Consider the following 55,662-nt stretch of genomic DNA (forward strand, 5'->3'; position numbering starts at 1 on the left):
CATTCCGATCGGAGCCGCCGAGAAGCGGCCTCTATGTGCTGATCCGCGACTGGCTCCTATATGCCGGTCGGTGACAGGTGGTGCCGATCGCCAAGCCGGATGCGCCTTAGCGTGCCTTATTTTCCGTTTTCTGAGGCGACATCGACTATCAGCGTTCGAGAGCCGCCAGGCGGCGGGCCTCGGCCCCGTAGTCGCGTCGGACCCGGGTGATGTTGTCACGATCGCCGACGTCCAGCCCCCGCAACTCGCCAGCGTAGGCGCTGCGCTCGGCGCTCCAGCTCGCGATAAGCGCGAGGTCGGGCTGTAGTTTGAGCCGCTCGCGCGAGATCCACTCCGATCGGTACGCCATCAGCAAGACGATGAGCTCGCGCGCCGACTCGTAGTTCACGCAGTCATCGTGGGACCACTGCGTCGCTGGCCGCTCGACCTGGTCGGACGCGAGGGCTTCGCCATCGAGGATTAACGGAATCGTATTTTCATGCCGCGGATAGGGTTTGCTCGCCATGAAAACGGGCTCGATGGATGCTAAGCCGTGGATTTTCCACCTAGCGGCGTTACCGGACAAGCGTGGAGTCAGAAAAGGCACCGACCGGCGCGCTGTTTTGGTCTCCTGCTGACGCTTTTTACGGCCTTATCGGGCCGCGAGTGTATGTGATGGCGTGAGCGGTGTCGCCGCGGAGGGGGTGCTTACCGGCCCCTGTGGGGGTCTGTTAGGCCGGAACGAGCGATGGTGGCCCGCCTTGCGAGCGCAGCTTGAAGCTGCCAGCCGTTGGTTGATCGCTCCGGTATCCCGTTGCTGCTGCAGTGCGCCCGCCTTTTGCACACGATAGCCATGGCGGGAGGCGCCTGCTGACTGGGGGAAGAATCGGGTGAATTGTCGCAGGCTAGGTTAGCGAAGCCCGCCGTGCCCGGCTCTCTTCGAGACGATCTTCTGCAGGCCAGCGAGATAATGTTGAGCAGTGTCCGTATCGCTTGGATGTTCAGCTTTCGGATGCTGGTCTTTTACAGCGGTTTGAGTACGCCGCCGGGCATCGATGACGTGCGCGCCGACAGGACTGAACAGCCCGGCCTTTGCCCGCCGGACAAGTCCTGCAAACCAAGCGACAGCGGAGCCATGGATGCGTCGGTTCTCGAGTGCATAGGCGAGTTCATCAAGTAGCTCCTGCGCGTGCGTTCCGGGTATTTCGGTCAGCAGTTGCTCTATCGCGGATTTTTCGGCCGCCTTCACGCTGGGTGAGATCTCGAGCGACTTCCGGTTCGTCGTGCCTTGTGGTTGTAGTGGTGGTTCTTTATGGTGGTTATGTGGTGGTTCAAGGGGTGACACAGCTATGACACCCCGGGGGTGACATAGCTGTGTCACCCCCGGGGTGTCAGCATTGTCGCCCTCTCCTCGACACGACGCGGTGGAGGGTGACAAATTGTCGGGGGTGCGCCCAAGCGCCAATCGGTACCCGTTGGATGTCTGGCGACCTGCCTCGGTGAAACGCCGCTCAATGGTGATGAGTCCGCGGTCCTCAAACTGTTTCAGCATTCGCTGCACTGTTCGCTCAGATGTGCAACATTTCTCTGCGAGTGTCCTGTTTGATGGCCAGCAGAAGCCTTGGTCGTCAGCGATGTCGGCGAGTGCAAGCAGCAGAACCTTTGCACTGGGTTGCAGACGGTGGTTCCATGCCCAATGCATTGCCTTGATGCTCATGGCGCTTAGGCCGCGGACTCGTCGATGGCTCGCGAGATCTGGGAAACGCAGAAGAGGACCCGCCTTCCGATCTTGCGTCTGGCAGGGCGAAGCTTTCTCGCAACCTCGTTGTCGCCAGCAAGGGTAAGACGCAGCCCCTCTGGACTGCGATTCAGGATCTCGGCGACCTGCTGGATGGTTAGTAGCGGGCTTCCGTAGCGGTGGAGCAGGATTTCTTCGGTGGTCACGCTCGCTTCTCCTTGAACACGTACTGAGTCGTCCGGGCGGAGGACATGTATCCGGCGATTGCCGGTAACTGCCACTAGATGTGGGTAGTAAGTACGTGCGAAGAGTAAAGGAACGTAGACTTGAGTAAAGATCTAAGTTATTGAATAAAAAGTAAATAGCGGTCAAAAGCTTCTTGACGGATGCACGGGGATTAATGCCTGATACGTATGAGAAATTTCCCGCAGGTGGGGGCGCAATAGGGTTGCAACTAGCATTTTTGCGCCCAGAAGACTTGAACCAAATTGTTACAATATGACGTTGTCTAAGTTTTGACTCTTGTGGGGTGTGGTGCATTTTGCGCTACGGTTTTCGCGGCATTTCAGCGCTATGTTTTGGGCTTGGAAGACAGCTGGTCGAGTTTGGCTACCAAGTCTTCTGCCCTCAGGTGAGTGTATCGTTTCAGCATTTGCATGGACTTGTGGCCGCTGATGGCTGCCACCTCCTGGTCGCTGAGACCTTTCTCGACGAATCGGCTGACGGCTTCGTGCCGCAGGTCGTGGAAACGGAAGTCTTTAAGGCCGACGGCGCTTTTGATCTCCAGCCATGCCTTGTTGAAGGTGTAGGGGCGGCGCCGTCCATCCTTGCCTGGCTCGCCGAAGAAGATCAGATCGGTATCGATCGGGCGAATCGGATTTTCGAGGGCTTCGCGGAGGGCATCGACCGCACCGGTTGTCAGGGGTACCGTGCGGGGGAGGGTGTTTTTCGTCTCCACAAGGCGGACGATGCGCCGTTTGAGGTCGACCTGGCCGCGGCGGAGTGTCGTGATTTCGGCCGAGCGCATGCCTGTCTCGAGCGCGATGCGCGCGATCCAGTGCAGCATCGGATTGGAGTGCGCTGCAACGGCGTCGAAGATGCGTTTCTCTTCGTCGGGCGAGAGTCGCCGCTCGCGGCCGGCCCCAGGAGCCGGGCGCCGGATACTAAGAACGGGGTTGTAAGGTAGGCCAAGGCCCCACTCCTTGATGGCAACCGTAAATAGATGCCCGAGCAGTGCCAACTCAAGGCGGACCGTGTTGTTCGCGCGCGGGATTCGGATGCCTGTTTTGCTCGGGTCGCCGGCTAGCCGCTTGTCTCTGAACTGGGCAATGACTTCTGGCGTGAGCGTCGCAAGGGAGTATGCACCGAGCTCGCTACGGAGCACTTCGGCGCGCCTTCGTTCGGAAACCTGAGTGGTAGGGCGCTTGGTGTTGGTGACTTCCTTCAGGTAGCGGTCGAGGGCGTGACTCACCGTCATGCGCTCTGCAGGTGAGCGCTGGATGTGGACGCCTCGCACCATCTCGTCTTCGCTCCGTCGAGCCCAATCCTCGGCGTCCCGCTTCAAGCGGAAGGTCTTCGCAGTTGTAGGCCAGCCGGTCTTGCGGATGACGGCTTTCCAGGTCCCTGAGGGGGTCTTGACGATCGTTGCCATGGTGCGCTCCAGTACGCGTGCTGTACTGAAATTGTACCTAAGCTACGGATTGACGTGAAAAAGGGGCTTAGAATTTCTCCTAAGCCCCTGATTTCATTGGTGGGCCCCCTGGGAGTCGAACCCAGCACCAACGGATTATGAGTCCGCTGCTCTAACCAGGCATGAGCTAGAGGCCCGGTGCTGCCTTACTGGTCGCTATCCAGGAAACTGCGCAGTTTTTCCGAGCGGCTCGGGTGACGCAGCTTGCGCAGGGCCTTGGCTTCGATCTGGCGGATACGCTCGCGGGTGACGTCGAATTGTTTGCCGACCTCTTCCAGTGTGTGGTCCGTGTTCATCTCGATACCAAAACGCATGCGCAACACCTTGGCCTCGCGCTGAGTCAGGGAGTCGAGCACCTCGCAGGTGGCGTCGCGCAGGCCGGAGTACATCGCCGCCTCGGCCGGAGCCAGGGTCGCGGTGTCCTCGATGAAGTCGCCCAGATGCGAGTCGTCGTCGTCGCCGATCGGCGTCTCCATGGAGATCGGCTCCTTGGAGATTTTCATGATCTTGCGGATCTTCTCCTCGGGCATCTCCATCTTCTCGGCCAGCGTCGCGGGATCGGGCTCCTGGCCGGTTTCCTGCAGGATCTGGCGGCTGATGCGGTTCATCTTGTTGATCGTCTCGATCATGTGCACCGGGATGCGGATGGTGCGGGCCTGGTCGGCGATCGATCGCGTGATGGCCTGGCGGATCCACCACGTGGCGTAGGTCGAGAACTTGTAACCGCGGCGGTATTCGAACTTGTCCACCGCCTTCATCAGGCCGATGTTGCCTTCCTGGATGAGGTCGAGGAACTGCAGGCCGCGGTTGGTGTACTTCTTGGCGATCGAGATTACCAGGCGCAGGTTGGCCTCCGTCATCTCGCGCTTGGCGCGGCGCATCTTGGCTTCGCCGGTGGACATCTGGCGGTTGATGTCCTTCAACTCCTTCAGCGGGATGCCGAGCCTGTCCTGGAGGTCGATCAGCTTTTGCTGCTCTTCGAGTACGGCCGGGTGAATGCGCATCAGGCCTTCGGCGTAGTTCTTGCCGGAGGCAATCTCGTCCTTGAGCCAGTCCAGCTTGACCTCCTGGCCAGGGAAGACCTTGATGAAGTGCTGTCGCGGCATGCCGGCGCGGTCGACGCAGAGCTGCAGGATCTGGCGTTCGTGGCTGCGCACCTGCTCGACCATGTGGCGCACCGAGTCGCACAGCTTCTCGATGGCCTTGGCGGTGAAGCGGATGTTGAGCAACTCGTCCGAGATCTGCTGCTTGAGCTCGAGGTAGGCTTTGTCCTGCGAGTCCTTCTTGTCGAGGACTGCCATCTTCTTCGCGTAGAGCGCGCGGATGACGTCGAAGCGGGCGAGCGCGTCGTTCTTGAGCTGGAGTAGCGAGGCGGCGTTGGCGCGTTCGGCGCTGTCCGCGTCGTCTTCTTCGTCGTCGCCGTCGTCGCCGCTGTCCTCGTCTTCGCTGGCCTCTTCCTCGTCTTCGGCGCTGGCTGCGGCGGCTTCGTCTTCGGTGCCCTCTTCGCTGCTGGCGTTGGGGTCGATCAGGCCGTCGATCAGCTCATCTATCTTGGCCTCATCGCGCGCGATGCGGTCGACGATCTCGAGCATCTCGGCAATCGTCGTCGGGCAGGCGGAGATTGCCTGCACCATGTGCTTGAGACCATCCTCGATGCGCTTGGCGATCTCGATCTCGCCCTCGCGGGTCAGCAACTCGACCGTCCCCATCTCGCGCATGTACATGCGGACCGGATCGGTCGTGCGCCCGAATTCGGAGTCGACGGAGGACAGCGCCTGTTCGGCTTCCTCTTCGGCGACATCCTCGTCGACATTGGTGGCGACGCTGTCCGACATGAGCAGGTCTTCGGCGGCAGGCGCCGCGTCATAGACCTGGATGCCCATGTTGTTGAAGGTCGCGATGATGCCCTCGATCTGTTCCGCATCAGCGACGTCGTCCGGAAGGTGGTCGCTGATTTCGGCGTAGGTGAGATAGCCGCGTTCCTTGCCGAGCGTGATCAGGGTCTTCAGGCGCGTACGACGCACCTCCGCGTCAAGCGGGGTGGTGGCGGGGCTTTCAACGACGGGGGCTGCCTTGTCCTTGGCCTTCGCCTTGGAGGGGCGCCCCTTGGCGGAGGGCGCGTCCTTGCGCGGATCCTTGGCTTTTTCGCGTGCCATAGCACTCCTCAGGTGAGGGTGTAAGAAATAGGGAAACCGAAAATTGTACTATAAATCTGAGACTTTGCCGCTGCTGGCCAAGTTCCGCTTCTCCATCAGAAGGCCGTTCAGGCGATGGCGACGGGGCCCGTCGAGGCCTTCGTCGCGGTCCTGCTTGAGAAGAAGGTCGATTTCCTTACCGATCGCGTCCATCTGCAGTTTGCGCAGCGCGTCGTCGAAAAGGGCCTCCACCACGCTCTCGTCGAACTCCGCTTCGACCAACTCGGCCGCCACGCGTGAGAGTGTGTCGCCGTGCGGAGTGTCGCGGAAGCGCTCGATGAGTGCGCCCAAGCCGTTGGCCGGAATCGCCTCGCCCAGACTGAGCAGGTCGATGATGGCGATCAGCGCCTGGCCTTCAGGGCTGTCATCCGGGACCAGGGCCACGGGCAGTCGCGCTGCCCAGGTCGGATGCTGCATGACGAGGCGCACCAGGGTGCCCGCGGTCGAGGGCGGCTTGCGGCGCCCTCCGGGCCGCGGGCGTGGGGTCGGAGTGCCCCTGGGGCGGATGCGTGACGTGCTTGTGGGGGTGGAGGTGGCGTCATCCGTGTGTGCACCGTCATTGCTCGCCGGTGAGGGCGAGTGTGCTGCCGGCTGTGGGTCCGCACCGCGCCTGCGTTTTGCGCTGCTGGCGATCTGTTCGAAGGCGTATTCGACCTCCGCCTGTGTCATGCCCGCGCTTTCCGCGACGGCCTTGATGACCTGTAATCGAAGCAAGGGGGCGGCAATCCGGGTGACGAGCGGCGCGGCTTCGTGTACGAACGCGGCGCGACCCTCGGCGCTCTCGAGGTGATGGCGACTGCGGAGTTCCTGGATCAAGAATCCGGCCAGGGGTGTGGCGGCGCTGGCGGCGGAACGGAATGCTTCGACGCCTTCGGCGCGCACGAAGGAGTCCGGGTCGTGCTCGGCAGGCAGGAACAGAAAGGCCAGCGTGGCGTCGTCGCGCAGGGACTCCAGTGCATTCTCGAGGGCACGCCAGGCTGCACGGCGACCGGCAGCGTCGCCGTCGAAGCAGAAGACGATGCGATCGGTCTGGCGCAGCAGGGTGTGCACGTGCTGCGGCGTGGTGGCGGTGCCCAGTGTGGCGACCGCGTTCTCGAGCCCATATTGCGCGAGGGCGACCACGTCCATGTAGCCCTCGACCACGACCGCAAACCCCGCATCGCGGATCGCCTTCTGCGCGAGGAAGAGTCCGTACAACTCGCGCCCCTTCTCGAACAGCGGCGTTTCGGGCGAGTTGAGGTACTTGGGCTCTCCCTTGTCCAGTACGCGGCCACCGAAGGCGATGATGCGCCCGCGGCGGTCGTGGATCGGGAACATGATGCGGCCGCGGAAGCGGTCGTAGCGCCGCCCCTGGTCGTTGTCGATCACCAGACCTGCGTCGGCCAGCGTCTTGGCTTGATAGTCGGAAACGGTCTCTTTCAGGCTTTGCCAATCGTCTGGTGCATAGCCGAGACCGAAGCGCGCTGCAACCTTTCCCGACAGCCCTCGGCGCTTGAGGTACTCGACTGCATGCGGCGTGGTCTTCAGTTGGTCCTGGTAGAAGCGCGCGGCGATCCCGAGCGCCTCGTAGAGCGGCTCGCTGATGTCGTTGTGTACCGCACTGGCGCTGCGGCCGTCGTCCGGCACCTGCAGGCCGACCTGCCCCGCGAGTTCCTTCACGGCATCGACGAAGCCCAGTCCGCTGTATTCCATCAGGAAGCCGATGGCGCTGCCGTGAACGCCGCAACCGAAGCAGTGGTAGAACTGCTTCGAGGGACTGACCGAGAAGGATGCGGACTTCTCGCCGTGGAAGGGGCAGCAGGCGAAGTAGTTCGCGCCGCTCTTCTTCAAAGGCAGGTAGCGCTCGATGACGTCGACGATATCGACGCGGGACAGCAGTTCCTGAACGAAGGACTGTGGGATCATCGTGCGCAAGGACGACTGCGCGCGCCTGCCAGATCCGTCATGGATGGCGGCGGCGGTGCGCGCAGATCAAAAAGCATCACGCCGGGCGAAGGTCAACGAACCTTCGGCCGGCGTGCGGGCGTCCCCTGAAGCGGGGCGCAGCAGGGCTCAGTACAGCTTCGGCGGCAGCATCTGGCTGCGCAGGCGCTTGTGGTTGCGCTTGACTGCGGCTGCCAGCTTGCGCTTGCGCTCGGCGGTGGGCTTTTCGTAGAACTCGCGCGAGCGCAGTTCGGTCAGCACACCGGTCTTCTCGATGGTGCGCTTGAAGCGGCGGATCGCAACTTCAAACGGCTCGTTTTCCTTGACGCGGATACCGGGCATTGCGGACTTCCTTGGGTGTCTGGTGGGCAGAAAGACCGCGAATATAAACTAGGGCTCCGATGAAGGCAAGAGGTGTGGCGCGCGCGACCCGCCCGCCGGAGGTTAGAATGCGACATCCAAAAAAGGGCTTCCGTTCTCATGAAAGTTCTCGGCATCGAAACCTCCTGCGACGAAACTGGGGTGGCGATCTACGATACTGGCGCGGGTCTGCTGGCTCATAGCCTGCATTCCCAGATCGATCTCCACGCGGCCTACGGTGGCGTAGTGCCGGAGCTTGCTTCGCGCGACCACATCCGCCGGCTTCCGCTGCTGCTGAAGCAGACCTTGGCGGAAGCCGGGTTGCAGGCGAGTGATCTCGATGCCGTAGCCTACACAGCAGGGCCGGGACTGGCCGGGGCGCTGCTGGTGGGGGCGAGCGTGGCCGAATCCTTCGCCATGGCGCGGGGCATTCCGGCGCTGCCGGTGCACCACCTCGAAGGGCATCTGCTTTCGCCGCTGCTGTCGGCCGATCCGCCACAGTTTCCGTTCGTTGCGCTGCTTGTGTCCGGTGGACATACCCAACTGATGCGGGTGCGGGGCATCGGTGACTATGCGCTCCTGGGTGAGTCGGTGGATGACGCAGCGGGTGAGGCCTTCGACAAAACAGCCAAACTGCTGGGACTGGGCTATCCGGGAGGTCCGCAACTGGCGCAGTTGGCCGAGCAGGGGGTGGCGGGGCGGTTTCGTCTGCCGCGTCCCATGCTGCACTCCGGCGACCTCGATTTCAGCTTCAGCGGCTTGAAGACGGCAGTGCTGAACGTCGTTTCCGCGCCGGGCTGGAACCCCGGCGATATGGCTGACCTTGCAGCGGAGTTCCAGCAGGCGGTGGTTGAGGTCTTGTGCGCCAAGGCGCTGGCTGCGCTGAAGAAGGTGGGCCTGAAAACTCTGGTGGTCGCTGGCGGCGTGGGCGCGAACAGGTGCCTGCGGACAACGCTGGATGCCGCGCTCGCGGCCAGGGGGGGGCGGGTGCATTACCCGGAGCCCGCGCTGTGCACCGACAATGGCGCGATGATCGCCTTTGCGGGCGCCATGCGCCTGGCTGCGGGAGACGGTGCGCCGGAAGCCCCCGCCGTGCGTGTCAAGTCGCGCTGGCCGATGACTGAACTTCAGCCGCCGGTTCGGATCTGACGCGCCTTGCCGATCCGGGTTCAGGATTCGGGCGGGTTGCCCTTCTTCTTGCCGCCGATCTTGCCTTCCGTACCCGCGCGCAGGCGAGCGATGTTTTCCTTGTGGCGCCATACGAGCGCAGCCGCCATCACCGCGAGCACGCCCGTGGCGAACTGCGGGCCGAGGAACTGCAGGGCCGCAAAGGGCGCCGCGATTGCCGCGGACAGCGCTGCAGCCGAGGAGTAGCGGGTGGTGTAGGCAATCATCAGCCAGATCACGGCGCTGAAGATGGCGACCCGTGCATCCACGCCGGCCAGCACGCCGAGCGCTGTGGCGACGCCCTTGCCGCCGTTGAAGCGCAGGAACATCGAGAATGCATGGCCAAGGAAGGCCGCCAGGCCGGCGAGCGCCGCCTGTCCCAGATCAAAGCCAAGCTGTGTGGCCGCCCAGACGGCGAGCCAGCCCTTTGCGCTGTCGCCGATCAGCGTCAGTGCGGCTGCGAACTTGTTTCCGCTGCGCAGCACATTGGTGGCGCCCGGGTTGCCTGAGCCATATTTGCGTGGGTCCTGCAGGCCGAAGAGCTTGCTGGTCACGATTGCGAAGGGGATGGAGCCTAGCAGGTAGGCGGCGGCGAGCAACAGCAGAAGGGACATCTTGGCTCCGCGACCCGCTTTGCGCGGGTAGATCCGTTACGGACTGCATGAAGGGGCGGCGTGTCGAAGCATTGGGCAAGCCTCGTGCTGTGCGTGGCAATCACGCGGCAGGCTGGCTTGGGCACGTTAGAATCGCAGGGATTCTAAACGGGAAGCAGCATGGATTTCATCTTTATCGAAGAATTGCGGGTCAAGGCCTGGGTCGGCATCTACGCGCGCGAGAAGACCGGACCGCAAACCGTCGAACTCAATCTGACCTTCGGCGTGCCAGACGCTGCCGCCGAGCATGACGACATTGCCGACACGATCGACTACGCGGTGGTGACCGAACGTATCCGAAAGGAATTATCGGAACGGCATTTCAACCTGATCGAAAGTCTGGGTGAATTTGTCGTCAATCTGCTTTTCGAAGAGTTCGGTGCGCCGTGGGTGAAGCTGAAGGTCGCCAAGATCGGCGTAATGAAGGATGTGCGGCGTGTTGGTGTGCATATCCAGCGCAGCCGCGCGGGCGTGGTCGTTCCGCCTGCGGCATGAAAAGAAGCCGCCCTTGCAGCGCGGGCTGGCTGCAAGGGCGTGGTGATGTGTTCCGCCGGGCAGATAGGTGTCAGTGCAGAAAGGTCTGCGCTGAATCGCGCCCCGGGGGAATCGGGGCGATTCTCCGATCAGACTGCGAGATCGTCCAGCGACTTGCCTTGCGCCAGCCAGTCCAATGCCCATTGGGGCTTGCGGCCGCGGCCGCTCCAGCCTTGGTCCGGGTTGGCGGGGTTACGGTACTTGATGACGGGCGCAGCCTTCACTTTCTTCGGGCCGGGCCGGCGGCCACGACGGGCCGGCTTGTCGTCACTTGCCGCGGGGGTTGCGCCTTCGAGCAGGTCGCCGAGCGACAGGCCTTCGTCGGCCGCCATCTTCTGCATGCGCTTGAGAAGATTGCGTCGCGTCACGTCACTGCGGCGGCGGATTTCCGCTTCGATCTTGCCCTGAAGGCGACGCAATTCGGGAAGTGTATAGCTGGAAAGATCCATTTTATTCAGGCTCCAGGGCGTTCTTGATTCAGGTAATTGACACCTGCTTTCCGCGTCAATTGTGCCACCTTTCAAACGGAGAGATAAAGCGTTTTCATTTCGTGCGCGATCTTCTTTACACCCTTCTCCGCAACCGCCCTGATCGGGAAGGATGATCGGTTCCCGCTCCGCCGTTCAATTTGCTGCCGACACCAGCACAGGGGTAAGCGCGCGCATCAGATCGTGCGGATGAATGCCGACCAGAAATCCACGTCGTCCGCCGTTGATGTAGATCAGCGGGAGATCGAGGATGCTGCGTTCCATATATACCGGCATCTTGCGCCGGGTGCCGAAGGGTGATGTGCCGCCGATCAGATAACCGCTATGCCGGTTAGCGGTTTCGGGCTTGCAGGGCTCGACATGCTTGCAGGAAATCTGGCGCGCCAGTTCCTTTGTGGAAACCTTGCGGTCGCCGTGCATCAGCACCACCATCGGCTGGTTATTTTCGTCCTCCATGATCAGGGTCTTGATGACAGAGTGCTCCGAAACATTGAGCTCCCGCGACGAAACCTCGGTTCCGCCGTGCTCCTCGTATTCATAAAGATGGGCCGAGAATGCGATGCCATGCTGGCGCAGGAAACGGGTGGCGGGCGTTTCGGGGGCGTGTTTTTCGTTTTTGCTCATGATCTATCCGAGGAACCGGGAGTGGTTGTCGTCAAAAGGATCGCAGCCAATCGTGCGCGTCCGGTGTGAATGCATGCGCGTCGCAGTATTCACTCCGCAATCTGGGACTCAGGCGCGTGGATGGTGTTTTGCGTGCAGTTGCTTGAGCCGTTCACGTGCAACATGCGTATAGACCTGGGTCGTCGAAATGTCCGCGTGTCCCAGCAATAGCTGGACCACGCGCAGATCCGCACCGTGATTGAGCAGATGGGTCGCAAAGGCGTGGCGCAGGGTGTGCGGTGATATGCGGTCGCTGGAAATTCCCGCGTGAGCTGCATGCTGCTTGATGATGCGCCAGAACATTTGCCGTGTCATGCCCGTGCCGAATCGGGTCACGAACACTTCATCGCAATTGCGTCCGCCCAACAGCGCCGGGCGGGCTTCGAGCAGGTAGCGGCGCAGCCAGTCAGCGGCAATCTCACCGATCGGAACCAGCCTTTCCTTGCTGCCCTTGCCCATGATGCGCAGCACGCCTTCAGCGAGACCCATCGCAAATACTTTCAAGCCGACCAGTTCGGAGACACGCAGGCCGGCGGCATACAGCACCTCGAGCATGCAGCGGTCACGCAGGCCTTGGGGCGAGTCGGTGTCGGGCGTGTCGAGCAGCGCTTCGACCTGGGCTTCGCTCAGCGTCTTCGGAAAGCGCTCGGCCGGCATCGGCGAATCGAGCAGAAGTGTCGGGTCTTCGGCAATCTCGCGGTTGGCGAGCAGCATGCGGTAATAGCGCCGCCATGCCGCTAGCAGGCGGCGCTGGGTTGCGGGGCGGGCGTTACGGCTGAAATCCGCGAGATAGGCGCTCAGGTCCGCTGCGGAGGCCGCCGGCAGCCGTCCGTCGCGTTGTTCGAGCCAGGCGGCGAAGTGTGCGAGATCGCTGCGATAGCCAGCCAGCGTGTTGCGCGCCAGGCCGTGTTCCAGCCAGAGGTTGTCGGTGAAACGGTCGAGTGCGCTGCGATGGTGTGCCTGCAGCCCGGCTTCGACGGCGGGCTTGCGAGCGCTCACAGCGCGCCTTCGAAAGCCAGCAGCCAGCGCTTGACGTCGAGCAGCCAGCCGCTGCGCGCGTTGGCGAAGCCCCCCAGGCCGGCGGCAGACGTCACGCGGTGGCACGGCACGATCAGCGGGAACGGGTTTGCGCCGCAGGCCTGGCCGACGGCGCGTGGTGCGCTGCCCAGGCTTGTGGCGAGTTCACCGTAGGTGGTGGTCTGGCCACGCGGGATGGCGCGGATCGCGGCCCACACCCGCTGGCGGAATGCCGTACCGCAGGGGGCGAGTGGAACGGGGAAGGGGGCGTCGGGATCGTCGATCCAGCCCCGCAGGGCATGCGCAGCCGCGCCCGCAGTGGCGTTCTGAGGGTCGAGCAGCGGCGTGCCCGGGGGCAGGAAGACGAGCTCTCGGATGAACTCGCCCTCGCTGCGGATGCCGAAGGGGCCGAACGGCAGCGCAATGACCGCATCGAGGCCTCCCGTGGTGTCGATGGCTTGCACGCAGTCCTCCGTATTCGTCATGTCCGGGTCCGTATCTTTGCACCAAGGTGCACTCGGGAGGACTGGGGGCGTGGAGGCGGCCAGTTGCCCCGCGCGCGGGGTGGTGCCTGCGTCCGTGCCCCAGTATGCCGGGTGCCGGGCTCAGCGGCGCGTTTCTCCATTGCCGAACACCACCCATTTTTGGCTGGTCAGGCCCTCTAGGCCCACTGGGCCGCGGGCGTGAATCTTGTCGGTGGAAATACCGATCTCTGCGCCCAGGCCGTACTCGAAGCCATCGGCGAAGCGGGTCGATGCATTGACCATCACCGAGGAGGAGTCGACCTCGCGCAGGAAGCGCATGGCGTGCGTGTAGTTCTCGGTGACGATGGCCTCGGTGTGCCCCGAACTGTAGGCGTTGATGTGCTCGATCGCCTGGTCCAGCCCGTCGACCAGCTTCACCGCGATGATCGGAGCGAGGTACTCCTCGCGCCAGTCGGTCTCGGTGGCGGCAACCAGCTTTGCGGCGTCGATGCCGGCCTCGGCGAGCAGCGCGAGCGATTCCGCGCAGCAGCGCATCTCGACGCCCTTGGCGGCGAGCATGCGGCCGATCTCCGCGAGGTAGATGTCGGCCACATCGCGTGCGACGAGCAGCGATTCGGCGGTATTGCAGGTCCCGTAGCGCTGCGTCTTGGCGTTCTCTACGATGGGCACGACCTTGGCGGGGTCGGCCTCGTCATCGATGTACACATGGCAGTTGCCATCGAGGTGCTTGATTACAGGCACGCGCGCGTCCCTCGAGATGCGCTCGATCAAACCCTTGCCGCCGCGCGGCACGATCACGTCGATGTATTCGGGCATGGTGATCATTGCGCCCACGGCCGCGCGGTCGGTGGTCTCGATCACCTGCACCGCGTGTTCGGGCAGACCGGCCGCGACAAGGCCGGTGCGCACGCAGGCGGCGATCGCACGATTTGAATGGATCGCCTCCTTGCCGCCGCGCAGGATCGCCGCATTGCCGGACTTCAGGCACAGCGCCGCAGCATCGGCAGTGACGTTGGGCCGGGCCTCGTAGATGATGCCGATCACGCCCAGCGGCACGCGCATCTTGCCGAGCTGGATGCCGGAGGGGCGCCGTTTGAGGTCGGTCATCTCGCCCACCGGGTCGGGCAGGGTGGCGATTTGTTCCAGCCCGGAGGCCATGGACTCGATGCCTTTCTCGTTCAGGGTCAGGCGGTCGATCAGGGCAGGCTCCAGGCCGGCGGCGCGCGCTTCGTCCAGATCACGGGCATTGGCCGCGAGCAGTTCGTCGCGGTGGGTGCGGATCTCCGTGGCCATCGCCAGCAGCGCGGTGTTCTTGCTTGCGGTCGAAGTGGCGGCGAGTACGCGTGACGCCGCGCGAGCCTGGCGGCCGAGCGTCTGCATGTAGTTCTGGATGTCCATCGCAGTATCGGGTGTGAGGCAAAGCGGCAATTAAAGCACCGATTGCCGCGACTGGGCTACGGGCGGCGCGCCAGCCGCAGCGTGAGCTGCAGGAACTCGTCCCACACCTCGCCGGCGGCCAGACCCTTGATGATGCGGTCGATGCGGGCGGCGTGCATCAGCGCCGCGCGCAGCCCCGCCTGGTCCAGCCGGCTTAGCGCCCTGCTCATCGCCTGCTGCCGGCGTGGCTCGAAGATGCGCTCCGCCTTGAACAGCGCGGCCAGTGGCTGGCCGGCGTCCCGCCCTGCGCACAGGGTGGCCAGGCTGCGCGTCTCGTTTGCGAGCGCCCACAGCACCAGGGGTGGTGCAGCGCCCTCGCCCTCAAGTCCGTCGAGCAGGCGGGCGCAGCGCGCAGGATCGCCCTCCAGCACTGCTTGGCGCAGCTTGTCGATGTCGTAGCGGGCGACGTTCAGCACTGCGTCCTGCACCTGTTCGAGCGTCAATGTGCCCTCGCCGTGCAACAGGCCGAGCTTGAGGATCTCCTGGTGGGCGGCGAGCAGGTTACCCTCGACATGGTCGGCGATGAACGCGAGCGCCTCGGGCGGTGCGGACTGTTTCTGCGTGGCGAGCCGGCGGCCGACCCAGTCGGGCAGGCGTTCGCGCTCGGGGGCGTTCAGCTCGATGCTCACCGCCGCGTCGCTGAGCGCCTTGAACCACACGGTCTTGCGCGTTGCCCAGTCGAGCTCGGGCAGGGTGATCAGGGTCAGGGTCTGTGCCGGAAGGGTGGTGATATAGCGCTGCAGGGCGTCGCCGCCATCGCGCCCGGGCTTGCCGGTGGGGATGCGCAGGTCGATCAGCTTGTTGCCGCCGAACAGCGACAGGTTGCCCGCAGCGAGGGTGAGCGCGTCCCACTTGAAGCCCTGTCCGACCACCAGGGTTTCGCGCTCATCGTAGCCCTGGCGGCGGGCGGCGGCACGGATGGCATCCGCCGCTTCGAGCACCAGCAAGGGTTCGTTGCCGTGCAGTAGCCACAGTGGCGCGAGCGGGCGCTCGAGCTGGGCAGTGAGCAGGTCGGGGCGCAGGTTCATGCGCGGCAGGCTCTCTGGCGCGTTCAGCCGGCGTGGTTCACGGCTGCGAGCCGGCGCATCATCTGCTGCACCAGGTCGTTCTGCATGTCGCGGTAGAGCAGATCCTCTTCCTGCTCCTTGCCGAGCACCTGGCTGTCATCGAAGGTGTACTCACGGCGCGCGGAGATGCTGGTGGGTGGGATCAGGGCCTTGCCTGCCTTGTCGAGGAGTTGGAAGCGCAGGGTCTGGGTGAGTTGGTACTCCCGCACCTTGCCGGCGCCCGTCAGGCTCAGGATCTCCCGGCCGCGGTCGCTGGAGAGGATCTGCAGGCGCGCGTCGGCCTGTTCGGCCTCATCCATGATGCGCGTCGTGCCGGAGGTGGCGACGAGCCGGCGCAGGCTTGCGCCCAGCTCGGATTGTGCCGTGGCGTTGATGTGCAGGGTGGCGAACGACAGTGCCTGCGGCCCTCGCAGCTGGAAGCCGCAGCCCGACAGCAGCATGGCAGCGATGACGCTGCCGGCCATGAACAGGCGTCTTCGACCCGTGCTTGCCGGGCCTTCCACGATTGCAGCTTGCGGCTGGCCCTCGGCGCCAATGGCCCCGGGCGCGCGCAGGCTGGCAGGGCCGGTGTCGGGATTGGGGCGGATGGACATGCGCGGGATCCTCAGGCGACGATGTTGACCAGACGGCCGGGGACGACGACGACCTTCTTTGCCGGCTTGCCTTCCATGAACTTCTGCGCGGCCTCGGAGGCGAGGGCGATCGCCTCGATGTCGGCCTTCGGGGCGTCGGCAGCGACCTTGATGCTGCCGCGCAGCTTGCCGTTGACTTGTACCATCAGCTCGATCTCGTCCTGCTTGAGCGCGTCCTCGGCAACTTCCGGCCAGTGCGCAGCGAGGATGTCGGTGCCGAAGCCGCAGTCCTGCCAAAGCGCGTGGCAGATGTGCGGGGTGATTGGCGAGAGCAGGCGCAGCAGGATGGAGAAGCCTTCCTCGGCCAGTTCCGCATGGGCAGCGGGCTCGCTGGAAGCGAGATCCTTGTGCGCCTTCTCGAGCGCGTTGAGGATCTTCATCGCCGCCGACACCACGGTGTTGAACTGGTGCTTGCCGAAGTCGTAGCTCGCCTGCTTGAGGTGCGTATGCACCTCGCGGCGCACGTCGGCCGCGGCGGCGGGCAGGGTGCCGGCGGCGAGCTTGCGTTCGGCGGGTAGTGCGGTGCGGGTGGTGGTGGCGAAGGCGTGGCCGTAGTTCCACACCCGGCGCAGGAAGCGCGAGGCGCCCTCGACGCCGGCGTCGGACCACTCGAGCTGCTGGTCGGGCGGTGCGGCGAACATCATGAACAGGCGCGCGGTGTCGGCGCCGTACTGGTCCACCAGCGACTGCGGGTCGACGCCGTTGTTCTTCGACTTCGACATCTTCTCAATGCCGCCGATGACCACCGGCAGGCCATCCGCTTCGAGCTTCGCGGCGACGATGCGGCCCTTCTCGTCACGCTCGACCACCACGTCGGCCGGATTGATCCACTGCTTCTTGCCGCCGTCCAGCTCGCGGTAGTAGGTCTCGGCCACCACCATGCCCTGGGTGAGCAGCGCGCTGAAGGGCTCGGAGACATTGACCAGACCGCAGTCGCGCATCGCGCGGGTGAAGAAGCGCGAGTACAGCAGGTGCAGGATGGCGTGCTCGATGCCACCGATGTACTGGTCGACCGGCGCCCAGTAGTTGACGCGCTCGTCCACCATCGCGGTCGTGCTGTCGGCGCAGGCGTAGCGCAGGAAGTACCAGGACGACTCGACGAAGGTGTCCATGGTGTCGGTCTCGCGCCTGGCAGGCTTGCCACACTTGGGGCAGCTGCACGCGTAGAACTCGGGCATCTTGGCCAGCGGCGAGCCGCGACCGGTGATCTCCACGTTCTCGGGCAGCACCACCGGCAGCTGCACGTCCGGCACCGGCACGTCGCCGCAGTCGGCGCAGTGGATCATCGGGATCGGGCAGCCCCAGTAGCGCTGGCGCGAGATGCCCCAGTCGCGCAGGCGGTACTGCACGCGCTTGGCGCCGAGGCCTTTCGCGGCGAGGTCGGTGGCGATCGCATCGACTGCGCCCTGGAAGTCGAGGCCGTCGTACTTGCCGGAATTCACCAGGCGGCCATGCTCGGCGTAGGCGTCCTGCCAAGGCGCGACGGTGTCGGCGTAGGCCTCCGAGCCGACCACCATGCGGATCGGCAGCTCGTATTTGGTGGCGAAGGCAAAGTCGCGCTCGTCGTGCGCCGGCACCGCCATCACCGCCCCTTCACCGTAGCCCATCAGCACGTAGTTGGCGACCCAGACCTCGAGCGGCTCATTGGTGAGCGGATGGCGCACCTTGAGGCTGGTGGGCATGCCCTTCTTCTCCATCGTGGCGATGTCGGCTTCGGCCACACCGCCGCGCTTGCATTCCTCGATGAATTCGGCGAGCGCAGGGTTGTCGGCGGCGGCCTGGGTGGCGAGCGGGTGCTCGGCTGCCACCGCGACGTAAGTCGCGCCCATCAGGGTGTCGGCGCGGGTGGTGAACACCTTCAGCGCGCCTTCGTGGCCGATGCTGGAGACGTCGAACGGGAAGCTGATCTCCACGCCTTCCGAGCGGCCGATCCAGTTCTTCTGCATCAGCTTGACCTGCTCGGGCCAGTTGGGCAGGTCGTCCAGCGCGGACAGCAGCTCGTCGGCGTAGGCGGTGATCTTCATGTAGTACATGGGGATCTCGCGCTTCTCGACGAGCGCGCCCGAGCGCCAGCCGCGGCCGTCGATGACCTGCTCGTTGGCAAGCACGGTCTCGTCGACCGGGTCCCAGTTCACCGTGCCGAGGCGCTTGTAGATCAGCCCCTTCTCGAACAGCCGGGTGAACAGCCACTGCTCCCAGCGGTAGTACTCGGGGGTGCAGGTGGCGAGTTCGCGCGACCAGTCGATGGCGAAGCCGAGGCGCTTCAGCTGCGCCTTCATGTACTCGATGTTGGCGTAGGTCCACTTCGCCGGCGGCACGTTGTTCTGGATCGCGGCGTTCTCGGCTGGCATGCCGAAGGCGTCCCAGCCCATGGGCTGCAGCACGTTGAAGCCCTTCATGCGGTGGAAGCGCGCGAGCACGTCGCCAATGGTGTAGTTGCGCACGTGCCCCATGTGCAGCTTGCCCGAGGGGTAGGGGAACATCGACAGGCAGTAGTACTTCGGACGGCTGGCGTCCTCGGTCACGCGGAAGGCGTCGGTGGAGTCCCAGTGCTGCTGGGCGGCCGTTTCGAGGGCGGCGGGCTGGTATTTTTCCTGCATGGCGGGCGTGCACAAGGGGGCGTTGAAAACACGCCAGTATACCGCGAAGCGCAGGGCACGGCGCTGGTACGCGGGTCCTCAGAAACCCGTCTGCACGGCACCCGGAGCCCATGCGCGAGGTCGATCGAGCGGGCGGGTACCGATGGGCAGGGCGAATTCGGCGTCCGGTTCGAGCGAAATCCCGTGCGCATCGCTGGCGGGCGTGATGAGGCTGCGAAGGAGCTGTGCGTTGCGTGGACGGAAGTCGAGCGCGTCCGGGCCGTGCAGCGCGCCGGGTGGGAGCGGCAGATTGCCGCGATACGCGCCGCGGTTGGCCAAGGTCAGGCTGCCGAGCCCGACGCTCAGGTTGTTGATGCCGACGATCTCCGCATTCTCAGGCAGCCGGTCGGTCCATGCGCGCAGGAACAGGGTGCCGGTATGGCGGTCGCTGACCAGGGTGTTGTGCACGAGGTAGAGCGCGCTCTGCGGCCAGGCCTGGCCCTCCGCGCCGTACGACACCAGCACGGGGTTCCGCGTGTTGGCGCTCTGCCCGATGATGTTGCCGATGACGTAGGCGAGCCCGCCGTTGGGCAGGTCGAGCTCGTAGGCACTCTCGCCCAGTGCGCCGTCGTAGAGCAGGTTGTAGCGGATGTCGTTGAGGCGCGCCCGCGACTTGACGAGGTGGCCGCGGTAGCCCTGGTGGAAGCGACTGCCGGTGAGTTCGAAGCGCGCGATGCGGCCGACGTAGAGCAGGTGTGGCAGGCTCGCATCCTGCCGTGGTGCCTGCGCGAACAGGCTGTCCCGGACGATGAGCTCTGCGTCAGCAGAATTCGCGGTCAGGATGCCGTTCTGATTGTCGATGAACGTGCTGTTGCGCACCTCCAGCCGGCCGCGCTCGAAACGGATGCCGGCGCCGTTCTGGTCGGCGGCGCGCGCCCCGCGGAATTCGATGTTGTCGATCAGGAAGTCGCCTTCGCGGAGTACCCAGATCGCCTTGCCTTCTGCAATGTGCCCGTCGGCGATAAGTACCGGACCTTCGCCGGTGCCGCGGATGTGCAGTCGCCTCTGCTTCCAGACCGCGACGTCGCCGCGGTACTCGCCGGGCAGGATCTCGACGGTGTCGCCGTCCCTGGCGACCTTGGCCGCATCGGCGATGCGGGTGAAGGCCTCGTTGGGGCCGACGCGAAGGGTGTCGGCTTGTGCCGAGAGGCAGACCAGGGTGCCGATTGCAGCCGCGGTGAAGCGCCTTGCCTGCGTGCTTGCGGCCGTGGTGCGTAGCGCGGCTGCGCGCACGCCCTCAGTCCCCGAGTTCGCCCGCCAGCGTCTTGCGGTCGATCTTGCCGTTGGGGTTGCGCGGCAGCGGGCCCGCGCGCAGTTCGATGCGCGCGGGCACCATGTAGGCCGGCATGCGGCTGCGGCATTCAGCCAGGAGCGCAGTGGTGTCGAGCGTGCCGCCTTCGGGCGGTGTGGCGATGACGACGATGCTCTGACCGAGGGTGCCATGGGCGACCCCGAAGGCCGCGCACTCGCCGACCAGCCTGGTGGCGTAGAGGATCTCTTCCACCTCGGTGGGGCTGACGCGATAGCCGGAGGTCTTGATCATCTCGTCGCGACGGCCGATGAAGTAAAGGTAGTCCTCCTCGTCGCGGCGCACGGTGTCGCCCGAGAATACCGCGATTTCGGGCAGCACCAGCCCGCTCTGGCGGCCGGGCGCCTTAGGGGGCAGGGGTTTGAAGCGCTCGGCGGTCTTCTCCGGGTCGTTCCAGTAGCCCATGGCCACCAGCGCGCCGCGTTGCACGAGCTCGCCCGGTTCGTTGGGCGCGCATTCACTCCCGTCCTCGCGCAGCACCATGATCTCGGCGTTGGGGATGGCCTTGCCGATGGAGTCGGGGCGCACGTCTGCCTGCTCCGGGGGCAGGAAGGTGGCGCGGAAGGCTTCGGTGAGGCCGTACATCAGGAAAGGTCTGGTCTTCGGCAGCATGCCGCGCAGCGTGGTGAGCGTCTCCAGCGGCATGCGCCCCCCGGTGTTGGCGATGTAGCGCAGATGTTCGGTGATGGTTTCCGGCCACTGCAACTGCGAAAGCTGGATCCACAGCGGTGGCACTGCTGTGAGGCCGGTGACCCGTTCCCTTTCCACAGCCTTGAGTACGTCGCGTGGCATCAGGTAGTTGAGCAGCACCACGCGTGCGCCCGCGTGGAAGGCGGTGCTGAGCTGCGAGAAGCCGGCGTCGAAAGACAGCGGCAGCGCGGCGAGCAGGGTGTCGCCGGCGTTGTTCTCGAGGTACTGCGCGACGCTCTTGCCGCCAGCGACCATGTTGCGGTGCGACAGCACCACGCCCTTGGGCCGGCCCGTGCTGCCGGAGGTGTACAGGATGGCCGCCATGTCGGTGTCGATGATGCGATGTCCGGTGGCGGGCGGCGCGGCGCAGAGGTCGTCCCAGCGCACGACGCTGGCACCGGGGAGTTCGGGCAGCGTATCGACCTTGCCGGTGAGCACCACGTGGCGCAGGTCGTGGCAGGTGGACAGGGTGTCGCGCAGGGTGGCGAAGCGCTCGGGCGAGGTCACGAGCATGCGCACGTTGCAGTCCTGCAGGATGTAGCCCACCTGCTCGGCCTTGAGGATCGGGTTCACCGGCACGAACACGCCGCCTGCCGCACTGGTGCCGAAGAACGCGACGACGGTCTCGGGGCGCTTGTCGAGGTAGATCGCCACGCGCTCGCTGCGCTCCAGCCCCAGCGCCAGGAGTCCGTTCGCGATGCGACCGAGTGCCGCATCGAGTTCGGCGTAGCTCTGCGTGGCCCCCGAGAAGGTGAGCGCCGGCGCGTCAGGCATGCGTTGCGCGGAGGCCGCGATGAGGTGATGGAGCAGGGAGGTGTGGTTCATGATGGCCGGGCGAGGATCGATATGGACGCCTGGATTCGCAGGGTTCCGGGCGTGTACGGCAGAAGGTTAACGCCGCGCGATGACAATCACAATCGTGCCCCGAGTCGAGGCCCCGGCTCTGCTAGAATCGCCCGCCATGAGCTATCAGGTCCTCGCACGCAAGTGGCGGCCGAAATCATTCGGCACGCTGGTCGGTCAGGAGCACGTGGTGCGTGCGCTGACGCATGCCCTCGCGACCGGCCGACTTCATCACGCCTGGCTGTTTACCGGCACCCGTGGCGTGGGCAAGACCACGATCAGCCGAATCCTCGCCAAGGCGCTCAACTGCGAGGCCGGCATCACGCCCGAGCCCTGTGGCGTGTGCGATGCGTGCCGCGCGATCGATGCCGACCGCTTTCCCGACTATGTCGAGATGGACGCGGCGTCGAACCGCGGCGTGGATGACATGGCGGCGCTGCTCGACCAGGCGGTGTATGCGCCGGTGCAGGGGCGCTACAAGGTCTACATGATCGATGAAGTGCACATGCTCACCGGGCATGCCTTCAACGCGATGCTGAAGACGCTCGAGGAGCCTCCGGCGCACGTCAAGTTCATCCTGGCCACCACCGACCCGCAGAAGATTCCGGTCACGGTGCTTTCGCGCTGTCTGCAGTTCAATCTAAAGCAGATGCCGCAGGGGCACATCGTCGACCACCTCACGCGCATCCTGCAGGCCGAAGAGGTGGCTTTCGAGCCGGGCGCGTTGCGCCACCTCGCCAAGGCTGCCGCTGGGTCGATGCGCGATGCGTTGTCGCTGCTCGACCAGGCGATCGCGCACGGCGCCGGCAGGGTCGAGGAGGAGCAGGTCACCCATATGCTGGGCACCGTCGGCGACGATCACCTGCATGCGGTGCTTGACGCACTCGCTGCGGCCGACGTGGCGGCGCTGCTCGCGGTGGCGGATGGGATGGAGGCGCGCAGTCTGTCGTTCGATGCCGCGCTGCAGGCGCTGGCAACCTTGCTGCATCGCGCCGCGCTGGCGCAGTTCGCGCCGGAGGCGATTGCGGACGAGACCGAGCGCGCACGCATCCTTACCCACGCGGCGCGCTTCGATGCGGAATACCTGCAACTCGCGTACCAGATCGCAATCCATGGCCGCGACGAATTGCCGCTGGCGCCGGACGATTACACCGGTTTCACCATGGCCTTGCTGCGCCTGCACGCTTTTCGCCCCGAGCAGCCTGCGGCGCTGGGCGGGCCCGGAGTGCAAGCGGGACCGTCCGGGCGGGCGCGGGCGATGGACGCACCGGGGCATGTGGCTGCGGCGTTGCCCGGCAGCTCCGCCTTCTCGCCCGCTGGGGCGTCCAGGCCCGCGCCGGGCGTTTCGCCGGACAACGCAGCGCCGCAAGCCGTCATCGTGCCGCAAGACGCGAAGGGGAATGCCGCGGCGCCGCGCCTGGCCGGGGCGAGCGCGCCGGAGAACCCCATTCCACCCGATGTGGAGGCGAAGCCGCCCGTGGGGCCAGTGCCTGGCGCAACGCAGGCGGCCGTAACGGCCAATGCGGCCATGCCGCCCGCGGGCGCGGGCTCGTCCGCGAATCCTGCAGTCTCTGGGCCTGCGGCCTCGCAGGCTGTGTTGGCTGACGTCCCCCCCTGGGAGGACATTCCGGCCGAGGCGTATGCGGACGATGGCCCTGAATTGCGCGACGCGCAGCGGCATGTGCCACAAGTGCCGGTGCAGCTCCCGAAGGCGCTGTCGAGAAGCCATCCGTCGCATGCAGAGGCCGCAGCCGATTTGCGCGGGGAGGGCGAGCGGGCCGCGGCTCTCGTTCAGCGGGAGGGGGAGGCGCAGGATGCGAGCAGGGATTCTTTCCGGACAAGCGCGACGACCGCAGGGGCAAGTGGCGATGCGGCTGCGCTGCTTGCGTTGGGCGACTGGCGTGGGCTGATTCGCGCGCTCGGGCTCGGAGGCTTGGTTCGCGAACTGGCACAGCATTGCGAATGGGTCGAGTGTGGTGACGATGGCCTGCAGTTGCGGCTATCGACCGCCCATCGTCATCTCCTCGACATGAACCGCGGCGCGCTCGAACGCATGCAGGATCAACTGTCGGCCGCGCTTGGCCGGTCGCTCAAGCTGCGCATCGAGATCGGCGACATCGCCGGCGAGACGCCGGCGCAGCGTGACGCGCTCGAGCGCCGCGCACGCCATGCGGAGGCGGTGGCCGCGCTCGAGGCGGACCCTTTCGTTCGCGAACTGATCGAGCGCTTCGATGCCACGCTCGTCGAGAGCTCGGTGAAACCCTTGTGATCCCTGTGGTGCGGCCAGGCGGGGCGCGGCCCGTGGTCGTAGCGCCCGCACCACGTTCAATCGACCTACTGGAGAAGACGACATGATGAAAGGCGGAATCGCCGGCCTGATGAAGCAGGCCCAGCAGATGCAGGACAACATGAAGAAGATGCAGGATCAGCTCGCCTCGATCGAGGTCGAGGGGCAGTCCGGCGCAGGCATGGTCAAGGTGCAGATGACCTGCAAGTACGACGTGCGTCGCGTCTCCATCGACGCGTCGGTCATGGACGACAAGGAGATGCTGGAGGACCTCGTTGCCGCAGCGCTGAATGATGCCGTGCGCAAGGTCGAGACCGCCACGCAGGAAAAGATGGCCAGCGTGACCGCGGGTCTGAACCTGCCCCCGGGCATGAAGCTGCCGTTCTGAGCTTGCTGCGCCGATGGCACCTTCCAGCCTCGACGAACTGATCGAGGCGCTGCGCTGCCTGCCTGGGGTTGGGCCGAAGTCCGCCCAGCGCATGGCGTACCACCTGCTCCAGCGCGACCAGCGTGGCGCTGCGCGGCTGGGGCACGCGCTCGCACATGCGCTGGAGGTGCTGCGCCATTGCGAGCGCTGCAATACCTTCACCGAGGCATCGATCTGCCAGCGCTGCGCCAATCCGCGCCGTGACGCTTCGCTGTTGTGCGTGGTGGAGATGCCGGCGGATCTCGCCGTGATCGAACAGACGCAGGCCTACAACGGCCTCTACTACGTCCTCATGGGGCGCCTGTCGCCGCTCGATGGCGTGGGGCCACGCGAACTGCGACTGGACAAGCTGATCGCGCGCGCCACCGAGGAGGGTGTGCGCGAGGTGATCCTGGCCACCAATTTCACCAACGAGGGCGAGGCGACGGCGCACACGGTCGCGACCCTGCTCGGTGCCCGTGGCGTGCGTGTCACTCGCCTGTCCAGAGGTGTTCCGGTGGGCGGCGAACTGGAGCACACTGACGGCGGAACCATTGCGCAGGCGCTGTTCGAGCGGCGCGCACTCTGAATGTCTTTGTTGCAACGCAGCAGAGAATGCGTCGCAATTGCATGATCCTTGTCGTGTTTTGCGCGGAAAGCCTTGTTCCATCAGGCGAACAGAGCGATGTGCTTTCTATGCTGCAGCGTCTTGGATATAATTAGACGGTTATTTTGTATCCAGGTCTTTCGTTTTCCATTTTTGGGAAGAGGGTCATGAGCGTTGATCAAAAGATGGACAGCAGCCGCCGCACACTGCTGTTGGCAACGTCCGCCGCTGGCGGCGCTGCCGCAGTGGCGACCGCGGTGCCGTTTGTTGCCAGCCTGACGCCGTCCGAGCGCGCCAAGGCGGCCGGTGCGCCGGTCGAAGTCGATGTAAGCAAGCTTGCTCCGGGCGAGATGATGACTGTGGAGTGGCGCGGCAAACCCGTGTGGATCCTCCGCCGCACGCCCGAGATGCTGGCGTCGCTCGACAAGACGGACGAGAAGGTCACCGACCCGATGTCGGAAGAGCCGCAGCAGCCCGACTACGCCGCCAACAAACATCGCTCGATCAATCCCGAGTACCTGGTTGCCGTCGGTATCTGCACCCATCTGGGCTGTTCGCCGACCGACAAGTTCAAGGAAGGGGCCGAGAGCGGCATGGGTGCGGACTGGCCCGGCGGTTTCCTGTGCCCCTGCCACGGTTCGCTCTTCGATCTGGCCGGCCGCGTGTACAAGAGCATGCCTGCGCCGACCAACCTGGAGGTTCCGCCGCACCAGTACCTGGCGGACACCAAGATTCTTGTTGGCGAAGACGGGAAGGCATAAGCGATGACTACCAAATCCCAAGCCGTTCTCAACTGGATCGATGAGCGTTTTCCGCTCACGTCCACCTGGAAGGCGCACCTGTCCGAATACTACGCACCGAAGAACTTCAACTTCTGGTACTTCTTCGGCTCGTTGGCCCTGATGGTGCTGGTGATCCAGATCGTTACCGGCATCTTCCTGGTGATGCACTACAAGCCGGACGCTTCCCTCAACGCCTCGGGCGTGCCGGTGGCCTTTGCCAGCGTCGAGTACATCATGCGCGAGGTGCCCGGGGGCTGGCTCATCCGCTACCTGCACTCGACCGGCGCCTCGGCATTCTTCATCGTCGTGTACCTGCACATGTTCCGCGGCTTGCTCTACGGCTCGTACCGCAAGCCGCGCGAGCTGATCTGGATCTTCGGTACGCTGATCTTCCTGGCGCTGATGGCCGAGGCCTTCATGGGCTATCTGCTGCCGTGGGGGCAGATGTCGTACTGGGGCGCGCAGGTGATCGTGAACCTGTTCTCCGCAATTCCGATCATCGGACCGGATCTCTCGCTCGTGATCCGTGGTGACTTCGTGATCAGCGACGCCACCCTGAACCGCTTCTTCTCCTTCCACGTTATAGCGGTGCCGCTGGTGCTGATCGGTCTGGTGCTGGCGCACATCGTGGCGCTGCACGAAGTCGGCTCCAACAACCCCGACGGCGTCGAGATCAAGAAGAAGAAGGACTCGCGCGGCGTACCGCTCGACGGCATCCCCTTCCATCCGTACTACACGGTGAAGGACATCGTCGGCGTGGTGGTCTTCCTGTTCTTCTTCAGCGCGGTCGTGTTCTTCATGCCCGAGGGTGGCGGCTACTTCCTCGAGTACAACAACTTCATCCCGGCCGATCCGCTGAAGACCCCGCCGCACATCGCGCCGGTCTGGTACTTCACCCCCTTCTATTCGATCCTGCGTGCGGTCACTTACCCGCTGTTCGGTCTCGATGCGAAATTCTGGGGTGTGGTGGCCATGGGCGCGTCGGTCGTGATCATTGCCTTCCTGCCTTGGCTCGACCGCAGCCCGGTGAAGTCGATCCGCTACAAGGGGCCGATCTTCAAGATCGCCCTGGCGATCTTCCTGGTGGCCTTCTTCATCCTCGGCTACCTCGGCGTGCTGGCGCCGACTCCGGGCCGTACCCTGGTTTCGCAGATCTGCTCGGTGCTGTATTTCGCGTTCTTCCTGCTGATGCCGTGGTACAGCAAGCTCGACAAGTGCAAACCCGAACCGGAAAGGGTGACTTCCAAATGAAAATGCGCGTGATCAACCTCATCAAGCGGGCGGCGGCGGTGCTGCTGTTCGCCCCGGCGGTGGCGCTGGCGGCGGGCGCCTCGGTCAACCTGGACAAGGCACCCGTAAGCACTGACCCGGCTGCGCTGCAGCATGGCGCGAAGCTGTTCGTGAACTACTGTTTGAACTGTCACAGCGCCAGCTTCATGCGCTACAACCAGTTGACCAACATCGGCCTTTCGGAAGACGAGATCCGCGACAACCTGATGTTTGTCGGCGAGCGCGTCGGTGACCTGATGACGGTCGCCATGCGTCCGAAGGAGTCGAAGGTCTGGTTTGGCGCCACGCCCCCCGACCTGACCCTGATCGCGCGTCAGCGTGCTTCGGGCGATGGGAGTGGTGCAGATTGGCTCTACACTTACCTGCGCCAGTTCTACCGCGACGCAGAGCGCCCCAGCGGCTGGAACAACGTGGTTTTCGAGAACGTCGGCATGCCGCACGTGTTCTGGGAACTGCAGGGTGAACAGGTGGCCAAGGTCACCCAGAACCCTGACGGCACCAAGCACTTCGAGCTGTCGCTGGCCAAGCCCGGCAAGCTGTCGGTCGAGGAGTACGACAAGGCCGTTGCAGACCTTGTCTCCTTCCTGGTCTGGATGGGTGAGCCGGTCGCCGAGAAGCGCAAGATGATCGGCACCTTCGTGCTGATCTTCCTGGTGGGCATGTTCTTCCTGACCTACGCGCTGAAGAAGAACTACTGGAAGGACATTCATTGATCAGAGCCGTAACGGCCCCGCAGGCCGTTTAGCCAGATCCTGACCCAGACGCACCACGCGAAGCCGCGTGGTGCGCTTTTGCATTTGAAATCCGGAGTCGCAACACCATGATGAACCTTTATTCCGGCACGACCGATCCCTTCAGCCATCGTTGCCGGATCGTGCTGTATGAGAAAGGCATGGATTTCGAGATCATCGACGTTGATCTCTACAACAAGCCCGAAGACATCGCCGTCATCAACCCCTACAACCGCGTACCGGTCCTCGTTGATCGCGACCTCGTGCTGTACGAGTCCAACATCATCAACGAGTACATCGATGAACGGTTTCCGCATCCCCAACTGATGCCGCCCGATCCGATCATGCGCGCCCGCGCACGACAGTTGCTGCATACCTTCGAGCAGGAACTGTTTACCCACCTCGATGCGCTCGAGGCCGCGCAGAAGGGTGTCGACCAGGTGCGTGCCCACGTCCGCGATCATCTCACCCAACTCGCGCCGGTCTTCACCAAGCAGAAGTACATGCTTGGCGACGAGTTCTCGATGCTGGACGTTGCGATCGCGCCGCTGCTGTGGCGCCTCGAGCACTACGGCATCGAGCTGCCGAAGGCAGCCGCGCCGCTGATGAAGTACGCCGAGCGCATCTTCAGCCGCCAGGGGTTCATCGATGCGCTGACCCCGTCTGAAAAGGTCATGCGCCGCTGAGCGCCAATCCCCAGATCCAGCCATCGCCGCTCGCCGGCCGATGGCTGCCGGAGAGCCGATGAGCAACGATAGAACCGTTTCGACCAAGCCCTACCTCCTGCGGGCCATCTGGGAGTGGTGCGTGGATCAGGGCTTCACGCCCTACCTCGCCTGCCTGGTGGACGCCGGCACGCGGGTGCCGCCCGGCTACGCACGCGATGGCCAGATCGTCTTGAACCTGTCGCCTGATGCGACTGGCCAGCTCCAGATGGACAACGAGTATGTGAGCTTCCAGGCGCGCTTCGGTGGGGTGGCACATTCGATCGTGGTTCCGGTCGGCAACGTCATCGCGATCTACGCGCGCGAGAACGGCCAAGGCATGGCCTTCGAGCCGGATCTGCCGGAAGATGAGACGCAGCCTGAGGCGCAGGCCGTTCCCGAGGACATGGCTGAGGTCACCGCGGCCCTGCAGGCCGGGCGCCTGGAAGACGAGGCGGGTGCTGACCGAAGCAAGAACGATCGTGAGGGCAGCGCGGAGGAGGACGAAGGCCACGTCCCGCCACCCGCGCGCCGCGGAAGCCATCTGAAGCTCGTGAAGTAAGGATCGACCATGCCCAGCATGACCTGGAGCGAATCGCTCTCCAACAACCTCGCTCCGATGGACGAAACCCACCGCGAGTTCGTCGAGTGTTACAACACGGTCGCGAACGCAGCGCCGGAAGATTTCCTGTCCGCCTTCGATCGCCTGATCGAACATGCGAAGGGGCATTTCGATCTGGAAAACGCGTGGATGCAGGCCGTGGACTTCCCCGGTTGCCATCGTGCAGAACACGACCGGGTACTTGCGGTGATGCTGGACATCCGCAAGCGCGTTGCTGCCGGTGATCTCTTCTTCGCACGCAGGCTCATCGAGGAACTGCCCGCGTGGTTCGAGAACCACGTCAACGGAATGGACGCCGCACTAGCGTTCCATCTCGAGAGCATCGGTTTCGACGTCGAGACCTGCGCACTGCGGCCGCTGGCGGATGGCGAGACACGTGGGGCCGGCTGTGCATGCGCCGCGCTCTCCGCCGAGGATGCGCCGGCCGAGGGCGCTGTCGCCTGAAGCCTGCCGGCTGTACCCGGATCAGCCTGTCCGCAGGAACGGGAAGGCCACCGGGGGTACGCTGCCCTGCATCAACTGCGCGAGAGCGGCTGCGGAGCCGCAGGCAAGCGTCCAGCCGAGCGTGCCGTGTCCGGTGTTCAGCCACAGCTTCTGGCGTGCGCTGCGTCCGATGAGCGGGAGGTTGCCGGGCGTCGCCGGGCGCAGTCCGGCCCAGCTTTCCGCGCCGGCCAGATCAAGCGCCTCCGGAAAATGCGTGCTTGCCCAAGCGAGGATGGGCGCGACCCGCTCCGGGCGGATGCGAGTATCGAAGCCGTTCAGCTCTGCCGTCCCCGCCACGCGGAGGTGCTGGCCCAAGCGTGAGCATACGATGCGGCGCGATTCATCCGTCAGGCTGACCTTGGGCGCGTGCTCCGGCTTCACGATCGGAATCGTCACCGAGTAGCCCTTGACCGGGTAGATCGGAAGCGACAGCCCGAGCGGGGCGAGGAGTCGCGGTCCGTAGCTGCCCAGGCAGAGCACATACGCGTCCGCCTCCAGTCTGGCGGTGCGGCCGGCCGTGTCGCGCACGTCAACGCCCCCGATGCTGCCGTCGGGGTTCGCGTGCAGTGCGGTGACCTCCTTGTTCCAGTGCAGCGCTGCGCCTGTGCGGCTCACTTCGGCTGCCAGCGCGCGTGTGAAACGGCGCGCGTCGCCGGATTCGTCGCCAGGCGCGAACAGCCCGCCGGCGAGCCTGTGCGCGTGTGGAGCGAGCGCCGGCTCCAGTGCGAGACATTGATCGCGAGAACAGGGGCGGGCCTCGATCCCGAATGCACGCAGCGCCTCGGCGCGGGCGCTTGCACGGGCGAACTCCGCCCGATCATGGAACAGATGCAGGATGCCGCGTTCGAGCTGATCGTACTCGAGGCCGAGCTGCGTACGGAGCGCGCGCAACTGCATACCGCTCCACACGGCCAGTGCTGCGATCGCCGCGGTGTTGCGTCGTGCGCGCGCAGGAAGGCACTCGAACAGGAAGCGCGCGCCCCAGCGCCACTGTGCGGGATCTCCGCTCGGACGGAACTTCAGCGGCGCTTCGTCGCGCCCCAGCCATCGCAGGATCAGCCCAGGCGCAGAGGGGTTGGCCCAAGGCTCCGGGTGGCTGATCGAGATCTGTCCGCCGTTGGCAAAGCTTGTCTCGCAGGCCGCTTCGGCCTGCCGGTCGACCAGGCTCACGCGAAACCCCGCCTGGCTCAGGTACCAAGCGGTCGTGACACCGGACAGGCCGGCGCCGAGAACCAGGACGTGCATTTGAAGTGCTGCGCAATGAACTTGCCCCGGATGATACCCCCTTGCCTGCTGACCTGCCCGTGCCGCGCCGTTCCGGGGACGCGTTAATCCGTGCGCTTGCGGTGCGGAACCGGGATAATCGCAGGCTGTCCGTTAAGTGTCTTGTGGAGCCCTTTCATGCGTCGAGTGACCCTTACCCAGTTTCTGATCGAACAGCAGCGCGCCGGCCGCATCAACCCCGAGCTGCGTCTCCTGATCGAGGTGGTCGCGCGCGCGGTGAAGGCGATCAGCGTCAACGTTTCCAAGGGTGCGCTCGCGGGTGTTCTCGGCGAGGCCGGCACCGACAACGTGCAGGGCGAGGCGCAGAAGAAGCTCGACGTGATCGCCAACGAGATCCTGCTGCAGGCGAACGAATGGGGCGGCCACCTGGCTGCAATGGCCTCGGAGGAGGTCGAGACCGTGCATCAGATCCCGTTCGACTACCCCAAGGGCGGTTATCTGCTGCTGTTCGATCCGCTCGACGGGTCCTCCAACATCGACGTGAACATCTCCGTTGGCACGATCTTCTCCGTGCTGCGCAACCCGCCCGACCACACAGAGCCGACCGAGGAGGACTTCCTTCAGCCTGGCGATGAGCAGGTGGCCGCAGGCTATGCGGTATATGGTCCATCGACGATGCTGGTGCTCACCGTAGGCAAGGGGGTGCATGGTTTCACCCTCGATCGCGAGATGGGCAGCTTCATTTACACTCAGCCCTACATGACGGTCCCGCCCGATACGCACGAGTTCGCCATCAACGCATCGAATTCCCGCCACTGGGAGGCGCCGGTCAAGCGCTACGTCGACGAGATGACCCTCGGCAAGGAGGGGCCGCTTGGGAAGGACTACAACATGCGCTGGGTGGCCTCGATGGTCGCGGATGTGCATCGCATCCTCACCCGTGGCGGCGTCTTCATGTATCCGATGGACGAGAAGTGCCGCGCCAAGGGCGGCAAGCTGCGCCTGATGTACGAGGCCAACCCGATGGCGATGCTCATCGAGCAGGCGGGCGGTGCAGCCACCACCGGGCGTGCGCGCATCCTCGACCTGAAGCCCACCCACCTGCACCAGCGTGTCCCGGTGATTCTGGGCTCGAAGAACGAAGTCGAGCGTGTGACCGCCTACCACCAGGGCGGCTGACCCCCGTGGCGGGAAGCAGGGCGCGCGACATGCACCGCTGCATCGCGGCCTGTGGCTTGGCGGCGATCCTTCTGGCGTCTCCTGCGTCCGCGCAGGATGGGGGTGAAGCGCAGCCCACGCTGGTGGTCAGTCTCGATACGCCGGATTCGGTGCGTGGCCTGCTGTCCGAGCACGTGCGGCTGCTCAAACGCTCGCCGCTCGTGCTGCCCGAGGAGAGCGCCGATCGTGCTGCGATGACCCGGCGTACCCGGCGCGAAGTGGCGGATCTGCTCGCGACCGAGGGGTATTTTTCCCCGCGCATTCGATTCGACCGCAGTGACGACCGGCGCTGGGTGCTGCAGGTCGAGCCCGGCGAGCGGACCGTGGTGGCCGGCGTGGAGCTCGTCTTCGAAGGTGAAGTGGTTGCGGGCGTGGAAGGGGCTGCAGGCGGCGAAGGGGCCGCAGCCTACCTGGAGGAATTGCGTGCGCGCTGGCAGTTGCCGGTCGGGCAAGCCTTCCGCCAGACGACGTGGGACGCCGCCAAGCAGGGACTTCTCGACGCCATCAACGCCCGACGCTATGCCGCCGCGCGCATCGCGGAGAGCCGCGCGGAGATCGATCCCAAGACCGCTCAGGCTTGGCTGCGCGTGCGTATCGACAGTGGCCCCAGCTTCTACCTTGGCGAGCTCGACGTGCAGGGCATCGAACATCTGCCCGAGGACCTCGTGGCGCGCTACAGCCAGCTCGAGCGCGGCGCGCCCTACGACCGCGAGGCCTTGCTCGCATTTCAGACGGGATTGCAGAACACGCCGCACTTCGGCTCGGTGATCGTCGATATCGAGCGTGATCCCGCGCTTGCAGCCGCGGTTCCGGTGCGGGTGCAGGTGACGGAGGCGCTGCCGCGCTATGCGGGCATGGGCGTGGGCTACTCGACCAACACCGGCGCACGGGTGGAGTTCAATTATCGCGATTCCAACCTGCGCCAGCGTGGCTGGGAGTTTTCCACCGGCCTGCGCTACGAGCAGTACCGACAGTCGCTGTATGCCGACATCTTCCTGCCGCCGCGTGGGGAGCATCGCGACAGCGTTGGCGCGCTCATCCAACGCAGCGATCTCGAGGGCCTGAAGGTCGACACCCAGATCCTCGGTGCGACCCGCGCGAGCCAGCGTGGTGACACCGAGACCCAGCTCGCACTGCGGCTGCAGCACGAGAAGATCCAGCCCGCGGGCGCAGACGCGCGCAGCAGCAACACGCTCACCGCAAACTGGACGTGGATCAAGCGTGCGGTGAACGATCTGCTCGACCCCACCGATGGTTATCTGCTCGAGTTCCAGGTCGGTGGTGCGCCTGAGATCGCCCTCGCCGAGCAGGACTTTCTGCGGCTGTATTCGCGCTTTGTGCGCTACCAGCCCGTGCGAGGCACCGATGTGTTCATCCTGCGTGGCGAGGCGGGGGTGACCCTTGCCGACAGCCGCGAAGGGATTCCACAGGATTTCCTTTTCCGCACCGGGGGTGCGCAATCGGTGCGCGGCTACGACTACCAGAGCCTGGGCGTCAGGGAAGGCAGCGCCACGGTAGGCGGGCGCTACCTCGCCACCGCCAGCGCAGAATACGTGCGCTGGTTCCAGCCCCAGTGGGGTGCCGCAGTGTTTGTGGATGCAGGGGACGCAGCCGACACGCGCGAAGACATCGACCTGCGCGTGGGCTACGGACTTGGCGCACGCTGGCGCAGCCCAGCCGGCCCGCTCGCGATCGATCTTGCCTGGGGCCATCAGGAACGCCGCCTGCGCCTCCACTTCGGGGTGGCGATCGCTTTCTGAGCTGTGGACGGCTCAACTCTACGGCCGGTCCAGTCGCCCCGCCAGCGCGCGCAGGTCGGCGAGCTTCTTCAGCCCCTCAAGCACCTTTGCGTTGAGCGAACCCACTGGCATCGCGCCGTCCGCATCCGGCTTCCCCGCAGGGACGCCGGTGAGCAACTCCAGGGCCTCATCGACGTCGGCGACCGCCCACACACTGAAGCGGCGGCTGCGCACGGCCTCAACCACATCCGCGCGCAACATCAGGTGGCACACGTTGGCGCGCGGGATGAGCACGCCCTGCGCACCGCTCAGGCCGCGCGCTACGCAGATGTCGAAGAAGCCTTCGATCTTCTCGTTGATGCCGCCGACCGGCTGCACCACGCCGAACTGGTTGACCGAGCCGGTGACGGCCAGCGCCTGCCGGACGGCTACGCCCGAGAGCGCCGACAGCAGGGCCGTGAGCTCGGCGAGCGAGGCGCTGTCTCCCTCGACGCCGCCGTAGGACTGCTCGAACACCAGGCTGGCCTTGAGCGAGAGCGGCATCGTCCAGCCGAAACGCGCAGCCATGAAGGAGGACAGGATCAGCACGCCCTTGGAATGGATCGGTCCGCCGAGTTTCACCTCGCGCTCAATGTCGATGATCTCGCCTTCGCCCACGCGCACGGTGGCGGTGATGCGGACCGGATGGGCGAAGCTGTCCTCGCCGAGGGGCACCACGGCCAGCCCGTTGACTTGTCCGACATGGCTGCCGTCGGTGTCCACTAGCCACTGCCCGCGCAGGATCTCCTGCTGGTGGCGCAAGCGGATGCGTTCGTGGCGCCGCCGATGGGCCTCAAGTGCAGCCTCCACGTGGTCGCGCTCGATGCGGTCGGCGCCGCTCGCGGTGGCAAAGTGCGCTGCCTCGCGCAGGCGGTCGTCGATCGGTTGGGTATGCGTGCTCAGGCGCTCTGCATCGCCGGCGATCCGCGCCGCTTGATCGATCAGGCGCGCCATCGCGGGCGCCGAGAGCGGAGGCAGTGCGGCGCGGCGGGCGAGGGCGGCGATCAGGCGTGCGTAGGCCGCGGTGTTGTCCGCGCTGCGCACGATCTCGCTCTCCATGTCCGCGTTGATGCGGAACAGTGCCGGGAACTCCGGATCGTACTGGCCGAGCAGGTAGTAGATCACCCGTTCGCCGATCAGGATCAGTTTGAGTTCGAGCGGCATCGGTTCGGGTTCGAGTTGCACCGAACCGGCGACGCCAATCAGTTCTGACAGAGACTCGATGCGCAGCCAGCCGGACTTCAGTGCGCGCTTGAGGCCTTCCCATGCAAAGGGCTGGGCGAGCAGCTTCATTGCATCCAGCACCAGGAAGCCGCCGTTTGCGCGGTGCAGGGCGCCGGCGCGAATCAGCGTGAAATTGCTCACCAGTGTACCCATGTGCACCAGGTGGTCGATGCGGCCGACCAGGTTCTGCAGGGTCGGGTGGTCCTCGTACACCACGGGCAGGGCCCCGTCGGCGGGGTTGGCCACCAGCACATTCACCAGGTAGCGCTGCACGGAAATGCTGCCCGAAAAGGTCAGCGTCTCCGTGTCCTCATCGCTGCGCGGTGAGGTGTGTAGCGATTCGCCGCTGGCGATGATGTCCTTGAGCACCTCGTCCAGGTGCTCGCACAACTCGGGCAGATCGGCGTACCGTGGCTTGAGCTCCTCGATCATGTGGGTGACGGTCGCGCCGAGTGCGTCACGGCCGGCATCGCGGATGCGATTCTGCAGCTCGCGCCGCCAGCGTGGGAACTCAGCGACCAGACGGTGCATGCGTTCGCGAAGGGCCTTGATGTGTTCGCCCAGAGCATGCTGGCGGTCCTCGGGTAGCTTCTCGAACTCCTCTTGCGTGAGCGTGTTCTCGGTGTCCTTCATAGGCAGGAAGGCGAAGCCGTGCGGGGTGCGCAGCAGGGCGATGCCCAGTTGCTGGGCTTCGTCACCAAGCTGGCGCAGCGCGGTTTCCTCGCGCTGTTTTGCTTCGTCCTGCAGGGCTTCGATGCGCTCGCGGTACTCGTCGCCTTCGAACACCGCGGCGATCGCTGGGATCAGCTCCTCTACGAAGTGCTGCATGTCGTCGCGGAAGGCAGGGCCGCGACCGCAGGGCAGGCGCAGCAGGCGTGGTCGCGAGGCGTGCTCGAAGTTCCACACATAGCACCAGTCGCCCGGCGGTGGCCCCTCTTGCCGCCTTTCGTCGAGCAGGCGTGCGACGATCTCGTGGCGGCCGCTTCCGGCGTCGCCGAGCACGAACAGATTGAAACCCTCTCCGGCAATGTCGAGTCCCAGGTGGATTGCGTCCACCGCGCGGCCATGCAGGTCTGCGGCGTCCAGTTCGGGGAGTTCGTCGGAGCGCTGGAAGCCGAGGGCTTCCGGGTCGCAGGCGGTATGCAGCTGTGCAGCAGCAAGCGGGGCGAGCTTGGGCATGACGGGGCCTCGCGCATTCGGGCGTCTCGGCGTCATCTTAACCGCCCCTGCGGAACGACCCAACCCGGCGCTGGCCGAACTTCCATCCGGTGTGCCGGACCGGCGCAGAAAAAGTTGCATGGCTCGGACTTGAAATCCACCGACCCCGTCCCTATTATTAGCACTCGTTAGCGGTGAGTGCTAACAAGCGTCGGGCGGCGCTTCCTGCGCCGATCCGCGTCACTGCGAATTTTGTCCTGCGGGCTCGTCCCGCGAACCAACCCAAACAGTCGAACCGAAAGGAGAGAACTCGATGAAGATTCGTCCCCTGCACGATCGCGTGATCGTCAAGCGTCTGGAAGCCGAGCGCAAGACCGCGAGCGGCATCGTGATCCCGGACAGCGCCGGCGAGAAGCCCGATCAGGGCGAGGTCCTGGCCGTCGGCAACGGCAAGATCCTGGACGACGGCAAGGTGCGTCCGATGGCCGTCAAGGTGGGCGACAAGGTCTTGTTCGGCAAGTACGCCGGCCAGACCGTGAAGGTCGAAGGCGACGAGCTCCTCGTGATGCGCGAGGAAGACATCATGGGCGTGGTCGAGGCCTGAGCCTCCCCCGAATCCCAGAAACGCTAACCGAAATATTTCCGGAGTTCTGAAGAATGGCAGCTAAAGAAGTCAAGTTTGGCGATTCCGCCCGCGAGCGCATGGTCGCCGGCATCAACATCCTGGCCAACGCGGTCAAGGTCACCCTGGGCCCGAAGGGCCGCAACGTGGTGCTGGAGCGCTCCTTCGGCGCCCCCACCGTCACCAAGGATGGCGTCTCCGTCGCCAAGGAAATCGAACTGAAGGACAAGTTCGAGAACATGGGCGCGCAGATGGTCAAGGAAGTTGCTTCCAAGACCTCCGACATCGCCGGTGACGGCACCACCACCGCCACCGTGCTGGCCCAGTCGATCGTGCGTGAAGGCATGAAGTTCGTTGCCGCCGGCATGAACCCGATGGACCTGAAGCGCGGCATCGACAAGGCCGTCATCGCCACCATCGACGAGCTGAAGAAGCTGTCGAAGCCCTGCTCGACCAACAAGGAGATCGCCCAGGTCGGCTCGATCTCCGCAAACTCGGACAGCGACATCGGCGACATCATCGCCAAGGCGATGGACAAGGTCGGCAAGGAAGGCGTGATCACCGTCGAAGACGGCAAGTCGCTGCAGAACGAGCTCGACGTCGTCGAGGGCATGCAGTTCGACCGCGGCTACCTGTCGCCCTACTTCATCAACAACCCGGACAAGCAGGTTGCGATCCTCGAGCAGCCCTTCGTCCTGCTGTTCGACAAGAAGATCTCCAACATCCGTGACCTCCTGCCGGTGCTCGAGCAGGTCGCCAAGGCCGGCCGTCCGCTGCTGATCATTGCCGAAGACGTCGAGGGCGAAGCCCTGGCCACCCTGGTGGTGAACAACATCCGCGGCATCCTCAAGACCTGCGCCGTCAAGGCTCCGGGCTTCGGCGACCGTCGCAAGGCCATGCTGGAAGACATCGCCATCCTGACCGGCGGCCAGGTCATCGCCGAAGAAGTCGGCCTGACCCTTGAGAAGGCCACCCTGGACGACCTCGGCCAGGCTGCCCGCATCGAGATCGGCAAGGAAAACACCATCATCATCGATGGCGCCGGCCAGGCCGAGCGCATCGAAGCCCGCGTCAAGCAGATCCGCGTGCAGATCGAGGAAGCCACCTCCGACTACGACCGCGAGAAGCTGCAGGAGCGCGTCGCCAAGCTGGCGGGCGGTGTTGCGGTGATCAAGGTCGGTGCCGCCACCGAAGTCGAGATGAAGGAAAAGAAGGCCCGCGTCGAAGACGCCCTGCACGCCACCCGCGCTGCAGTGGAAGAGGGCATCGTCCCCGGCGGCGGTGTTGCGCTGCTGCGTGCCCGTGCTGCACTGGGCGAGCTGAAGGGCGACAACCACGACCAGGATGCCGGCATCAAGATCGTGCTGCGCGCCATGGAGCAGCCGCTGCGCGAGATCGTCGCCAACGCCGGTGACGAGCCGAGCGTGGTGGTGAACAAGGTTGTCGAGGGTTCGGGCAACTACGGTTTCAACGCCGCTACCGGCGAGTACGGCGACATGGTCGAGATGGGCGTGCTGGATCCGACCAAGGTCACCCGCACCGCGCTGCAGAACGCCGCGTCCGTCGCTGGTCTGATGCTGACCACCGACTGCATGGTCGGCGAGCTGGCGGAAGACAAGCCGATGGGCGGCATGCCCGATATGGGCGGCATGGGTGGTATGGGCGGCATGGGCGGTATGGGCATGTAATGTGCCCGCGCCTCGCCTTCTTCTTGGGGCGGGGCGCAAGCCGCGGTAAACGAAGAACGGCTCCGCGAAGTGCGGGGCCGTTCTTCGTTTACCGGGCTGCGAGTCGACAGTGCTACGGATCCTCGGTGCGCGAAGCATGCCGAAGCGTGGGATAATCTGGCCGTGTTCGAGGGAGAAAGGTCGGTGGGGAGCGTGCGGATTCGGTCCGGCGCCGCTCCCCGGAACGTCGCCGCGCTGACGGCAACGTTCCCGAAGACCGAGCAAAAGGAGAACAGCGGCTTCATTCTCGGAAGCTCCGCTTACAACGAACTTACAGCTCAGGTCCTATGCGTATTCTGTTGGCGGAAGACGATCCCGTGATCGCCGATGGCATCTGCCGTGCGCTGCGTCGCGGTGGCTACGCGCTTGATCACGTAGCGGATGGCATGGAGGCGGACGCTGCGCTGGCGGGCCAGACCTACGATCTCGCCATTCTCGATCTTGGCATGCCACGCATGAACGGGATCGACGTGCTCAAGCGCCTGCGCGCGCGCAAGTCCGCGCAGCCGGTGCTGATCTTGACCGCACAGGACGGGGTGGACGACCGTGTGCGCGGGCTCGATGCCGGCGCAGACGACTACCTGACCAAGCCGTTCGCGCTTCCTGAGCTGGAAGCGCGGGTGCGGGCGCTGACCCGGCGCGGTACGGGCCAGCCGCGTTGTGTCGAGGTGGGGCAGCTCAGTTACGATCAGGCCGATCGGGTCGTGAAGATCGGCGGTCAGCTCATCGAGTTGTCCGCCCGCGAGATCGGTCTGCTCGAGATCTTCCTTCTCCGCATGGGACGTTTGGTGAGCAAGGACCAGCTCGTCGATCACCTGTGTGGCTGGGGGGAGGAAGTCTCCAGCAACGCCATCGAGGTCTATGTGCATCGCCTGCGCAAGAAGCTCGAGGACAGCGGTGTACGCATCGTGACGGTGCGCGGTCTGGGGTACTGCCTGGAAAACCCCGATGCTGCCCCTGCGGCGAAAGCCCAAGGCTGACAAGGGCGGCGCTGCGCCGCGCAAGTCCGGCCCGCCGAACTCCCTGTTTGGCGAGATCCTGGACTGGATGCTCGCGCCGCTGCTGTTCCTGTGGCCGATTTCCATCATCGTCACGCACAACGTTGCCGACAATATCGCCAACCAGCCCTACGATCTCGCGCTCGCCGACAGCGTGCGCACGCTGGCGCGATTCGTGTCGATCGATGGCGGGCAGGTCGCGGTGAGCTTCCCTGCGCCGCCACGGGCGCTGTTCCGGGCGGATCAGGACGACGTGGTGTATTACCAGGTCGCCGACGATGAGGGCCGCACACTCTCCGGCGACGCCGAGATCCCGCCTGCGCCCACGCCCCGTAGTCTCGTCGGCGAGGAGGTACTGCTGCGCGACGAGCTCATTCATGGCGAAGAGGTTCGGGTTGCCTACCGTTTCCTGAGGCCGGCTCCTGAGGTTTCCGACCGACTGGTGGTGGTGCAGGTGGCGGAGACGCGGAACAAGCGCACCGACCTGGCCTCGCGCGTCGTGACTGGCGTGCTGCTGCCGCAGTTCGCCATCATCCCGCTTGCGGTGGTGCTGGTGTGGGTGGGTCTGAGCCGAGGCATTGCCCCGCTCAACCGCCTGCAGAGTCTGATCCGGCGACGGCGGCCGACGGACCTCTCTCCTGTCGAACCGTCAGCGGTGCCCGAGGAGGTGCGGCCGTTGATCGTTGCCTACAACGACATGATGGTCCGCCTGGAAGAGAACCTGCAGGCGCAGCAACGCTTCATCGCCGACGCGGCCCACCAGATGCGCACCCCGCTGACGGGTCTAAAGATGCAGACTGACCTGGCGATGCACGAAACCGATCCCGACCAGTTGCGCGAGTCGCTGGCCCGGATTGCCGAGAGTACGGACCGCGCCGCGCACCTGATCAACCAGCTTCTGTCGCTGGCGCGTGCAGAGGCCAGCTTCGAGAAGCTCTATGCGGTTGAGCGGGTGAGCCTGGATGCCGTGGTGAGGGAGGTCGCCCTCGATCTCTTCCCACGTGCGCAGGCCAAGCACATCGACCTGGGGGTCGAGGCGGGCGAGCAGGAACTGTTCATTGAGGGAAACACCGTCCTGCTGCGGGAGCTGGTCAAGAACCTGGTCGACAATGCGGTCAAATACACGCCGTCCGGAGGCAGTGTCACGGCCCGCACGCGCTTCGCCGGCTCGCCGATCCTGGAGGTCGAAGATACTGGCCCAGGGATTCCCGAGGGCGACCGCGAGCGGGTCTTCGAGCGCTTCTTTCGCGTGCTCGGCAGCGGCGTGGATGGCTCTGGCCTAGGGCTGCCGATCGTGCGCGAGATCGCCGAGTTGCACCGCGCAGCCGTTACGCTCGATTCGGCACCTGGAGGGAAAGGCACCCTGGCTCGGGTGGTGTTCCCCCGTACCCACCTGCATCCGCCCCCGATCGTGCAGGGCGACTACGATGCCCTGTAGGTTGCGACAGGCGCTTCTAGAAGAGATAGCAGGCCAAAAGATCAAAGACCCCTTTGACTTCGGAGAATTTGCCGCTATAATGCGCATCTCGCTGGCCAGTTAGCTCAGTTGGTAGAGCAGCGGATTGAAAATCCGCGTGTCCGTGGTTCGATTCCGCGACTGGCCACCAGAACTCGAGAATGGGCCGACTTCGTGTCGGCCCATTTGCTTTGCGGCCTCCGTTTCGCTCCTGAAGTTGCTGATTCGGCTCAATTTTGGGGCTGTGGCGCGGTGATATAATCCGCTTCGCTCCGATCGACTCCAGCCCCGCATGCAACTCTTCGCCCTCGGCCTGAATCACCACACCGCACCGCTCGCAATCCGCGAACGCGTTGCGTTCCAGCCTGAGCGGCTGGCCCAGGCCCTGCACGATCTCGTGCATGCGGATTCCGTGCGAGAGGCTGCGATCCTGTCGACCTGCAATCGCACCGAGCTCTATTTCGCCGCTGAACAGCCGCAGACGGCGGCCGACTGGCTGGCACGCTTCCACCAGCTGCCGCTGGTCGAGGTCTCCCCCTACCTGTATGCCTATCCGCAGCGCGACGCGATCCGCCACGTCTTCCGGGTGGCGAGCGGACTCGATTCGATGGTGATTGGTGAGCCGCAGATCCTCGGTCAGGTGAAGGATGCGGCACGCTACGCCGAAGAGGCGGGCACCATGGGGGTGCTGTTGCACAAGCTGTTCCAGAACACCTTCGCGGTGGCCAAGGAAGTGCGCTCAACCACCGCGATCGGCGCCAATACGGTTTCTATGGCTGCTGCTGCGGTGCATCTCACGGAGCGCATCTTCGAGCGCGTCGCCGATCAGCACGTGCTTTTCATCGGGGCGGGCGAAATGATCGAGCTCTGCGCCGCGCATTTCGGCGGCGCAAAGCCCAAGTCCATGACGGTTGCCAACCGCACCGAGGAGCGCGCGCAGGCACTCGCTGCGCGCTTTGGTGCGAGCACCATGCGCATCGATCAGATCGGCGACGCGCTGCCGCGCTTCGACGTGGTCGTGTCCTGTACTGCAGCGCCGCTGCCGATCGTGGGTCTCGGCATGGTCGAGCGCGCGGTCAAGGCGCGCCGCCACCGCCCGATGGTGATGGTGGACCTCGCCGTGCCGCGCGACATCGAGCAGGAGGTCGGCGCGCTGGACGACATCTTCCTCTACACGGTGGACGATCTCGCGCAGGTGGTTGAAGAGGGCATCGAGTCGCGCCAGCAGGCGGTGATCGAGGCCGAGCAGATCATTGACACCCGGGTCGATGGCTTCCTTCACTGGATGTCCGCGCGCGAGACGGTGCCGGTGATCCGTTCCTTGCGCGAGCACGCCGAGGGACTGCGGCGGACCGAACTCGAGCGCGCGGTGCGTCTGCTCGCCAAGGGGGAGGATCCGCAGCGCGTGCTCGAGGCCTTGTCGCACGGTCTCACCAACAAGCTGATGCACGGCCCCACACGCTTCCTGAGCCAGGCGGAAGGGGAGCACAAGGCCGAAGCGGGCCGCGTGGTGCGCGAGCTGTTCAACCTGTCCGGCGACCACCACTAGCCGCGGCGCCTGCCGTCTCTGCCGCATGCTGGCGGAGCGGCCCTTTTCGTCCGTCCTCATGAAGCAGAGCATCCGCGACAAACTCGAACACCTGACCCGCCGGCTGGAAGAGCTGGATCGCGCCCTCGCAGCCGAGGATGCGGCGCAGGACATGGGCGCCTTCCGCGAATGGTCGCGCGAGCGCGCGGAGATCGAGCCGGTGGTGCTGCTCTACGGTGACTATCGACAGGCCGAGAGCGACTGCGCCACCGCGCGTGAGCTGCTTGCCGACCCCGAAATGCGGGAACTTGGTGAAGCCGAACTGACCAGTGGAGAGGCGCGCATCGATGAGCTCGAGCTGGCGCTGCAGCGCGCGCTATTGCCGCGCGACCCCAATGACGAGCGCAACCTCTTCCTCGAGATCCGCGCCGGTACCGGCGGTGACGAAGCGGCGCTGTTCGCCGGCGATCTGCTGCGCATGTACGGCCGCTATGCCGAGCGCCAGCGCTGGAAGGTGGAGATTGTCTCGGCCAGCGAATCGGACCTCGGCGGCTACAAGGAAGTCATCGCCCGCGTGGTTGGCGCGGGCGCCTACTCGAAGCTTAAGTTCGAATCCGGTGGGCACCGTGTGCAGCGCATCCCCGTCACCGAAACGCAGGGCCGCATCCACACCTCCGCATGCACCGTTGCGGTGTTGCCCGAGGCCGACGAGGTCGAGGCAGTGGATATCAATCCGGCCGACCTGCGCATCGATACATACCGCGCCTCGGGCGCAGGCGGTCAGCACATCAACAAGACCGACTCCGCGGTGCGTATCACCCACATCCCCACCGGCATCGTCGTCGAGTGCCAGGACGACCGCTCGCAGCACCGCAACAAGGCGCAGGCGATGGCCGTGCTGGCCGCACGCCTCTACGACGCGAAGGTGCGTGCGCAGCAGAGCGCCGAGGCTGCGCAGCGTAAGAGTCTGGTCGGCAGCGGGGACCGCTCCGAGCGCATCCGCACCTACAACTTCCCGCAGGGACGCGTGACGGATCACCGCATCAACCTCACCCTCTACAAGCTCGATGCGGTAATGCAGGGCGAGTTGGACGAGCTCGTCGACGCGCTGACGCTGGAGCACCAGGCCAGCCTGCTTGCCACAATGGTGGAAGAGTGATGCACGCCGATGCCCAGCCCCGCCAGGATGAGGTCGATATCGCAAGCGCCCTTGCTTGGGCGCGCACACGGATCGACCTGATGGATGCGCGTGTGCTGTTGCGCCATGTGCTGCAGTGCGCAGCCTCCCGTCTCGTCGCCTTCCCCGAGCAGCGGATTGCCGAGGAGGACTGGGCGGCGTACCGCGCATTCGTCGAGCGGCGCTGCGCGGGCGAGCCGGTGGCCTATCTTGTCGGGCAGCGCGAGTTTTACGGGCGCGAGTTCATGGTCACGCCGGCCGTACTGATTCCCCGTCCGGACACCGAGTTGCTGGTCGAGCTCGCACTCGGCCATCTTGCCGGGCGCAGTGGTGCGCGCGTGCTCGACATGGGTACGGGCAGCGGCGCGCTGGCAGTGACCCTGGCGCTGGAGATGGACGCACCCGAGGTGATTGCACTCGATCGTTCCCGCGAGGCGCTGTGGGTGGCCATGGCTAATGCGGCAAGGCTCGGCGCGAGCGTATCCTTCGTGCAGAGCGACTGGTTCGGTGCGCTGGGAGAGGAGCAGTTTGATCTCATCGTCGCCAATCCGCCCTATGTCGCTGCAGCCGACCCCCACCTGGAGCAGGGCGACGTGCGCTTCGAGCCTCACGGTGCGCTGGTCTCGGGGCCGCAAGGCCTGGACGACCTGCAGACCATCGTCGCAGGCGCGCCGGCGCGCTTGGTCGACGATGGCTGGTTGCTCATGGAGCACGGTTACGATCAGGCCGTGGCGGTGCGCGGCCTGCTGGCCGACGCCGGATTCGCCGCCATTGCCTCATGGAAGGATCTCGCAGGCATCGAGCGTGCGAGCGGCGGGCGATGGCTGGGGCGTGGCGGTTGACGCCCCATTTGTCGCTCTCTAGAATTCCCGAGCAGTTAACTCAACTTTAAGAAGCTCCCAACATGAACATTCAGGACGTCATTCGCGATCAGGTCACCAACAACGCCGTCGTGCTCTACATGAAGGGCTCGCCGCAGTTTCCGCAGTGCGGCTTCTCCTCCGCCGCGGTGCAGATCCTCCGGAACTGTGGCGTTCGTGAAGTGCTTGCCGTAAACGTGCTGACGGACAACGACATCCGCCAGGGCATCAAGGAATACTCCAACTGGCCGACCATCCCGCAGCTCTACGTCAAGGGCGAGTTTGTCGGTGGCAGCGACATCATGCGCGAGATGTACGACAGCGGTGAACTGCAGCAACTGCTGAAGGACGCGGGTGCAGCCGACGAAGGCGCTGCCTGACCCGGCAGCGCAGCGGTTGAACCGGCCGCATGTCGGTTTTTTTTACATCGGATGATTGCCGGATGCGGGACTTCAACTTGCTTGCGTGCGCAAGCTGATGAAAGATAAAGGATTGACCGAAAGGCGCGCCTTCAAGGCGCGTTTTTTGCTTATGGAATGGCAGGTGTGATCAAATACCGCCCGAAAGGAACTCGCAAGGACTAAGCTGAGTCCTGAACAGTCAAGGCAGAGAGATTCGTTATGTCCGCTCCAGAGAAAACCAGCAACGAGAAGCGCCGCCGCCTGATCAAGTCAGCCGCCGCGGCGCCGGTCGTCTTTACGCTGCCGAGCGGCGCGGCGCTTGCCGCCACGAGCGCGACCTGTGACGCAAAGAGCCTCGCCCGCTTCGATCCCGGCTCAGTGCAGGCTGTCGTGAGCACAGCAGGGGACGGTTGGGTGCGGGCCCAGTTCCAGTCCTGGACGTTCCGGATCAAGGGGCAGAGTTCGCGTTCGATCGGGTTCAACTATGGCAGTCAGTGGTACGTCGTGTCGAATGGCTCTGCGTCCCTTGTCCTGGCCGAAGTTCACACGAACGGCGCGAATGCGCCCAGGCAGCGGGCAGGGGAGTATCACTACGTGCTGCTGAATTACCCTGACCAGGACTTGGTTCTCGACGCCTCGCAGTTCAACATCGCGCCGGTCGCGGGGGCGTCGTGCTGGAACTCCCTGATGCCGTCGGCAAACATCCCAGCCAGTAATACCGTCATCCTCTCCTGACCCCGCACGGTGCTGGCAAGGCGCTCGGCAGTGCGCTTCCTCGGCGAGGGAGCGGTCGTCTTCGATTCCCTGACCTGGCAGACGCATCTCCTGCCCGAAGAGCTTGCGGCGATTGCAGCAGTGGTTTGTGAACTCGCTGCGTCCGGGGCCGCGACGCCGGAGCGGTTGCAACAGCAGCTCGCTCGCGAATCTGGTCTGTCTTGCGAGGATTTCGACGCGCTGGTCGCGGCGCTCGCAGAGATTGGGTTGCTTGACGCATGACGCCTACGGGAAGAGCGGGGCCAGGGGCCGCGGCGGGAGTCGGGTCGGTCGAGAAACGCTTGGGGGGCGAGGGCGTCTGCCTGGACTATGGCGCGTGTGTGGTACGCGTGCGCAGCGCAGTGGGAGCGTTCAGCGGGCCGTTCGCATCCGTGTATCGGCATTTTTCGCTGGGGGATGCGTTCCCCTTTGTCGATTTCCACGTCGATATCGAGCCTGGTGCCGGGCTTCGCCGCTGGTTGCGCCCGCAGTCGCGTTTCCTGATCGATCGCGTGCAGCCCTTCGATCCCTTCGCCGCCAGCCACGCGTTACCTCATTACGAGTGGGGGCTCAACTGGAGCTTCGCGCAGCGTTTCAACCAGTATGTGCTTTTGCATGCAGGCGCCCTCGCGTGGGGTGATGCCGCCGTGGTGCTGCCTGCCATTCCAGGCTCGGGCAAGAGTACGCTGACCGCGGCGCTGATGCTGTCGGGTCTGCGCCTGCTGTCGGACGAATTCGGTGTACTGCGTCCGCAGGAGGGCGATTTCCTGCCCATGCTCAAGCCCGTCGCGCTGAAGAATGCCTCGATCGAGGTGATCCGTGATTTCCACCCCGGGGCTGAACTTGGGCCGACCTTCCCTGGCACACGTAAGGGCGACGTGGCGCACCTGGCGCCGGATGCGGCCAGTGTCGCGGCGATCCGTCGCCCTGCACAGCCGAGGCTGATCCTCTTTCCGGCCTGGCGCGAGGGGGCTGCGCTGACACTGCAGCCGCAGGCGCCGGAGCAGGCGTTCACGCGGCTCGCGTTCAACAGCTTCAACTACGGCCTGCTCGGGCGTATCGGCTTCGATGCCGTGGCGGATCTTGCGGAGGCCTGCCCGGCGTATCAGCTCGTGTATGGACGCCTGGATGATGCGGTGCGGTGCGTGCATGCGCTGCTGGACCAGCAGGTGGGAGGGGCGGATGGCTGACATGCAGGCACCGGGTCTGACAGAGCTGCTCTCGGTGCTGCAGACCCCTGAAAAGGCCCGCGAGCTTGCGCTTCACGAATGGGAGGGGGTGGTTCGCCTCGCGCGCGCGGCGCGTGTGCATGCCACCCTCGGCCACCGGCTGGCGAGCGATCCAGCGCGCTGGGGGGCGCTCCCCGAGCCGCCGCGTGGTCACCTCCAGTCAGCGATGAATTTTGCCGCCTGGCGGCGCCAGCTGCTGGCGCAGGAGCTGCGTGCGCTGGACGGGATCCTGCCTGCCGGGATCGAGGTGGTGCTGATCAAGGGTGCCGCGTATCACGCTCAGGGACTGGCGTTCGCCGAGGGGCGGCTTGCAGCCGACATCGACCTGCTGGTTCGTCGCGATGCGCTCGATGCGGCCGAGGCTGCGCTGGCAGCTGGCGGCTGGCGCTCGACCGTGACCGACCCCTACGACCTGCGCTACTACCGCGAGTGGAGCCATGAGCTTCCCCCCATGCAGGCCGAGGGCCATGCGCTGGAGCTGGATCTGCATCATGGGATCGCGCCGGTGACCAGTCGCTGCCGGCCCGATCCCATGGCGCTGTGGGATGCGAAGCGGAGCCTGCCGGGCTCGCGCTACTTCGTGCTCGACCCGCTTGATCAGCTCATCCATGCGGTGGTGCATCTGTTTCAGGATACCGAGCTCGACGGACGGCTGCGCGATCTGCTCGACATCGATGCGATGCTGCGTGCTCTGCCGCAGGATCAAGCGACGCTGCGGGCGCTCGCTGCCCGTGTGGCGCAGTTCGGCGCGCAGCGGCTGTTCTGGCATGCGCTGCAGGCCTGCCAGCGCTGGCTCGACACCCCGGTTCCCGCCGCGCTCTGGCCGGATCCGCCGCCGCCGGCTGCGCGTCGGCTCATGGACTGGATGTTGGCGCGCGTGTTGCTGCCGCGTCTGCCCGAGGCACGTCCGCGCCTCGGCGATCCGCTTGCGCGCCGCCTTGCCTGGCTGCGTTACCACCACATGCGCATGCCGCCCGGACTGCTGCTGCGGCATGGCGTGGCGAAGGGCTGGCGCCGGCTCCGCAGCCGGCGGACAGGCTGAAGACCTAGTCCCTGCGTCGAGCGAGTTCCTCGTTCAGCCGCGTGGCCAGCCGCAGCGCCTCGCGCAGGTAGCCCTTGCCGAACAGGTTCAGGTGGTTGAGCAGGTGGTACAGACTGTAGAGCGGCTTGCGCTGCTCGTAGTCCTCGTGGAGCGGCCATCGCGCGCGGTATTCGGCGTAGAAGCTCGATGGAAAGCCGCCGAACAGCTCGCTCATGGCGAGGTCCGATTCGCGATCGCCGTAATGCACCGCAGGATCGAATACCACGGGGGTGCCATCGTCCAGCATTGCGGCATTGCCGTGCCAGAGATCGCCGTGGAGCAGGCTCTCCTGCGGGCGGTAGTCGAGAAAGAGCGCTGGAACACGGGGGATCAGGCGCTCGCCCTGGCGGTACAGATCGCCGCCGAAGCCGTTCATGCGCGCAAGCTCGAACTGCGGGCGCAGACGCTGTTCGGCGAAAAAATGCGCCCAGTTGTCGTGTGTGGGATTGGCCTGCCGTGTCGCGCCGATGAAATTGTCGTGCTCCCAGCCGAACTGCTCTCCCCGCCTTTGGTGCATCTTCACCAGCAGATCGGCGAAGCGGGTGCCGTCTTCGGGGGACTGTAGCGGCCGTAGCACGAGGTGCTCGAGAACGAGCACGGCGCACCGCTCGTCACTCACACACGCGACCACCGCCGGCGTGCGGAAGCTGTCACTCGCGGCGATGGCGGCAAGGCCTTCGGCCTCCGCTGCGAACATTGGCGCGTGGCAGGTTTCGCCCAGTTTTGCGAAGTAGCGCTGGCCGCCTGCGTCCTGAACGATGAATGCGGCGTGGATGGAGCCGCCACCCACCGGCTGCGCGCTGGCGACGTGGAACCGGTTTCCTGTCGCTGCCCGCACCGCCAGTTCGATGGCGGGGAGGCCGGGATGGGAGAGGCCCGTGCTCATGGCTGGAAACGGTGCCGGGGCCGGGGCTGCGCCGGTCGTGGCAGGCAGTCTTCAGCCAAGGAGCGCGGCACGCGCGCGGGCCACCGCGGCACGCACCTGCTCGGGTGCAGTGCCGCCGACGTGCTTGCGCGATGCCAGTGAGCCTTCCACTGTCAGCACGGCGAACACGTCTTCACCGAGTCGGTCTGCGGCGCCCGGCACGTGGGCCATGGCGATGCGCAGTTCGTCCAGGGTGAATTGCGGCAGGTCGCAGCCCTTGATGTCCGCTGCACGCACCGCGAGCGCAACCGCCTCGTGCGCGTCGCGGAAAGGCAGGCCCTTCTTCACCAGGTAGTCGGCCAGGTCGGTGGCGGTGGCATAGCCCTGGGTAAGGGCGGACTGCATCGCCTCTTGCTTGACGCGGACGTTGAACACCTTGCTGCCGTTCTCGATCCGGCTGCCCATCATGTCGGCGTAGATGCGCAGGGTGTCGATGACCGTGTCTGCGGTGTCGAACAGTGGTTCCTTGTCTTCCTGGTTGTCCTTGTTGTATGCCAGCGGCTGGCCCTTCATCAGGGTGAGCAGGGCGATCAGGCTACCGTTGACGCGACCGGTCTTGCCGCGCACCAGCTCGGGAACGTCCGGGTTCTTCTTCTGCGGCATGATCGAGCTGCCGGTACAGAAGCGGTCGGCGAGATCGATGAAGCCCACGCGCGGGCTCATCCACAGGATCAGTTCTTCCGACAGCCGCGACAAGTGCGTCATCAGCAGCGCGGAAGCCGAGCAGAACTCGATCGCGAAGTCGCGGTCGCTCACTGCGTCGAGCGAGTTGTAGCAGACCTCATCGAAGCCGAGCTCGGCCGCTACGAACTCGCGGTCGATCGGGTAGCTGGTGCCGGCGAGCGCCGCGCTGCCGAGCGGCAGGCGGTTGACGCGTTTGCGGCAGTCGGCGAAGCGCTCGGCGTCGCGCCGGCTCATCTCCAGATAGGCCATCAGGTGGTGGCCGAAGGTCACCGGCTGCGCCACCTGCAGGTGGGTGAAGCCAGGCATCGGCGTGCCGGCGTGGGCTTCGGCGAGATCCAGCAGATTGCGCTGGAAGTCGGTGATCAGCGCGAGGATCTGGTCGATCGCGTCGCGCAGCCACAGGCGGATGTCGGTGGCAACCTGGTCGTTGCGGCTGCGGCCCGTATGCAGGCGCTTGCCCGCGTCGCCGACCAGCGTGGTGAGGCGCTTCTCGATGTTGAGGTGGACGTCCTCGTCATCGAGGCTCCAGGTGAACTCGCCGCGCTCGATCTCGCCGGCGATCTGGGCCATGCCGCGCTCGATCTCGGCCAGATCCTGCGCGCCGATGATGCCCTGCTTCGCCAGCATCTTCGCGTGTGCGAGCGATCCGCGGATGTCCTGTGCGGCCATGCGCTGGTCGAAGAACACGCTGGCGGTGTAGCGTTTGACGAGGTCGGAGACGGGTTCGGTGAAGCGGCCGGACCAGGCCTTGGCGGGTTCGTTTTCGCCAGCGGCCGGTATCGTGGTGTCTGTCATAATGGGGGTGCGAAAGACGATCGGACCGGCAGGTTGCATCCAGCCGGGAGCCAGGGGGAACGCCGCGTTTGCGGCGCACAGAAATGCCGGAAAGTATAAAGCAAAAGCCTTCCAGACTCGCCGTGGCGGGGTTGCCCGATTTCCGTAACCTCGGCGTGATGTTGCGTGTGCTGCTGGTGGTGAATCTGCTGGCGTTGCTCACGGTGGCAATCCGCGGTGACGAGTTCGATCAGCTCGGCGCCCAGCTCGCGCTGATGGCTGGGCGGGTCGAGCTGCCCTTGCTGCTTGCGGTGCTGTTGCTGTATCTATTCTCGCCCTGGCTGCACCAGTGCAGGGGGCATTACGGGCCACTGGCGGTGTTCGGCCTGGCCAGCGCTGCGGTGGTCGTCAGTGCGCCGCTTCTCGGCGCCGGCGGAGCAACCCTGCTGCGTGCGTTAGCGTGGAGCTGGCTGGCGAGTGCGGCGACCCTGCTTTATTTTGATTACCGCAATCGGCGCTACTCTCCCGCGCTGGCCGAAGCGCGGCTGATGGCGCTCACTGCACGCATCCGACCGCATTTCTTCTTCAACAGTCTCAATGGCGTACTCGGCGTCATCCGTTCCGATCCGCGCCGCGCCGAGCGTGCGCTGGAGGAACTCGCCGATCTGTTTCGTGCCCTGATGCAGGACAACCGGGAGCGTGTGCCACTCGGCGACGAGCTGGCGCTGTGTGAGCGCTATGTCGATCTCGAGCGCCTGCGCCTGGGTGAGCGCCTGACGGTGCGCTGGGTTTTCGATGGTGGCGCCCGGGCAGATGCGGAGGGTGTTCGGCATGGCGCGGCCCTCGATGCTGGCCCCGGCTCGGAGGGTAGAGAGGCCTTGCTGCGCGCGCGGGTGCCTCCGCTGTTGCTCCAGCCCTTGGTCGAGAATGCCGTCTACCACGGTATCGAGCCCTCGACCGAAGCGGGCGAGGTGGTGGTACGCATCGCCCGGCGCGGTGAGATGCTGCACCTGGAGGTGGATAACCCGGTGTGCGATGCGGTGCGCCATCATGCCGGGAACCGCATGGCGCTCGACAACATCCGTGAGCGGCTGACCCTGTTCTACGATCTTGAGGCGGGGCTCGAGATCGAGCAGAGCGGCGGGCGCTATCGTGTGCGCATCCAACTGCCTTACCGGACGAGGGACTGATGCAGACAATGAGCATGGATACGCCGATTCTTGCGGCGCTGCGCGTACTGATCGTCGATGACGAGGCGCCTGCGCGCACCCGCCTGCGCGACCTGCTCGGCGACATTTCCGGTCCGCACCCGACCCGCATCGTCGGGATGGCCGCCAATGGCGAGGAGGCGCTGCGCCTCTTCGAGGACGCGCCGGCCGACGTGGTGCTGGCGGACATCCGCATGCCGGTCATGGACGGTGTGGAACTGGCCCGCCATCTCGCGCGGCTGGAGGCGCCGCCGGCAGTGATCTTCGTGACTGCCTACGACCAATACGCGGTCGAGGCCTTCGAGCTGGCCGCAGTCGACTACCTGCTTAAGCCGGTGCGGGCAGAGCGGCTTGCAGCGGCGCTCGCCAAGGTCGAGGTCCGGCGCAGCGTGCCCGACGACAACGCGCTGGCGGCCATGGCGCCGGGCGAGCGGCGTCATTTCAGCGTCAGTGAGCGCGGGCGCATCCTGCTGCTGCCGGTGGGCGATGTCCTGTATTTTCGTGCCGAGCTGAAATACGTGACAGCGCGCACCTGTGAGCGCGAATATCTGTTGGATGAATCGCTGGTGCATCTGGAGGAGGAGTTTCCTCAGCGTTTCCTGCGCTTGCACCGCAACTGCCTCGTTGCGCGTGAAGCCGTGCAGGGTGTCGAGCGCGCAGGCGATCACGAGAGCAGCGATGCGCACTGGGAGGTGATCCTCAAAGGCGTGGATGAACGCCTGTCGGTCAGCCGGCGGCAGTGGCCACACGTCCGCCAGGCGCTCGGCCTGTAGTGTGCGCGCTGCCGGCCCGCGTGGCAGGCTCAGGGGCGTGCTGCAAGGCGTGCGCGCGCTTCATCGACCGCGTTCTCGACGTACTGTCCGTAGAAGTCCGCCAGGCGCATGCCGATGATGGGCTCGGCGAGGAGGCGGCCATCGGCGTCGAGCACGACTACGGTCGGTGTGAAGCGACCCCCCAGTGTTCTGGCGAGCTTGCGATGGGTGGTTTTGCGTCCGGCGAAGTCGCTGAGCGGGACGTCCGAGTCGATGTCAATCTGCCGGAAGAGGGTGCGGCCGGTGTTGGCGGGGTCTTGTGCCATCGGCACCAGGTAGGTGCGCGCAGCGTCGCAATACGTGCATCCTGCCTGGCTGAAGAGCACGACCATCGGCATCTTCGCAGCGCGCATCGCCGCTGCGTCACCCGCCAGATCCAGGGCGCCGGTCAGGCCCGTGCCGGCGGCCGAGAGCGCGATCGGCACGCATGCTAGAATGCCGCCGAACGCACGCACCAACGATGCCAGCCCGGATGCTGCTCCGGGACGGTGTCCAGGTGTTGTCCGCATGAACCCATCCTGTCAGGTAAGTATCCATCGTGAGCCAGAAAAGCCCCGAGCGCATCGTCATCGCCACCCGTGAAAGCCGTCTCGCCCTGTGGCAGGCCGAGCACATCAAGGCCCGGCTCGAGGCATTGTATCCTGGCTGCCAGGTCGAACTGCTCGGCATGACGACGCGGGGTGACCAGATCCTGGACCGTCCCCTGGCCAAGGTCGGCGGCAAGGGTTTGTTCGTCAAGGAGCTCGAAACCGCCCTGCTCGACGGTCGGGCCGACATCGCAGTGCATTCAATGAAGGACGTGCCGATGGAGATGGGGGCCGAGTTCGCGCTGCCCTGCATCTGCGCGCGAGAAGTGCCGCTCGATGCTTTCGTCTCGAACCGCTACGAGAGCCTGGCCGACATGCCTCCGGGGGCGGTGGTCGGGACCTCGTCCCTGCGCCGCGAGTCGCAGATCCACGCGCAATACCCGTTCCTCGGCGTGACCAGCCTGCGTGGCAACCTCGACACCCGCCTGCGCAAGCTCGACGAAGGCCAGTACGACGCAATCATACTGGCTGCTGCAGGCCTGACCCGTCTGGGCATGGGCGAGCGCATCCGCTCGGTGATGCCGGCGGAGGTTTCGCTGCCTGCCGCGGGGCAGGGCGCGCTGGGCATCGAGTGTCTAGCCGCGCGCGCCGACGTGATCGAGTGGCTGCAGCCGCTGGTCGATGCCGAGACCACCGCCTGCGTGGTGGCCGAGCGCGCGGTTGCCCGCGCGCTGGCCGGCAGCTGCGAGGTTCCGCTCGGTGCCTACGCGATCATGCGTGCGGGGCGCCTGTGGCTGCGCGGCTTTGTCGCGCGTCCCGACGGCAGCGAGATCGTGCGTGCCGAGCGCGAGGGCGCGCCGGCAGACGCTGCGGTGCTAGGTCGCGCGCTGGCTGAAGAGCTGCGCGCGCAAGGCGCCGAAGCCATCCTTGCCGATATCGGCTAAGCGGCCTTCGGAGACGTGCGATGATGCCCCCAACCGCTGACGTCTCCGCCGTTCCGGACCTCGCAGGTTCCCTGGCGGGACGCACGCTCGTGGTGATGCGCCCGCGCGAACAGGCGGGCAGCCTGTGTGAGCGCATTCGTGCCCTCGGCGGCAACGCGCTGCTGTTTCCCGTCATTGCCGTCGGTCCCGCGCTTGATTCTGCGCCGCTCGAGGCGATCGTTCCGCGCCTGGACGAGTTCGATCTCGCCTTCTTCGTAAGCCCCAATGCCGTTCATCACGCGATGCAGTTCGTGCTGGCGCGCCGTGCCTGGCCTCGCACGCTCGGCGTGGCGACGGTGGGCAAGGGCAGCGAGCGCGTGCTGCGCGGCTATGGCTTCGAGCAGATCATTGCGCCGCAGCACGGATTCGACAGCGAGGCAGTGATCGCCCTGCCGGAGTTCTCCGCGCAGGCGGTCGCCGGGCGCAGGGTTCTGATCCTGCGTGGGGACGGGGGGCGTGAATTGCTCGCGGACACCTTGCGTGAACGGGGCGCAAGCGTGGAATATGTCACCTGTTACCGAAGATTCTGTCCCGACAATGATCCCGCGCAACTGCTCGATCCGGTAGCGCGCGGAGAGGTGGACGGCCTGCTGCTTACCAGCAGCGAGGGCGTGCGCAACCTTCGTCAGATGCTGGGCGCCGATGGTCTGGCCGCCCTGTGTGCAGTAACCGTATTTGCATCGCACCCGCGCATCGTTGCGCAGGCCCGGGAGGCAGGCTTCACCCACGTGGTGGAGACGCCGGCGGGCGACGACGGTCTGATGCAGACGCTCGTGAACCACTTTGGCTAAACTTGGACCATGAAAGAAGAGATCCCCGCCCTGACTCAGCCGCCAGCGTCTCAGCAAGCGTCGGCCGAGGACGCTGAAAGATCCTCTCCGGGGGAGACCCGAGACCTTCCCGAAAACCGCGTGCCGGAGCAGTCGGAAGGTGCGCGCCAGCAGCCGGATGGCGAGCAGGCCCCAGCCGGGGACGTTCCTGCCGTACCGCCCCCGGCGGAACCTGCAGTAAGCGAAGACACTCAGCCTGAACGCGGACGCAGCACGTTGGGCTGGTGGGCCTTGCTGGTTGCGGTGGTGGCCGTCGGCGGCGCCGGCTGGTCGATCTGGCAGGTGCGCGATACGCAGGCGCAGGCCGTCACGCTGCGCGAAGAACTCGCCAAGCGCCTCTCGGAAGGCGAATCGGTGGCCTCCGAAGCGCGGGGCATCGTGCGCCAGCAGCAGGAAGTCATCGCTTCGCTGCAGGGCAAGCTGGGCGCCCTCGAATCCAAGGTAGAAGTGACCGAGGGGCAGGCTGAGGCGCTCCAGGCCATGTACCAGGAGCTCTCCCGCAGCCGCGAGGAAGGGGTAGTGGCGGAGGTCGAACAGGCCGTCGCGCTCGCCGCACAGCAACTCCAGATCGCCGGTAACGTGGAGGCCGCGCTGATCGCCTTGCAGGAAGCAGAGGCTCGGCTCGCGCTGCATGACCGTGGCCAGCTCTCGGCTTTGCGTCGCGCGCTGGGGGGTGACATCGACGAGTTGCGCCTGCTGCCCGCGCTGGACGTCTCGGGGCTCAGCATCCGCCTCGAGCGCCTGCTTGAGCATGCCGACGCGATGCCGCTTGCCTTCGAGCGCCCCCTGTCGGCGGATGCCGCTGTGGGTGCCGACCTTGGGCCCGCCCAGAGCGGCGGCTTCGTTGGCTGGGTGGAGAAGGCTTGGCGCTTTTCGCAGGCCGTGGCTGCAGACGTGTGGCATGAGGTGCGTACCGTGATCCGCGTCGAGCGCATGGACGGCAAGGAGCCGGTACTGCTCGCCCCGGAGCAGAGCAGCTTCCTGCGCGAAAATCTCAAGCTGCGCCTGCTCACTGCACGGCTTGCACTGCTGGCACGTGATGGACGCACCTACGAGACCGACCT

At 65.4% G+C, this 55,662-nt stretch carries 53 protein-coding genes and 2 tRNA genes (1 of these 55 only partly in view); 31 read left to right on the top strand and 24 right to left on the bottom strand.

The genetic code is table 11. From position 1 onward, the window contains the following. Positions 1-148: 148 nt before the first annotated feature. The 8 genes from ACNKW1_RS12070 to rpsU form a co-directional block, all read right to left on the bottom strand. The gene (locus tag ACNKW1_RS12070) at positions 149-388 is read right to left on the bottom strand and encodes a hypothetical protein (protein ID WP_418364845.1); all 240 of its coding nucleotides are present in this window, start codon (positions 386-388) and stop codon (positions 149-151) included. A 501-nt stretch (positions 389-889) separates the two neighbouring features. Then, complete coding sequence (locus tag ACNKW1_RS12075) at positions 890-1,696, bottom strand: helix-turn-helix domain-containing protein (RefSeq protein ID WP_418364846.1); 807 nt, start codon at positions 1,694-1,696, stop codon at positions 890-892. Positions 1,697-1,701: 5 nt separating this feature from the next. Next, a complete protein-coding gene (locus tag ACNKW1_RS12080) occupies positions 1,702-1,923 on the bottom strand; it encodes a hypothetical protein (protein ID WP_021249359.1) in 222 nt (73 codons plus the stop codon). 365 nt (positions 1,924-2,288) lie between these two features. Beyond that, the gene (locus tag ACNKW1_RS12085; RefSeq protein WP_418364847.1) at positions 2,289-3,368 is read right to left on the bottom strand and encodes a site-specific integrase; all 1,080 of its coding nucleotides are present in this window, start codon (positions 3,366-3,368) and stop codon (positions 2,289-2,291) included. A 97-nt stretch (positions 3,369-3,465) separates the two neighbouring features. Continuing rightward, a tRNA-Ile gene (locus ACNKW1_RS12090) sits at positions 3,466-3,544 on the bottom strand. A 9-nt stretch (positions 3,545-3,553) separates the two neighbouring features. Next, entirely contained in the window at positions 3,554-5,563 is a 2,010-nt protein-coding gene (gene rpoD / locus ACNKW1_RS12095) for an RNA polymerase sigma factor RpoD (RefSeq protein ID WP_418364848.1), read from the bottom strand. 48 nt (positions 5,564-5,611) lie between these two features. Beyond that, positions 5,612-7,507, bottom strand: coding sequence for a DNA primase (gene dnaG, locus ACNKW1_RS12100; protein WP_418364997.1), 1,896 nt, complete (start codon positions 7,505-7,507; stop codon positions 5,612-5,614). A 147-nt stretch (positions 7,508-7,654) separates the two neighbouring features. Beyond that, positions 7,655-7,867, bottom strand: a complete 213-nt coding sequence (rpsU, locus tag ACNKW1_RS12105) for a 30S ribosomal protein S21 (RefSeq protein ID WP_004260978.1) — start codon at positions 7,865-7,867, stop codon at positions 7,655-7,657. A 138-nt stretch (positions 7,868-8,005) separates the two neighbouring features. Between rpsU and tsaD the strand changes: the two genes are divergently transcribed. Continuing rightward, positions 8,006-9,034: a tRNA (adenosine(37)-N6)-threonylcarbamoyltransferase complex transferase subunit TsaD gene (tsaD, locus tag ACNKW1_RS12110; protein ID WP_418364849.1), complete on the top strand. Its 1,029-nt coding sequence runs from the start codon at positions 8,006-8,008 to the stop codon at positions 9,032-9,034. 20 nt (positions 9,035-9,054) lie between these two features. On the opposite strand, the gene plsY is transcribed toward tsaD, so the two are convergent. Next, entirely contained in the window at positions 9,055-9,666 is a 612-nt protein-coding gene (plsY, locus tag ACNKW1_RS12115) for a glycerol-3-phosphate 1-O-acyltransferase PlsY (RefSeq protein ID WP_418364850.1), read from the bottom strand. 159 nt (positions 9,667-9,825) lie between these two features. Between plsY and ACNKW1_RS12120 the strand changes: the two genes are divergently transcribed. Beyond that, entirely contained in the window at positions 9,826-10,200 is a 375-nt protein-coding gene (locus ACNKW1_RS12120) for a dihydroneopterin aldolase (protein WP_418364851.1), read from the top strand. 128 nt (positions 10,201-10,328) lie between these two features. Here ACNKW1_RS12120 and ACNKW1_RS12125 read toward each other — a convergent pair whose 3' ends face one another. The 10 genes from ACNKW1_RS12125 to ACNKW1_RS12170 all read right to left on the bottom strand — a co-directional run bounded on the left by ACNKW1_RS12125 (position 10,329) and on the right by ACNKW1_RS12170 (position 21,491). Beyond that, on the bottom strand, positions 10,329-10,688 hold the full coding sequence (locus ACNKW1_RS12125) for an H-NS family nucleoid-associated regulatory protein (protein WP_418364852.1): 360 nt from the start codon (positions 10,686-10,688) through the stop codon (positions 10,329-10,331). Between the two features lie 174 nt (positions 10,689-10,862). Then, complete coding sequence (gene ybaK / locus ACNKW1_RS12130) at positions 10,863-11,351, bottom strand: Cys-tRNA(Pro) deacylase (protein ID WP_418364853.1); 489 nt, start codon at positions 11,349-11,351, stop codon at positions 10,863-10,865. 108 nt (positions 11,352-11,459) lie between these two features. After that, positions 11,460-12,389: a site-specific tyrosine recombinase XerD gene (gene xerD, locus ACNKW1_RS12135; protein WP_418364854.1), complete on the bottom strand. Its 930-nt coding sequence runs from the start codon at positions 12,387-12,389 to the stop codon at positions 11,460-11,462. Beyond that, on the bottom strand, positions 12,386-12,892 hold the full coding sequence (locus ACNKW1_RS12140; RefSeq protein WP_418364855.1) for a methylated-DNA--[protein]-cysteine S-methyltransferase: 507 nt from the start codon (positions 12,890-12,892) through the stop codon (positions 12,386-12,388). The genes xerD and ACNKW1_RS12140 overlap by 4 nt, the downstream gene beginning before the upstream one ends. A gap of 120 nt (positions 12,893-13,012) precedes the next feature. Continuing rightward, the gene (locus ACNKW1_RS12145; RefSeq protein ID WP_418364856.1) at positions 13,013-14,290 is read right to left on the bottom strand and encodes a glutamate-5-semialdehyde dehydrogenase; all 1,278 of its coding nucleotides are present in this window, start codon (positions 14,288-14,290) and stop codon (positions 13,013-13,015) included. 56 nt (positions 14,291-14,346) lie between these two features. Further along, positions 14,347-15,357, bottom strand: a complete 1,011-nt coding sequence (gene holA, locus ACNKW1_RS12150; RefSeq protein ID WP_418364857.1) for a DNA polymerase III subunit delta — start codon at positions 15,355-15,357, stop codon at positions 14,347-14,349. Positions 15,358-15,380: 23 nt separating this feature from the next. After that, positions 15,381-15,989, bottom strand: a complete 609-nt coding sequence (gene lptE / locus ACNKW1_RS12155; RefSeq protein ID WP_418364858.1) for an LPS assembly lipoprotein LptE — start codon at positions 15,987-15,989, stop codon at positions 15,381-15,383. A gap of 11 nt (positions 15,990-16,000) precedes the next feature. Further along, positions 16,001-18,628 (bottom strand): leucine--tRNA ligase, encoded by a 2,628-nt coding sequence (gene leuS, locus ACNKW1_RS12160; RefSeq protein ID WP_418364859.1) that lies wholly within the window; start codon positions 18,626-18,628, stop codon positions 16,001-16,003. A gap of 78 nt (positions 18,629-18,706) precedes the next feature. After that, positions 18,707-19,900, bottom strand: a complete 1,194-nt coding sequence (locus ACNKW1_RS12165) for a hypothetical protein (protein ID WP_418364860.1) — start codon at positions 19,898-19,900, stop codon at positions 18,707-18,709. A gap of 4 nt (positions 19,901-19,904) precedes the next feature. Beyond that, on the bottom strand, positions 19,905-21,491 hold the full coding sequence (locus tag ACNKW1_RS12170; RefSeq protein ID WP_418364861.1) for an acyl-CoA ligase (AMP-forming), exosortase A system-associated: 1,587 nt from the start codon (positions 21,489-21,491) through the stop codon (positions 19,905-19,907). A 136-nt stretch (positions 21,492-21,627) separates the two neighbouring features. Here ACNKW1_RS12170 and dnaX point away from each other — a divergent pair, with 136 nt between their 5' ends. From dnaX to ACNKW1_RS12215, 9 genes are all read left to right on the top strand, one after another. After that, positions 21,628-23,778 (top strand): DNA polymerase III subunit gamma/tau, encoded by a 2,151-nt coding sequence (gene dnaX, locus ACNKW1_RS12175; RefSeq protein ID WP_418364862.1) that lies wholly within the window; start codon positions 21,628-21,630, stop codon positions 23,776-23,778. Positions 23,779-23,863: 85 nt separating this feature from the next. Further along, positions 23,864-24,184, top strand: coding sequence for a YbaB/EbfC family nucleoid-associated protein (locus tag ACNKW1_RS12180; protein ID WP_418364998.1), 321 nt, complete (start codon positions 23,864-23,866; stop codon positions 24,182-24,184). A gap of 13 nt (positions 24,185-24,197) precedes the next feature. After that, on the top strand, positions 24,198-24,791 hold the full coding sequence (recR, locus tag ACNKW1_RS12185) for a recombination mediator RecR (RefSeq protein WP_418364863.1): 594 nt from the start codon (positions 24,198-24,200) through the stop codon (positions 24,789-24,791). Positions 24,792-24,976: 185 nt separating this feature from the next. Further along, positions 24,977-25,570, top strand: a complete 594-nt coding sequence (gene petA, locus ACNKW1_RS12190) for a ubiquinol-cytochrome c reductase iron-sulfur subunit (RefSeq protein WP_418364864.1) — start codon at positions 24,977-24,979, stop codon at positions 25,568-25,570. Positions 25,571-25,573: 3 nt separating this feature from the next. Continuing rightward, entirely contained in the window at positions 25,574-26,842 is a 1,269-nt protein-coding gene (locus ACNKW1_RS12195) for a cytochrome b (RefSeq protein ID WP_418364865.1), read from the top strand. Then, positions 26,839-27,594, top strand: a complete 756-nt coding sequence (locus tag ACNKW1_RS12200) for a cytochrome c1 (RefSeq protein ID WP_418364866.1) — start codon at positions 26,839-26,841, stop codon at positions 27,592-27,594. Before ACNKW1_RS12195 ends, ACNKW1_RS12200 begins: the two co-directional genes overlap by 4 nt. A gap of 107 nt (positions 27,595-27,701) precedes the next feature. Next, a complete protein-coding gene (locus ACNKW1_RS12205) occupies positions 27,702-28,298 on the top strand; it encodes a glutathione S-transferase N-terminal domain-containing protein (RefSeq protein ID WP_418364867.1) in 597 nt (198 codons plus the stop codon). A 58-nt stretch (positions 28,299-28,356) separates the two neighbouring features. Next, complete coding sequence (locus tag ACNKW1_RS12210) at positions 28,357-28,878, top strand: ClpXP protease specificity-enhancing factor (RefSeq protein WP_418364868.1); 522 nt, start codon at positions 28,357-28,359, stop codon at positions 28,876-28,878. Between the two features lie 9 nt (positions 28,879-28,887). Next, on the top strand, positions 28,888-29,382 hold the full coding sequence (locus ACNKW1_RS12215) for a hemerythrin domain-containing protein (RefSeq protein ID WP_418364869.1): 495 nt from the start codon (positions 28,888-28,890) through the stop codon (positions 29,380-29,382). Between the two features lie 21 nt (positions 29,383-29,403). Here the strand turns inward: ACNKW1_RS12215 and ACNKW1_RS12220 are convergent, their stop codons facing one another. Further along, on the bottom strand, positions 29,404-30,666 hold the full coding sequence (locus ACNKW1_RS12220; RefSeq protein WP_418364870.1) for a D-amino acid dehydrogenase: 1,263 nt from the start codon (positions 30,664-30,666) through the stop codon (positions 29,404-29,406). A 156-nt stretch (positions 30,667-30,822) separates the two neighbouring features. Here ACNKW1_RS12220 and ACNKW1_RS12225 point away from each other — a divergent pair, with 156 nt between their 5' ends. Both ACNKW1_RS12225 and ACNKW1_RS12230 read left to right on the top strand, forming a co-directional pair. Then, positions 30,823-31,824, top strand: a complete 1,002-nt coding sequence (locus ACNKW1_RS12225) for a class 1 fructose-bisphosphatase (RefSeq protein WP_418364871.1) — start codon at positions 30,823-30,825, stop codon at positions 31,822-31,824. Between the two features lie 29 nt (positions 31,825-31,853). Further along, the gene (locus ACNKW1_RS12230; protein ID WP_418364872.1) at positions 31,854-33,623 is read left to right on the top strand and encodes an autotransporter assembly complex protein TamA; all 1,770 of its coding nucleotides are present in this window, start codon (positions 31,854-31,856) and stop codon (positions 33,621-33,623) included. Between the two features lie 18 nt (positions 33,624-33,641). Here ACNKW1_RS12230 and ACNKW1_RS12235 read toward each other — a convergent pair whose 3' ends face one another. Continuing rightward, entirely contained in the window at positions 33,642-36,044 is a 2,403-nt protein-coding gene (locus tag ACNKW1_RS12235) for a Lon protease family protein (RefSeq protein WP_418364873.1), read from the bottom strand. A gap of 292 nt (positions 36,045-36,336) precedes the next feature. Here ACNKW1_RS12235 and groES point away from each other — a divergent pair, with 292 nt between their 5' ends. The 13 genes from groES (at position 36,337) to ACNKW1_RS12300 (ending at position 47,816) form a co-directional block, all read left to right on the top strand. Further along, positions 36,337-36,627, top strand: a complete 291-nt coding sequence (groES, locus tag ACNKW1_RS12240; protein ID WP_004311482.1) for a co-chaperone GroES — start codon at positions 36,337-36,339, stop codon at positions 36,625-36,627. Positions 36,628-36,680: 53 nt separating this feature from the next. After that, a complete protein-coding gene (gene groL / locus ACNKW1_RS12245) occupies positions 36,681-38,333 on the top strand; it encodes a chaperonin GroEL (protein ID WP_418364874.1) in 1,653 nt (550 codons plus the stop codon). A gap of 326 nt (positions 38,334-38,659) precedes the next feature. Beyond that, entirely contained in the window at positions 38,660-39,352 is a 693-nt protein-coding gene (locus ACNKW1_RS12250) for a response regulator transcription factor (protein WP_418364875.1), read from the top strand. Further along, positions 39,321-40,808: a sensor histidine kinase gene (locus ACNKW1_RS12255; protein ID WP_418364876.1), complete on the top strand. Its 1,488-nt coding sequence runs from the start codon at positions 39,321-39,323 to the stop codon at positions 40,806-40,808. The genes ACNKW1_RS12250 and ACNKW1_RS12255 overlap by 32 nt, the downstream gene beginning before the upstream one ends. A gap of 93 nt (positions 40,809-40,901) precedes the next feature. Beyond that, positions 40,902-40,977: transfer RNA gene (locus tag ACNKW1_RS12260), tRNA-Phe, on the top strand. A gap of 141 nt (positions 40,978-41,118) precedes the next feature. Then, on the top strand, positions 41,119-42,375 hold the full coding sequence (gene hemA, locus ACNKW1_RS12265; protein WP_418364877.1) for a glutamyl-tRNA reductase: 1,257 nt from the start codon (positions 41,119-41,121) through the stop codon (positions 42,373-42,375). Positions 42,376-42,433: 58 nt separating this feature from the next. Beyond that, a complete protein-coding gene (gene prfA / locus ACNKW1_RS12270; RefSeq protein ID WP_418364878.1) occupies positions 42,434-43,513 on the top strand; it encodes a peptide chain release factor 1 in 1,080 nt (359 codons plus the stop codon). Next, positions 43,513-44,373: a peptide chain release factor N(5)-glutamine methyltransferase gene (gene prmC / locus ACNKW1_RS12275; RefSeq protein WP_418364879.1), complete on the top strand. Its 861-nt coding sequence runs from the start codon at positions 43,513-43,515 to the stop codon at positions 44,371-44,373. Before prfA ends, prmC begins: the two co-directional genes overlap by 1 nt. A 62-nt stretch (positions 44,374-44,435) precedes the next feature. Further along, positions 44,436-44,771, top strand: coding sequence for a Grx4 family monothiol glutaredoxin (gene grxD, locus ACNKW1_RS12280; RefSeq protein WP_418364880.1), 336 nt, complete (start codon positions 44,436-44,438; stop codon positions 44,769-44,771). Positions 44,772-45,011: 240 nt separating this feature from the next. Beyond that, a complete protein-coding gene (locus tag ACNKW1_RS12285; protein WP_418364881.1) occupies positions 45,012-45,527 on the top strand; it encodes a hypothetical protein in 516 nt (171 codons plus the stop codon). Positions 45,528-45,557: 30 nt separating this feature from the next. Then, entirely contained in the window at positions 45,558-45,788 is a 231-nt protein-coding gene (locus ACNKW1_RS12290) for an HPr-rel-A system PqqD family peptide chaperone (RefSeq protein ID WP_418364882.1), read from the top strand. 59 nt (positions 45,789-45,847) lie between these two features. Continuing rightward, entirely contained in the window at positions 45,848-46,735 is an 888-nt protein-coding gene (locus ACNKW1_RS12295; RefSeq protein ID WP_418364883.1) for an HprK-related kinase A, read from the top strand. Further along, positions 46,728-47,816, top strand: a complete 1,089-nt coding sequence (locus ACNKW1_RS12300) for a nucleotidyltransferase family protein (protein ID WP_418364884.1) — start codon at positions 46,728-46,730, stop codon at positions 47,814-47,816. Before ACNKW1_RS12295 ends, ACNKW1_RS12300 begins: the two co-directional genes overlap by 8 nt. Positions 47,817-47,820: 4 nt before the next feature. On the opposite strand, the gene ACNKW1_RS12305 is transcribed toward ACNKW1_RS12300, so the two are convergent. Both ACNKW1_RS12305 and argH read right to left on the bottom strand, forming a co-directional pair. Further along, positions 47,821-48,741, bottom strand: a complete 921-nt coding sequence (locus ACNKW1_RS12305; RefSeq protein WP_418364885.1) for a fructosamine kinase family protein — start codon at positions 48,739-48,741, stop codon at positions 47,821-47,823. Between the two features lie 51 nt (positions 48,742-48,792). Continuing rightward, positions 48,793-50,259: an argininosuccinate lyase gene (gene argH, locus ACNKW1_RS12310; RefSeq protein WP_418364886.1), complete on the bottom strand. Its 1,467-nt coding sequence runs from the start codon at positions 50,257-50,259 to the stop codon at positions 48,793-48,795. 83 nt (positions 50,260-50,342) lie between these two features. On the opposite strand from argH, the gene ACNKW1_RS12315 reads away from it, so the two are divergent. Next, on the top strand, positions 50,343-51,428 hold the full coding sequence (locus ACNKW1_RS12315; RefSeq protein WP_418364887.1) for a sensor histidine kinase: 1,086 nt from the start codon (positions 50,343-50,345) through the stop codon (positions 51,426-51,428). Continuing rightward, positions 51,428-52,219, top strand: a complete 792-nt coding sequence (locus ACNKW1_RS12320) for a LytR/AlgR family response regulator transcription factor (protein ID WP_418364888.1) — start codon at positions 51,428-51,430, stop codon at positions 52,217-52,219. Before ACNKW1_RS12315 ends, ACNKW1_RS12320 begins: the two co-directional genes overlap by 1 nt. 29 nt (positions 52,220-52,248) lie before the next feature. On the opposite strand, the gene ACNKW1_RS12325 is transcribed toward ACNKW1_RS12320, so the two are convergent. Further along, positions 52,249-52,683 (bottom strand): thioredoxin fold domain-containing protein, encoded by a 435-nt coding sequence (locus ACNKW1_RS12325; RefSeq protein WP_418364889.1) that lies wholly within the window; start codon positions 52,681-52,683, stop codon positions 52,249-52,251. Between the two features lie 113 nt (positions 52,684-52,796). Between ACNKW1_RS12325 and hemC the strand changes: the two genes are divergently transcribed. From hemC to ACNKW1_RS12340, 3 genes are all read left to right on the top strand, one after another. Then, on the top strand, positions 52,797-53,729 hold the full coding sequence (hemC, locus tag ACNKW1_RS12330; protein WP_418364890.1) for a hydroxymethylbilane synthase: 933 nt from the start codon (positions 52,797-52,799) through the stop codon (positions 53,727-53,729). A gap of 95 nt (positions 53,730-53,824) precedes the next feature. Then, a complete protein-coding gene (locus ACNKW1_RS12335) occupies positions 53,825-54,559 on the top strand; it encodes a uroporphyrinogen-III synthase (protein WP_418364999.1) in 735 nt (244 codons plus the stop codon). A 120-nt stretch (positions 54,560-54,679) separates the two neighbouring features. Next, positions 54,680-55,662, top strand: partial view of a uroporphyrinogen-III C-methyltransferase gene (locus ACNKW1_RS12340; RefSeq protein WP_418364891.1) — the 5' portion only. It continues 412 nt past the right edge of the window; the window shows 983 of its 1,395 coding nt (coding positions 1-983); the start codon lies at positions 54,680-54,682; its stop codon lies beyond the right edge, outside the window.

The organism is Thauera sp. WH-2, from assembly GCF_048321015.1.
Classification (GTDB): Bacteria; Pseudomonadota; Gammaproteobacteria; order Burkholderiales; family Rhodocyclaceae; genus Thauera.

Coding starts and splice junctions, on each gene's coding strand:
- ACNKW1_RS12220 (WP_418364870.1), bottom strand. CDS start 30,666: ATGCACGTCCTGGTTCTCGGCGCCGGCCTGTCCGGTGTCACGACCGCT.
- ACNKW1_RS12315 (WP_418364887.1), top strand. CDS start 50,343: ATGCCGGAAAGTATAAAGCAAAAGCCTTCCAGACTCGCCGTGGCGGGG.
- ACNKW1_RS12200 (WP_418364866.1), top strand. CDS start 26,839: ATGAAAATGCGCGTGATCAACCTCATCAAGCGGGCGGCGGCGGTGCTG.
- rpsU (WP_004260978.1), bottom strand. CDS start 7,867: ATGCCCGGTATCCGCGTCAAGGAAAACGAGCCGTTTGAAGTTGCGATC.
- ACNKW1_RS12125 (WP_418364852.1), bottom strand. CDS start 10,688: ATGGATCTTTCCAGCTATACACTTCCCGAATTGCGTCGCCTTCAGGGC.
- ACNKW1_RS12320 (WP_418364888.1), top strand. CDS start 51,428: ATGCAGACAATGAGCATGGATACGCCGATTCTTGCGGCGCTGCGCGTA.
- ACNKW1_RS12180 (WP_418364998.1), top strand. CDS start 23,864: ATGAAAGGCGGAATCGCCGGCCTGATGAAGCAGGCCCAGCAGATGCAG.
- argH (WP_418364886.1), bottom strand. CDS start 50,259: ATGACAGACACCACGATACCGGCCGCTGGCGAAAACGAACCCGCCAAG.
- ACNKW1_RS12120 (WP_418364851.1), top strand. CDS start 9,826: ATGGATTTCATCTTTATCGAAGAATTGCGGGTCAAGGCCTGGGTCGGC.
- leuS (WP_418364859.1), bottom strand. CDS start 18,628: ATGCAGGAAAAATACCAGCCCGCCGCCCTCGAAACGGCCGCCCAGCAG.
- prfA (WP_418364878.1), top strand. CDS start 42,434: ATGAAGCAGAGCATCCGCGACAAACTCGAACACCTGACCCGCCGGCTG.
- grxD (WP_418364880.1), top strand. CDS start 44,436: ATGAACATTCAGGACGTCATTCGCGATCAGGTCACCAACAACGCCGTC.
- ACNKW1_RS12230 (WP_418364872.1), top strand. CDS start 31,854: ATGCACCGCTGCATCGCGGCCTGTGGCTTGGCGGCGATCCTTCTGGCG.
- ACNKW1_RS12085 (WP_418364847.1), bottom strand. CDS start 3,368: ATGGCAACGATCGTCAAGACCCCCTCAGGGACCTGGAAAGCCGTCATC.
- dnaX (WP_418364862.1), top strand. CDS start 21,628: ATGAGCTATCAGGTCCTCGCACGCAAGTGGCGGCCGAAATCATTCGGC.
- hemA (WP_418364877.1), top strand. CDS start 41,119: ATGCAACTCTTCGCCCTCGGCCTGAATCACCACACCGCACCGCTCGCA.
- ACNKW1_RS12235 (WP_418364873.1), bottom strand. CDS start 36,044: ATGCCCAAGCTCGCCCCGCTTGCTGCTGCACAGCTGCATACCGCCTGC.
- ACNKW1_RS12250 (WP_418364875.1), top strand. CDS start 38,660: ATGCGTATTCTGTTGGCGGAAGACGATCCCGTGATCGCCGATGGCATC.
- ACNKW1_RS12140 (WP_418364855.1), bottom strand. CDS start 12,892: ATGACGAATACGGAGGACTGCGTGCAAGCCATCGACACCACGGGAGGC.
- ACNKW1_RS12225 (WP_418364871.1), top strand. CDS start 30,823: ATGCGTCGAGTGACCCTTACCCAGTTTCTGATCGAACAGCAGCGCGCC.
- ACNKW1_RS12300 (WP_418364884.1), top strand. CDS start 46,728: ATGGCTGACATGCAGGCACCGGGTCTGACAGAGCTGCTCTCGGTGCTG.
- groES (WP_004311482.1), top strand. CDS start 36,337: ATGAAGATTCGTCCCCTGCACGATCGCGTGATCGTCAAGCGTCTGGAA.
- ACNKW1_RS12285 (WP_418364881.1), top strand. CDS start 45,012: ATGTCCGCTCCAGAGAAAACCAGCAACGAGAAGCGCCGCCGCCTGATC.
- ACNKW1_RS12255 (WP_418364876.1), top strand. CDS start 39,321: ATGCTGCCCCTGCGGCGAAAGCCCAAGGCTGACAAGGGCGGCGCTGCG.
- ACNKW1_RS12205 (WP_418364867.1), top strand. CDS start 27,702: ATGATGAACCTTTATTCCGGCACGACCGATCCCTTCAGCCATCGTTGC.
- recR (WP_418364863.1), top strand. CDS start 24,198: ATGGCACCTTCCAGCCTCGACGAACTGATCGAGGCGCTGCGCTGCCTG.
- ACNKW1_RS12195 (WP_418364865.1), top strand. CDS start 25,574: ATGACTACCAAATCCCAAGCCGTTCTCAACTGGATCGATGAGCGTTTT.
- ybaK (WP_418364853.1), bottom strand. CDS start 11,351: ATGAGCAAAAACGAAAAACACGCCCCCGAAACGCCCGCCACCCGTTTC.
- ACNKW1_RS12075 (WP_418364846.1), bottom strand. CDS start 1,696: ATGAGCATCAAGGCAATGCATTGGGCATGGAACCACCGTCTGCAACCC.
- dnaG (WP_418364997.1), bottom strand. CDS start 7,507: ATGATCCCACAGTCCTTCGTTCAGGAACTGCTGTCCCGCGTCGATATC.
- ACNKW1_RS12210 (WP_418364868.1), top strand. CDS start 28,357: ATGAGCAACGATAGAACCGTTTCGACCAAGCCCTACCTCCTGCGGGCC.
- groL (WP_418364874.1), top strand. CDS start 36,681: ATGGCAGCTAAAGAAGTCAAGTTTGGCGATTCCGCCCGCGAGCGCATG.
- lptE (WP_418364858.1), bottom strand. CDS start 15,989: ATGTCCATCCGCCCCAATCCCGACACCGGCCCTGCCAGCCTGCGCGCG.
- holA (WP_418364857.1), bottom strand. CDS start 15,357: ATGAACCTGCGCCCCGACCTGCTCACTGCCCAGCTCGAGCGCCCGCTC.
- rpoD (WP_418364848.1), bottom strand. CDS start 5,563: ATGGCACGCGAAAAAGCCAAGGATCCGCGCAAGGACGCGCCCTCCGCC.
- ACNKW1_RS12215 (WP_418364869.1), top strand. CDS start 28,888: ATGCCCAGCATGACCTGGAGCGAATCGCTCTCCAACAACCTCGCTCCG.
- ACNKW1_RS12305 (WP_418364885.1), bottom strand. CDS start 48,741: ATGAGCACGGGCCTCTCCCATCCCGGCCTCCCCGCCATCGAACTGGCG.
- ACNKW1_RS12335 (WP_418364999.1), top strand. CDS start 53,825: ATGCGCCCGCGCGAACAGGCGGGCAGCCTGTGTGAGCGCATTCGTGCC.
- prmC (WP_418364879.1), top strand. CDS start 43,513: ATGCACGCCGATGCCCAGCCCCGCCAGGATGAGGTCGATATCGCAAGC.
- plsY (WP_418364850.1), bottom strand. CDS start 9,666: ATGTCCCTTCTGCTGTTGCTCGCCGCCGCCTACCTGCTAGGCTCCATC.
- ACNKW1_RS12170 (WP_418364861.1), bottom strand. CDS start 21,491: ATGAACCACACCTCCCTGCTCCATCACCTCATCGCGGCCTCCGCGCAA.
- ACNKW1_RS12145 (WP_418364856.1), bottom strand. CDS start 14,290: ATGGACATCCAGAACTACATGCAGACGCTCGGCCGCCAGGCTCGCGCG.
- petA (WP_418364864.1), top strand. CDS start 24,977: ATGAGCGTTGATCAAAAGATGGACAGCAGCCGCCGCACACTGCTGTTG.
- tsaD (WP_418364849.1), top strand. CDS start 8,006: ATGAAAGTTCTCGGCATCGAAACCTCCTGCGACGAAACTGGGGTGGCG.